Here is a 56,020-nt window from a genome sequence, read left to right on the forward strand (position 1 = left end):
TCCGCATACTGGATGTATTCGGACGTTCCGACAACGCAGCGAGGTGCCGTAGCTGTCGTCGTGCGCCCGCCGGGGATTACGGGACAGCCCTTAGGGGGCGTCGGCCGGGTGGTCCGGTTCGGGGTGTCCCCGGGCTGGTTCCCGGCTGCCTGCCTGAGAGAATTGCATTCATGGAGCAAGTACACGTGGCGGGTTCGTCGTCGGTGCGGAGCGAGCCCCTTGTCGTCGTCGCGGCCGCGGTCGTCCAGGACGGGCGACTCCTGGTGGTGAGCAAGAAGGCGGCCCCCGAGGTCTTCTACCTCCCGGGCGGAAAGCCCGATGCCGGGGAGGGGGCGCAGGAAACCCTGGTGCGGGAATTCGAGGAGGAGCTCGGCGTCCGGCCCCTGGATCCGCGGTTCCTCGTGGATGTCGAGGCCGTCGCGGCTCTGGAGGGTGTCCCCATGCGGATGACCGTGTTCCGGGCGAGCCTCGGCGGGGCGCCGTTCCCCGCCGCGGAACTGGCGCGGATGCGTTGGGTCTCCGGTCACGAGGAGGACCTTCACCTCGCTCCGGCCGTGCGGGATCACGTGCTCCCGCTCCTGAGGCAGCAGGGTGTGCTCGCGGCGTAGGTCTGCGACCTGCGGAAAAGCTGGGCGTGGGCAGGGCCCCGGGGCGCCTCCCGCGGATCATGGTTCGGAGGGGGCCACCTGCCGTCCGCCCGTACGTATATTGGCGAGATGGACGAGGCCGAGGCGAGCGGTCAGGTGTGGAGGGACGGGGTGCGCGCGCGTCCGACGGCCGAGCAGGACCGGGACGCGTTGGCACGGCTCGTCGAGGTGGACGCGGACCCCTTCGAGGCCGAGTTGTACGAGCGGGCGGCGGACCCCCAGGTGCTTTCGGTCGACCGCGCGCAGAGGTCGCGGGCCGGGCAGTACACCAGGCATGTGCGGCGACTTCGAGAGCGCCGGCGGCACGAAGGAAGCTGAGCAGCGACTTTCAGGCCGCCGGGCCGCCGGCCCCCCGGACAGCAAGCGGCTTGCGGGCAGGCGGCGGAACACGGTCGCGCGGGGTGTCGACGGGCTCAAGCAGCGGTGCGGCCCGGCCGTCCACGACGGCAGGACCGCACCACCGGCTACCTGATCGGACTCCACGCCGTCGCCGTCTTCCTCCGGCCGGCGAGGTGATCCGAAAGGAGCGTCCTAGCTGACGTACAGCGCCCAGCCGCGCATCGGGTCGAGCTGGCAGATGTAGCTGCTGTAGCCGTGGCGGAGGTAGTAGGCGCCACCGTTCTGGCACTGCGTCTTGTTGGGGTACCAGTCGATGAACTGCGAGGCCGCCACCTGGGCGGTGGCCGAGGCGGGTGCCGGTGCGGCGACGGCCGGGGCGGTGGCCGCCAGGGCGCCGAGCAGCGCGACGGCACCGGCGGTGGCAGCGAGACGAGCCGTACGGGATTTCATCGGGTTCTCCTTCATTGGACGGAACCAGCAGTGGTGCGTACGACGCGGTACGAGATGACCGCGTCGAAACCTCAACCAGGCTTTGATGAACGTCAGTTGGCGGCTTTTCGTTGGTGACGGCGATGAGCGTATGCATGAGGCGGGGCGCCTGTCAGCGGGATATGGGGTGACTCAAATCACATCAGCCTCATCCGTCCCAGAGGTGCTCGGCCCGAGCGGACGTCACGTTCCGTGGCTCAATCCGAAGCGTGCTGCGATCCGATCGGCGAGGTCGGCGGCGGGGGTGCTGCCGTCGACCGTGATGGTGTCGAGCCGGTGGCCGTCGGCCTGTCTGCGGACTTCCTCGTCCCAGAAGGCGTCGCGGGCGAGGCGCTTGGTCAGCATGGTCTCGGGATCGCTCCTGCCCCAGGTCGCTCTCGCGCGGGCGGGATCCGCGTAGCGCGCGCCGAGTGCGTCCTGCCGGAACCGGGGTGTGGGCAGGAGGAAGACCGCCTGGTCGGGGCGGCGCAGCAGCGGTGCGAGGTGGTTGGGCAGGATCCCGAAGTAGTCCACCAGGACGATGCGGTCGGTGGGCATCGCGAGGAGGTCTTCGACGAGGAAGCCGGTCGTTTCCCCGTGCAGGCTCGGCATCGCCCGGAACACCTCCTTCGCGGTGTGGTCCGCCCACGTCCCGCCCGGTGGCATTCCGCGCATGGCGGACAGGTGCGGGTGGCGCTGCGGCGTGCACCGCGTCAGCCAGCCGTGTTCCGCGCGGTCACCGTTGTAGACCTCGACGTCGTACCGGTCGGCCAGCAGGCGGGCGAGCGTGCTCTTGCCCGAGGCCGTGCCCCCGGCGATCCAGCGGACGTGGGCGAGCGGACCGGACAGTTCTCTGTTGGTCTCGGAGTCCGAGAAAGGGGAGGTCATGCGTGCAATGGTTCCGGTCTGCGGCCGAAAATTGCAGTCTTGTTCTTGGGTGGCGGATGACCGAATCTGAGAGAGGGGGAGGCGGTCGACGCGTCGTCGACACTGCCCCCGCTCCTGGGCCGTGTTTTAGGTAGTGGGTGAGTCCTGGGCGGATAGTTCTTCCGCCAGTTCCATACAGCGCAGGCGGGCGGGGGAGAAGTCGTAGGGCATCTTGCCGGTGGCTTCGAACACGCTCATGGAGTCGGCCTCCCGCCTGCCGGAGCCGAGGTCGGCCTCGCCCTCGCCGTCATCGGCGGTGGCAGGGTGCAAAGTGTCCCAGGCATCGAAGAGGGCATCGTCGTTTTCGCCCAGGCCGGACTCCTCGATGACGGCCTGCAGGGCGCTTTCGAAGGCGTGCCGCTCGACGGCCACTTGAGCCACCCGTGGATCATCGGCGGCGACACTGTCATCGAGTGCCTCCTCGGCGTCATCGATGCGGTCGGAATCCTCCCGCAGAGTGGGATGCGTGGCCAGGACGACGAAGCGGGTGGCCTGGACGGCCGCGCCGAGCGGGCCGAAGATCCGCTCGGTGACCAGCAGACTGTCCAGGTCCGCCTGGCGCAGGGAGCCCTCGGGCAGGCTCTTGAGGCGTTCGGTGACGAAGTCGGAGAGCAGGCCCATCCGGCTGCCCTCGGTGCGCATTCGCCGCACGGCGGTCCGTTGCCGCCGCAATTCCGCCTCCTGCTCGGCGAGGGTTTCCTCCAACCGCTCCAGGATGCCCGCGATACCGTCTCCGCTGTCCGCACCGGCGCAAGCCGTGCCGGTGGCAAAGGCGTCACGGATGTCGTCCAGGGCGATCCCGGCGTCGGCCGTCTTGCGAATCCACAGCAGGCGGATCATGTCCTCGTACCCGTAGCGGCGGCGGTCATCGCCGCCCCGCTCGGGCTCGGGGAGCAGGCCGATCTCGTGGTAATGGCGAATCGCCCGTGGCGTGGTGCCGGCGAAGGCCGCCGCGTCACCGATCTTGACCTGGCGGGGTGGCATGAAGGACGAATGCATGAGCAGGGACCTTTCCTCAGGGCATCGGGACGTAAGCCCACCGGACCACATGCCGCTACGGAAGGTGCAACCCCGTACACACCGCGCCGTGCCATGCCGGGAGATGCGCCCTTCCTCCGCAATGACCGCAGGGCCGTCCTTGCTGCCGGGGCATCCGCACGACGACAGGCCGAGGGTTCACAGCCACTGATGAATCGCCGCGACCTGAACCGTCGCCTCGAACCGAACCGCACGTTTGTCGAACCGGGTCGCCACGGCCCGGTGCTGTTCGAGACGGCTGATCCCGCATTCGACCGCGTGCCGGGCCTTGTAGTCCTCGCGGTCGAAGAAGGGCGGACGGCCACCGCCACGTCCGCGGCGCCTGCGGACCTGATCGGCCGGCTCAGGAATCGTGCACCCGATGCCACGTCCGTGCGGGCGGGCGCGATTCGCGCGTGAAGAGTACGCCTTGTCGCCTCGTACCCGCAGCGGGCGGCTTCTCGGCCGACCGGCTCCAGGCCGGGGTGCCCCGATCGCGTTCAGGACCGGCTCGAACTGCGGACCGTAGCGGCGCTGCCCGGCGGTGACCAGCAGCGACAACGGTTTCTGTCCCTGCTCACCCGCCAGATGAATCTTCGTGGTGAACCCGCCTCGCGACCTGCCCGGCCCATGGTTTTCAGGTTCGGTGCTGACTCCGCCCGGCGGTTCCTTCCGCACAGCACCGGGCCGGCGGGTACCGGCAGCATGCTGGTGTGCCCGGCAGATGGTGGAGTCGACATCGACCTCCCAGAAGATCAGCCCGGCCGCATCGGCTCCCGCCTGCAACAACGTCAGCAGTGGGGCCCACACACCCCGGCGCTGCCATCTCCGGAACAGTCCATACACCGTCTGCCACGGTCCGTACTCGAACGGCAGGTCCCGGCACGGAACTCCGGTCCGAACCCGCCACCGCACACCGTCCATCAGCCGCCGACAGCCGGGCCACCTGCGACTCGTGCCCACCGCAGGCAGCAACGACTCCAGCACCGACCACTGCTCATCAGAAAGATCCCCTCGCCCCGCATCTTGATCATCATCATGCAGGGCGTGCACAGGAAGCCGACCCCGAAACACGGCCTAGCCGTGCCGGGCGAAGACCTCGCGGAGGGCGAGCAGGTCCGCTTCCTTCCGTTCCCCCTCCTCGTACCGGCCGTCCTCGTCCCGGAACGTCACGACGGCCTCCGGGGTGAGGTCCTGGCCGAAGAGGTAGGAGCTCAGGCAGTAGTCGAAGCCGGAGTCGGTGAACAGGTCCACGTCCTCGCCGTCCTCGCTCTCGCAGTACTCCGTCAGCCCCTCGGAGACGTGCCAGCGGGTGCCGTCGTACCAGAAGACGCCGCCCGCGTAGTGAATCGTCCGGCCCGTCGCGGAGTCCGTGAGGTTCAGCGACTCGTAGTTCTCGGGCCGGTCGCGGACCAGGGCGACGAGGGACTCGGGCACGCCCTTGTAGAAGGACTCCTGGAGCTCGTAGTCGTCCTCGGCGTACAGGTTCAGGTCCGACTCGTGGTCGAACGTCAGCAGCAGTGCGCGGCCGTCCTCCGTGAAGTACCAGACTGCGGACTGGCCGCCGCGGTCGTTCCAGGCCAGCCGGTGCGCGCCGGGCACCGATACCGGTGCGACCTCGGCGAGTTCCTCAATGATGGCCGCGCGGCGCCGCACTTCCGGGAGGGGCGTCGCGGCCAGGGCATCCCACATCGCGTTTCTCATTCCCGCAGGTTATCCACCACCTGTGACAGGGCCGTGGTCCACCGGCTCGGCGCTTCCTCCGTCCGGAGAAGCGGGGCCGGGCAATTGGATCGCGGGAGGCGGTCACCCGCTGGCACGCTGTCCTCATGGACCAGGCGGAAGTGCTGCTCATCGGAGGACGGGCCGGTGTCGGCAAGACGACGGTGGGGTGGGAGGTCTCGGCGCTGCTGCGTGCCGCGAAGATCTCTCACGCGATCATCGAGGGTGACTTCATGGGACAGGTGCATCCGGCACCGGAGGGAGATCCTCACCGCGCGGAGATCACCGAGAGCAATCTGACCGCCGTGTGGGCGAACTACGCCCAGCGCGGTTACCGGCGCCTGATCTATACGAACACCGTGAGTGTGCTGCCCGAGACGGCGGGCATGTTCGAGCGCGCCATGGGGGCCGGGGTCGGGATCGTACGGGTTCTGCTCACAGCCTCCGACGCCACCGCCCGCGAGCGGCTGACGGGCCGGGAGCTCGGTTCGGAGCTGGAGCAGGAACTGGAAGGCAGTGCCCGCAAGGCGCGGCTCCTGGACCGGCACGCCCCGGCAGGGACGGTGCGGGTGGTGACGGACGGGCGGCCCGTCGTGGAGATCGCGCGAGAGGTGGTGGCCGCCACCGGCTGGGTCGGTCCGCACACCGCCCGCAGGCAGTGACGGTGCCGACGGGGCATTCCCCCAGCCCATTTGAGCACCCGAGCGCCGAGCTTCGGGTTCCGGGGTTCGAGGCTCGGGGCGGGGGGAGGTCACTCGTTCGGGGGTGCTGGAGGGGGGGCTCGGGGTCGGGGCTTGAGCTTCGGGATTCGAGGGTCGGGGTTCGAGCTGTGTTGTTCAAGCGGTTGGTTCGGTGGGGGGTTGGGGAACACCTCCCGCCCCTCCCTGACCCGTAACGGCCAGCAAGTATGACTAGTTGTGACCGAGTTGCGGCGAAGGGTCACGGCTGTCTACGGTGCCGAAAGTAAACAACCCCGGACGCGGTGTTAGCGCACCGGCCGGGGTCTGACCGCAAGATCGCCAATCGAATGGAAACGATCCCGTGGCTGTTTCAGACCCTAGCCCTGCCCAGTGCGCGTCCGCATCCTCGCGCGCCCATCCGAAGGCCCGTCCGGGTTACGGGAAGCGTTCCGTGCCGGAGCAACGTCCGCCGCTCGAAGGCGATTTCGCATTCCTGCCCGACCGTGAGCGGCACATCGCGGGCTACATCGACGCACTGCCGGACGGGGCGGTGATGGACGTCAAGTCGCTGGCCAAAGTCCTGCCGTTATACGGGCAGATGGCGGTGAGCAGCGCGTTGAGGGCCCTGAGCGTGGCCGGTCACCTGCGACGCGTACGAGGGCAGAACGGCGAGGGCGACCAGGTCCGCTGGGTCACCCGGACCTACTGGTCGCGGATCGCCCGCGACAACGAGTGGTGGAACGCCTTTCTCACCGCCGAGGCCGCGCCCGCGCCGGAGCCCGCATTGGTGCCGGTGCCGGTGCCCGTTCCCGTACCGGTTTCGGTTCCGGAACAGCGTGTTGAAGGGCCGCAGCCGGAGTCGGTGCCTGGGAGTGGCGAGGAGCGGCAGCCCTCGAAGGCGTTTGTCGCGCTGGCGCGGCTGGGGCGTGTGGATGAGCGGCTGGCGCTTTCGGCGGCGGACTGTGCGGAGCTGGAGCCGTTGGCGGCCGAGTGGTTCGAACGGGGCGTGGGTGCCGCGTATCTGACGAGCGCTCTGACCTCCGGGCTTCCCGATGCCGTCGGTTCGCCCTTCGGGTTCGTACGCCGTCGCCTGCGCGACAAGCTTCCGCCCCGGCTGCCCGCCCCCGCTCCCCGGCCCGCGTCGGAGGCCCCGCTGCGCCGCGTGCTGGTCGAGTGCACCGAGTGCCGCACCCCCGGCCGCCCCGAAGCGTTCCTCGACGGCCTGTGCAGGCCCTGCCGCCAACCCGAACCCGCGGTCTGACCGTGGGCGCCCGGGGGCGGCGGAACGTGGCCGGTCCGCCGCCCCCGGGTGGTGGAGCACGACACGGGCCGGGGTCGGGCGGTATGCCCCGCTCACGGTTCGGCCGCCCCGGCGTCCCGCCGTTGAACCGTGCCTCGTCCGTCACGCCGGGAGGCGCGGGTCACAGTGCGAGCAGCGCGCGATGGGCGACGCTGGTGTCCCGCAGCGGTTTGAGCGCCAGCCGTACCAGTGCCAGGGCGTTGTCGTCGCCGGCGATCCGGTTGGCGCTGAGCTCGCCGCAGGACAGGCACTGGTGGATGATCAGCCATTCGCCGTCGGGCCGTGCCGACATGCTCAGGGCTTCCATCCGGCCGTGGCAGTCGGCGGCCCGGTCGCCGGGGACGCGCCGGTCGACATGCAGGCTGGCGAGGCAGTTCGGGCAGTGATTGCGGTGGGTGGTGCCGGGTGCGTCCAGGGACACGTCCAGTCGGCAGCCCACGCACCGGAAGTCGTGTCCCCGGTGGCCGCCCCGGTCGTGCAGGACGTCCTTGTGCCGCTGCGGCCTGCGTGTCCCCTGTATGCGTCCGCGGGGGTTCTTGCGTCGTGGCATGGTCAGCTCCCTTTTTCCTCGGGGCGGTTCACAGGGTGCCGAACGCTTCGAGCGGGAACGGTGGTTGCGCCAGTGGCCGCACGGCCATGCGCATCAGGATGAGCTGGTTGTCGTCCGCGCAGACGGGGTTGGAGGTCAGCTCGTCGCAACGCACGCAGCGGTGGATGACCATCCAGTCACCGGTGCGCAGCACAGCGATGGAGATCGGTGTCATCCGGCCGTGGCAGTCACTGGGACCGCCCTCGACGTGGTCGAGGACGTGCTGGGAGTGCAGGCACGACGGACAGTGATTGCGCCGTGTGCCGTCACTGGCGAAGGCGGAGACCGTCAGGCCGCACCACGCGCACGCGAAGGTGGCGACCTTGAGGGTGTTGTTGTGCGGAGTGCTCGACGAAGGCTTGTTGCGGGTGGACACCCGGAGTGCTCCTTGCTGAGAGGATTTCGACGACAGCAAGAGCAGGCCGAGCGGCCTCGACGAAAAGGCGACCGGCTTCACACGGCCGGACGGACCGGCGGAGGGCGAAGACCGAGTCGGGGCACCGGAGACTCATGTCCGGTCGCCGTCCAGTGGGGACGGCTTCGACGGACGGACGTTACGCGGTGCGGCGAGGCGCGCTCAGCGCGGGCCGGGTCATAAAAACTCTTTTCCAGGGCATACAGCCCAGAGCAGACCGAAAGAACTCCGCCAGAGTACCCACCGCTCCGCGGTGGGTACCAACGAATTAATCCGGACCTCCTTCCGGCCGATTTCCGAAGCGGTACACCCGCCCGCGGCGGCCGGATCCATGGCGACGCCCTCGAAGATTTCCGGGCGAGGGCTCCCGGTCGGCGGAAGCGGGGACTCAGGGCTGGATGGGCATGGACCAGCAGTTGGAGGTGGCGGCCTTGCCCGAGAGGCGGTCGGTCAGCCAGGAGATGGCGTCCCCCTGGTCGGTGATGAGCGGTACGAGGTGGTTGGTGAGGATCTTGTCGCCGAGGTTGGGCAGCACGATGGCGTCGTAGGTGACGGCGGCACCCTTGGCGCACCAGTCGACGGCGAGCTTCCGGGCCTGCGAGTGGGGCACGATGTCGTCCTGGGTGCCGGTGGCCACCCGCACGGGTCCGGCGGGCTTGAGCGTGCCGACGCGCTGCTTGTCCAGGGCCGCCTGCGCGCGGGGATCGGCGGCGATGATGTCCCCGAGGGACTTGCCGCTGGTGGTCCACTTGTTGCTCTTGGTGAAGCCGTAGCGGAACAGCGCGTCACCGACGCACATGGTCGACGCGTCCGCCAGGGCGGCCCTGCCGGTCGCGCTGATGTTGGCGTCGACGATCGCCCGCAGGTCGGGGTCGGACTGGGCGAATCCGCTGATCGACCAGGCCAGCGCACCGGCGAGCGCACTGCCGTCGATCCCCTTCATGACCGAGGTCAGATCCGCCGGGGGCGCGCCGGAATAGGTTCCGGAGAGCGGGACGTCGGGTGCGTAGGAGGGCTGGAGTTCGGCGGCGGCGGCACTGGCACCGCCCCCCTGGCTGTATCCGTACAGGCCGGTTCTGGAAGCCGCGGTGACCGACGCGCCGGGTACGGAGCGGGCGGCGCGGGCCGCGTCCAGCAGGGCGTGCGCCTGGTCGAGGCGGTTGACGTAGGTGTGCAGACGGTCGGTGGCGCCGAGGCCGACGTAGTCGGTCACGACGACCGCGGCCCCGGTCGAGAGGATCCGGTAGATCGACAGCGCCTCGTAGCCCACGGAGATGGTGTCGCCGTTGAGGGTGAGCGGGTGTTGCAGCGCGAAGGACGGCGCGCACTGGTCGCCCTGGCCCATGGTGCCCGAGGCCAGCGCGACCAAGGGACGCGGTCCCGTGCCCTTCCAGGCGGCCGAGGGCTCGATGTAGGCGCCGGTCACGGCGACGGGCTGCCCGGTCGAGTCGGTGGACTTGTACATCAGACGGGTCGCGGTGCCCGGCATCGGGCGGCCGTCCAGGCCCGGAATCCGCAGCCCGAGCGGCAGAGGTTCAGTACGGACCAACGCCCCGTTGGCCGAAGGCAGTTGGGCGGGCGGGGTGTAGAAGGGGGGGATGGTCACCCCGCGGGAGACGACGGGGTCCGTCGTGGCGGCCCCGTCCGGTGCGGCGGCAGTGGCCGGTACGGCCGAGAGCCCGGCACAGACGGTGCCGGTGACGACGGCACCGACCAGCAGGCGCAGACCGGCCCCGGCGCCGCGCCCGGCCGACGGGCCCGAAGCGAAGGGGGAACGGGAAAAGGAACGAGAACGGGTTTTCTTGCGGCTCATGAAGGGCTCCTCGTCGCACACCGAAATGCAGGAGACAACGCTGTTACTCACCAGTTACTTACCGCAGAGTAAGTCTGGCGCCGGTGAGCGACAAGACGTCTGCACGCGCCGTCCTCGTCGAAGCGCACGGCCGTGCCCCGGCCGGTCTTCGACCCGGCGGGTGGCTGACAGGATGGGGGCATGGCGACGGACCAGATGTGGGCGGGGCTTCCCGACGACCTGCGGGCGGCGAAGGCGCTCGTGTACGACCCGAGCGGTTTTGCCTGCTCACTGCCGGTGCCCGAACCGGAGGGCGCCGAGTACGCGGCCCACGCCTTCACGCTCGACGGACTCTCGGTCCGGTTCCGCGTGGCCAGGACCACCCCGAAGAAAGCGGGTCAGTTCGTCACCGTGTGGCAGCGGTCCGAGGAAGGACCGATCCGGCCCTTCGACGCCGACGACGGGGTGGACCTCTTCGTCATCAGCAGCCGGGACGACGACGGCTTCGGGCAGTTCGTCTTCCCGTGCGAGGTCCTGATCGGGCGCGGCATCGTCTCCCGCGACGGTTCCGGCGGGAAGCGGGGTTTCCGCGTCTATCCGCCCTGGGTGACCACGACCAGCCGGCAGGCCGACGCCACGCAGGCATGGCAGGTGAAGCACTTCCTCCGCCTCGGTGAGGACGGGCCCGCCGATCCGGCCCGCGCCCGCGCCCTCCACCACCCCGTGGGTTCCGGTCGCCGTCGTCACCTCCGACCTCGGTGACCCCCTGTTCATGCTGCTGCCTCATCGGACGCCCCGCGGTTTCCGTCTCGCTCCGAGGGCATTTCCTCAACGCGTCAGCCGCTTGACCGGCCGTCCGCGACGGCAACGAAGCCCGGGTCGACGGGGCGCCGCAGCTGCCGCGGCCGGTTTCGGCGGGCCTGCCGAACCCTGCGGCGCGTTCGAACCGGCACCGACAGCTTCGGAGCGCGCGGCGTTCGACGCGCGCTCCAAGACACCAACAGCGGTACCAGCGAGCCACGTTGTCTTTCCCATGGGGGCGGAGGATCGTTGGTATGCCATCCGGGCGGGAAGGAGCAGCGCCATGGCCGCGGAGTTTCGGAGTGACGTCCTGGGGGCCTCGCAGGTGCGGATATTCTCGGTTCACGGCGACGTGGCCGGGGCCGGATTCCTGATTGCCGCGGACCTGGTGTGCACCTGCGCACACGTCGTCGAAGAGGCCCTGGATCTCCCGGCGCCCACGGGCGAGGCCCCCGGCGGGTCGGTGAGCCTCGACTTCCCGCTCCTGTCCGCCCGGCCCTCCGCGCGGGCAAGCGTGGTCTCCTGGCGTCACGGGCGAGCCGATGTCGCGCTGCTGCGGCTCGACCGGCCCGTCGAGGGGGCAAGGCCGGCGGGGCTCGTCGACGGCACCGGAGTCTGGGAGCACCCGTTCCGTGCGTTCGGACACCCAGAGGGTGCGGATCACGGAGTCTGGGTGCGTGGCACCCTGCGCGCCGGCATGGCTGCGGGGCTCCTGCAGATGGAGGCGCACCTGCCCGGACCCCGTGTCACGGAAGGGTTCAGCGGATCCCCGGTGTGGGACGGCACCCAGGGCGGGGTCGTCGGCATGACCGTGGCCGCTCACCGAGGGGAGAGCACCGCCTATTTGCTGCCGTCGGCCGATCTGATCGATGAGCACATCATGCCGGCACGTTGCCCGTTCCGGGGACTGGAGCCCTTCACCGAGGAACAGTCGCAGTTCTTCCACGGTCGTGACGCCGACACCGCCCGGATGCTGGAGGCTCTTGAACAGAGGCCGGTGGTGCTGGTGGTCGGGCCCTCGGGGTGTGGGAAGTCCTCCCTGATGAGGGCCGGGGTGCTGCCCCGGTTACGGGACCAGGGCGTCGGCGTGTCCGAGTTGCGTCCTGCCCCGGACGCCCGGGCGACCTCCGTTCTCGCCCACGTACTGACCGATGTCCTGGAACCGGGGCTCGACGAGATCGAACGCCTCGTCAGGGCCGAGGAACTGGCCTGGCTCCTCGCCGACGGCCCGGACGTCCTCGCGGCGCTGCGGGGACGGATCCTGGCCCGCGGCCCGAGTGCCGGGCACGTGCTCTTCGTGGACCAGTTCGAGGAGTACGCACGTGCCGTGCCCGCCGAGGCGTGCGAGCTGTTCCGCATGCTTTCCGGCCTTGCCGGCCGACGGGGCGCGACAGCCCTGCGGGTCGTCGTCACGGCGCGTCCCGACTCCCTCGACGCGCTGGTGAGGGTCGGTACGTCCGGCGCTGTCAGCGAGGCCGTGCGATTCCTCGCACCGCTGAGCGACGACGACTTGAAGCGCGCGGTGACTGCTCCCGTCGACGCCGTGCCGGGGGTGTGGTTCGAGCCGGGACTGCCCGAGAGGATCGTCGCGGACGCGGGCGACGAGCCCGGGCGGATGCCGCTGGTCCAGTTCGCTCTGACCGAGTTGTGGCACCGGCGCAGCAATTCGATGCTCACCCATGACGCCTATGACGCGTTCAAGGGCATTGGAGGAGCCCTGGCCGGGCACGCGGACAGTGTCCACTCGCAGTTGGAACGGAAGCAGCAGGAGCTTGCTCCCAGGTTGTTCGCGCAGCTGGCCCGGCCGGGTGACGGCGACACCTTCGTCCGCCGGCCCGCCCGCACCACCGATCTCGCTCCGGAACTCCTCGAACTCGCCCGCGAGCTGACCCAGTCATCGCGGAGACTCCTCGTCCTCTCGCAAGCCGCGGGGGAATCAGGACAGGAGGAGATCGTCGACCTGGCGCACGAAGCGCTGATCGGATTCTGGCCGCTCCTTCGGACCTGGCTGGTGGAGTCCCGGGACTTCCGTGCCTGGCAGGAGCAGTTGCGCGCCGACGCGGAGCGCTGGCGGGCGCGGAAGAGCGATCCCGCGCGTCTGCTCAGCGGCGCGGACCTGGCCGAGGCGGACCTCAAGCTCAAGGGACACAGCCAGGACGTCTCCGCGGAGGAGCACGCCTACATCCAGTCGAGCCGCCGCCATTCCCGGCGCAGGATTCGCGTGCGCAGGGGCGCGGTGGGAGCGCTCGTCGCGCTCACGGTGCTCTCCGTCGTCCTGGCGCTCTCCACCTGGCGTGGCCTGCAGAGTGCCGAACGGCAGCTCCGCTTCCAGGCGGCGGGCCTCCTCGCCCAGGCATCCGAGGCGCGCCCGCCGGACGATCCCGCCACGGCACTGCAACTCGCGCTGGCTGCCTACAACGCCCGGCCGACCGCCACGACACGCCAGGTCCTGCTGAACCAGTACGTCCGCGGACAGCACCTGCTGGCCAGCCACCCCTCGGTCTGGAAGGGACGTGCCACGAGCCTGAGGTCCACCCCGGACGGCCGCGTACTGGTGGTCACATCGAGGCGGAGCAGCGACAACCCCCGGTTCACCGTGGTCACCGGCGCCCTGAGCGGCACGCCCCGCGCACGGGTGCTCAGTGGCGTACCCAAAGGGCTGGTGCACGAACAGGCCCTGAGCCCCGACGGCCGCTTCTTCGCCGCCGCGAGCTCGTCCGATGCCGTGCTCCTGTGGCGACTGGACGGCTCCTCCCGCCCCGAGTCGCTGTCCGTGATCCACCCGGCGGCCGGAACGATCAACAGCACCCTGGACTTCAGCAGCGACAGCAAGCGGCTCCTGCTGACCGCGAAGCCCTCGTCCCGCTGCTCCCCCCTTCCCAAGTGCCCGCCCCCGTTCGCCGAGGCATGGGAGACCGAATCGGGCGCCCCCATCCGCGTAGCCGACGGGCTCGTCCCCGAGCGAGGGGCGCAGGAGGCGGCTTTCACCTCCGACCCGGATTCCGTCGCGACCATCAGCTCCCCCGACCTGGACCACCATCGCCTCGAAATCAGGGACCTGCGCACCTCCCGGCTGCGATACACCGCCACCGTCAAGAACAACCTGGACTCGGGCTTCAGACTGGCGGCCGGTGGTGAACTCCTCATCGGCCTGAACGGTGACAACGCGTACGCGCGGCCCCTCGGAACCACCCCCGGTCGTCGCACCGAACTGCTCGACGTCCGCTGGGGCGCGGACAGCACCCAGCGCTTCCACGTGTCGTCGAACGAGTCCTCAAGTGGCACCGACGAGGGACTCTACGACGAGAGAATCCTGACCGACCTCGGTACCGGGCAGACCCACATCGCCCGTATTCCCAGTGCCCGCGACACGGAACTCTCCGACGCGGGCCTCGCGGTGGTGCCCCGCGACGACGGCGGGACGGTGGTCCTGGTACCGCTCGGCACAGCGCTCATGGTCGTGCGCGCCGAGCGCTATGACCGCAAACAGTTCCCCGCCACGGACGGCGACGCGGCCACCAGCATCTCCCCGGACCGGCGCTTCATGGCCATCGCGGACCAGCGCAGCCTGCAGGTCGTCGACACGTCCGGCGCCCGGCGGCAGTCCGTGTCGCTCCCGTTCATCGACGACGCGCCGTCCTGGACGCTCTCCTGGACCGCGGATTCACGACGGGTCGTGGTGTGGAGCAGAGGGGGCAACCTGCTCGCCGCGTACCCGGCAGGAAGCCTGAAGGACAAGGTGCCGCTCGACGGTGCGCTGCCCGGGGCGAAGGCGGCGGAGAGGGAGGAGTACGACCAGGGAGGCGAGGTGGAGGAAGTCGCCGCCCTGGGCGGCAGCCAGATCGCCCTGCTGACGCTCGACGGACGCCTCGCCCGGGTCGACACGGCCAACGGGGCCCTCCTGACGAGGCCGGTCCCGGCCCACCCCGATCCCGACCGGTCCGGCATGGGCACCCTCGACGACATCTTCACCGAGGGCCGACTCGTCCCCCGGCCGCACCACCCCGGGCAGGTCGTGGCGGTGACCCGGCGCGGCGCCGCGTTCGGCGACATCCTGCTGTGGGACCTTCGCACGTCCCGGCACATCAGGACCCTGACGGGGCTCCCGATCTCAGCGCCGTCCGTCAGCAGCGACGAGCCGTCGCCCGGTCCTCTCGTCTTCGACGAGCGCGGTACCCGTCTGGCCGTCCAGACCAGCAGCAGGAAGATCCGGGTGTGGGACGTCGACCGGGGCAAGCCGCTGCCCGGCAGCGCAACCAGCTCCACGGACGGGTACATGATCGGCGTCGGTGCCGGGGACCGGGTCCTCACCTACAAGGAAGGCCGGGTGACGATCCACGACCTGACCGACGCCGAGAACTCCACCACGTTGAACGTCCCCGAAGAAGCGGTGGCCTCCGTGCAGGGGAACCGTCTGGAGGTGCTCATCGGAGGGGTGAAGGAGACCTTCACCTTGCGGCGCAGGACCTTCGACCTGCGTCCCGAGGCCCAGTTCCGCGCCCTGTGCAAAGTCGCGGCCCGCGACTACACCCCCGCCGAGCGTGAGCTGCTGCCGGACGGAACCCCGGAACAGCCCCCCTGCACCTGACCTGGAGGCACGAGAAGATCCCGCGACCGAGTCCGGCAACACCACTGTCCGGCCGGGGTCCTTCCCGCAGAATGATCCGCATGACCGATTCACAGGATTTCGCTCTCTCGGACGGAACCACAGTCCACTTCCTGATCCGGCCCGCGGAGCGTCCCGCCTCCGACGCGGAGCAGGCACCGGACGGCATCGGCCCGCTCGTTCCGGTCTCCAGGCGAGGGCGAGCGACCGCTGCCGTCGCCGCCGACGCACTGCGTACCACGCTGCAACCCCTCGGCTCGCTGGTCCAGGACGTGCACGACGCGATCACCACAGGGGCGACCCCGCCCGCCGAAGTATCCGTCACCTTCGGCGTTCAGCTCGGGCACGACCTCAAACTCGGCATCGTCAGTGGCAGCGGGCAGGCACACCTGACGGTCACCGCCACCTGGAAACCGGAACAGAACCAGGAACCCGGAGCCTGACAGCACCAGCGGCGGCCCTCGGTCATGCTGTCACCGACAAGTCGGAGTCCCGTGGCCGTCCTCTGTCCCCAGCACTCGTGTAACCGACCTTGATCGCAGGTCAGTCGAACGAGCAAATGACGGTCAGCCGTACCACTCCAGGAAGTCGCCGATCAGCTCCGGCGGGTTGGCGGCCCTGGTGGCCTCCTCGTCCCAGCCCGGCTGGTCCATGTCGAACACGACGACGGGCAGCGGGCGGCCGAAGATCCTCTCGACGGCGCCGCTCTCGTTGAGATGGCGGCCGAGGTCGATGACGGCTTCCTGGAAGTGGAGTTGAAGGCGATCGGCCTTGGCGGCGAGCTCGGCGTCGTCCAGCAGCCGGTCGAGGTCGAACTCTCCGTCGTGCCAGAGGCCGAGGCGCCTTGCCTCCTCCTCGTACAGCATGCCTCCGGCCGGGTCCTCGGGGACGTTGCCGAGCCTGTCAAAGCCCTCAAGGAGCCAGAAGGCGTAGTTCCAGCGCACCTCCTGCGGGTCGGCGCCATCCTTGCGCGCCTCCTCCTCGTACCGGCTCTCCGTGTTGTAGCCGATGTCCACGAACGAGTGGCGGTCGTCGCCATCGACGCGCCAGATGTTGAAGGCGAGGACGTAGGTCTCGGCCCTCAGTTCCTCGGGCACGCGCTCCAGGATGTCGATGCTCGCCTGCCGCAGGTGGTCCTGGAAGGTCTTCGGTTCCGTCATGGCGACAGCGTCTCACCCGCCGGTCCTGGCGACTTCGCCACCGTGGGCGTCGCATGCGTGGGAACCCTCCTCTTCCCGAAGGGGACTTCGGGAAGCCGGACGGGTCAGGAAGCCTTGACGGACTCCACGAACGGCGTCCACGCGGACGCGTTCACGACGAGCACCGGCCCCTCGGGGCGCTTGGAGTCGCGGACGGGGACGATGCCGGGGTGGCCGTCCGCGACTTCGAGGCAGTTGCCGCCGCTGCCGTTGCTGTGACTGCTCTTGCGCCAGCGGGCGAACTCCTCGGCTACTTCGAGGCACTCGCCGCCGCTGCCGTTGCTGTAGCTGCTCTTGCGCCAAGTAGCCAGGTGGAGATCAAGCCCGATGCCGGCCATTCCGGTACTCCTCAGCCGCCTTCTCGATCAGGTCGAGGGACACCTCCGGCGGCAAGGCGGCGGCCCTCAGTCGATCGTATGCCTTGCGGTACTGCATCATGAGAGACGGATCATCGATGGTTTGGCCGTGATAGGGGCCCTCGGTGTAGAGCAGCGATGGCTCGTCGTCGAAGTCCATGAAGAAGAGTGGCATCTCGGCGAACGGTCGAGTTGGGCCGTTCCACGGCAGGATCTGTGTGACGATGCGGCGGCGTCGAACCAGAGCGGCGATGTGCTCCAACTGTTCCGCCATTTCCTCGGGCGGAACGATGGGGTGACGCACCAGAGACTCGTCCAGAACAGCCCAGTACTCGGGCTTTTTGGGGTTGTCGAAGAGCTGGGCCCGTTCCAGCCGGGCGACGATTTTGGCTTCGACGCTCTCCGGTTCCTCCAGGGGGTGTGTGGAGCGGATGACGGCATGTGCGTACGACCTCGTCTGGAGCAGTCCTGGGAGAAGGGCATTGGACCAGTGGCTGATGGTTCGGGCCCGGGTTTCCGCCTCCACCACCGGGGCGAAGGACGGGGCATGCGCCCCTCGCTTGGCCTTCCGTACGTCTTCGCAACTCCGCGCGAAATAACCGTCCGTGCCGAACACCCGGTCCGCGTGCTGGGCCAGGTCCAGCGGCATGCTGCGGTTGCCGTGCTCGATCTCGCTGAGGAGTGAGATTCCGTAGAAGCTGGCCTCCGAGAACTTCTCCAGGGTCATCCCGGCTTTCTCCCGCTGGTAGCGGAGTTCCTTGCCGTAGAACTGCGGGACGCCCGCCGAGCCGTCGATCTCCTTGCGCGTAGCCACCGTTGACCACCTTTCGCGCTGTGCGTTGTGGAGCGGGAAACCCTTTCAAGGTAGTGGTCCGTGCGGCAGCGTGTGAGGTGTTCGTCACAGTGTGCAACGAAAGGTGTACGGCTCCTCATGGACGACAAGTACGACGGCGGGTCCGGTGAACGGACCGGTGACACATCCATGCACGACATCCCCACCTACGACGTCGGTGCGGCCATCGACGCGTTGCGGGGCGCGCTCACCGCGCACGGCATCACGCTGCCGTCGCTCGGGGTCGATCCGCTGACCCTCGCCGGGTGGACGACCCGGCCGCCGTTGATCGCGCTCGGCAACTGCAACGCGGCCACCGCGCACCGGCTGGCCGAGGTGTTGCGTGCGGCGGCCGGGGGATGAGCCCGTTGCCGGTCGCGCTGGACCTGATCGCCGCGCCGAGGGCCGTACCGGAAGTGCGGCGGACCCTGCGGGAGCGGTGCGGGGGTGCGGATTCGCCCGATCTGCTGCTCTGCGTGAGCGAGTTGCTGACCAATGCGATCGTGCACCTCGGGGAGGGGACGCCGGTGACGCTCCGGGTCAGCGGTACGTGCACCGGACGGGTCCGGGTCGAGCTGAGCGATCCCGAACCGGGTGCCTGGCCGGTGCTGCGGAGTGCGGCGGGCGGTGACGAGTCGGGGCGGGGGCTGGCGCTCGTGGACGCGCTGGCGCTGTGGTGGGGCGTCGAACAGGGGCCGCGCGGCAAGACGGTCTGGTGCGAACTGCGGGCCCCCGGTCCGTCCTCCGGCGAAGGACGGACCGGCGGAACGGGTCAGCGCAGGGTGAGCGAGGTCTCGGAGTCGACGCGGGTCAGCTTCTCCGGGTTGCGCACGTAGTAGAGGCCGGTGATGTGGGCGTCCTCGATCCGGAACGCCACGACGCCGTCGATCTCGCCGTCCAGGCGCAGCAGGAACGCCGGGTGGCCGTTGGCCAGGGTGGGGTCGATGGTGATCGTCTCGGTGACCTTCCGGGTGCCGCCGACGAGGTAGCGGGCCACCTTGTCGGCGCCGATGATCGGCCGCCGGGACGCCTGCTTGACGCCGCCGCCGTCGCCGAGGAGGACGACGTCGGGGGCGAGTACGTCCAGGAGGCCCTGGAGGTCCCCGGTCTCCAGGGCGCGCCGGAACGAGTCCACCGCCGCCCGGGACACGCTCGCCGAGACCGCCGCGCGGGGGCGGCGGGCGTCGACGTGGCGACGGGCGCGGTGGGCGATCTGGCGGACGGCCGCCGGGGTCTTGTCGACGGCGGCGGCGATCTCGTCGTAGTCGACGTCGAAGACCTCCCGCAGCACGAAGACGGCGCGTTCCGTCGGCGACAGGGTCTCCAGGACGAGCATCAGGGCCATCGACACGCTCTCGGCGAGTTCGACGTCCTCGGCCACGTCCGGTGCGGTGAGCACCGGTTCGGGAAGCCAGGGGCCGACGTACGCCTCCCTGCGGCGCGACAGCGTGCGCAGCCGGTTGAGGGCCTGGCGGGTGGTGATCCGTACCAGGTAGGCGCGGTGGTCGCGGACCTGGTCCAGGTCGACCTCGACCCACCGCAGCCAGGTCTCCTGGAGGACGTCCTCCGCGTCGGCCGCCGATCCGAGCATCTCGTAGGCGACGGTGAAGAGGAGATTGCGGTGGGCGACGAATGCCTCGGTCGCCGGGTCGGTGGTGGCGATCTCGTCGTGGTCGCCGCGGTCGTCGTTCACGTCTTCTGGCCTCTCTGCAACTCTCTCGGCCGACGGGTTTCCGGTTCTTACGCCGTACGCCCGGCGGCGGTGGCCGGTGCCTCGTCGCGTGCGGGGCTCGGACCGTTCCTGTGCGCCTTGCGCGCCTCGTTCGTCAACTGCTTGACGGTGGACTTGCAGACGAACTCCTTGAGCTTCGCACCGGGGCCGCCCGTCAGGAGGACCGGGATCGCGCGGTCGCTCTTGGTGGCGAACTGGAAGATCCCGGCGCTGCGGCCCAGGCTGAGGCACTGGCCGGCGAAGAGCAGCTTGAGGGGTGCGGGGCGGTCGCCCGCGATCCGGCTGAGCACCGTGCGGGCGGCGCGCGAACCCAGTTGGCCCGCGGCCTGGCAGCTCATCCGGAACGGCATGTCCACCGGCGCCGCCGCGTCCCCGGCCGCGATGATCCGGGCGTCGTCCACGCTGGTCAGCGTCTCGTCCGTGAGCAGGCGGCCCACGGCGTCGGTGCTCAGTCCGCTGCGGGCGGCCAGGTCCGGCACGCCGAAGCCGGTGGCCCAGACGGTGACCCGGCTGGGGAGTTCGCGGCCGTCGTCGAGCCGTACGGCGTCGGCGGTCACGGCCGCGACCCGTGCGCCGGGGCCCGCGATCACGGTCACGCCGAGTCCGGCGAGGGTGCGGGCGACCGAGCGGCGGCCCCGGGGGTGCAGGTACGGGCCGAGCTCCTCGCCGCAGACCAGGGTCACCGACCGGCCCTCCTCCGCCAGTTCGGCGGCGGTCTCGATGCCGGTCGGGCCGGAGCCGACCACGGTCACCGGGGCCGTCGCGGGCGCGTCGGCGATCACCGGCCGCAGCCGCCGCGCCTCCTCCAGGGTGGCGATCGGGTGGGCGAACTCCGCCGCGCCGGGCACGTCCGGTTCGGCGCTGCCGCTGCCCACCGCGTAGATCAGGTAGTCGTAGCCGACCGTGCCGCCGCCGTCCGCCAGTTCCAGGCGGCGCCCGGCCGCGTCGATCGTCGCGACGCTGTCGACCACCAGCCGGACGTTCTCGGCCAGGACCTCCCCGTAGCCGACGACCGCGTCGTCGTTCCCGCCGACCAGCTGGTGCAGGCGGATGCGCTCGACGAAGTCGGGACGCGGGTTGATCAGCGTCACGGTCACGTCCTCGTGGTGTGCCAGCCGGTTGGCCGCGGTGACGCCCGCGTAGCCCCCGCCGATGACTACCACGTCGGTGTTCTTGTTCATGGTGTCCACGTCTCCGTCCGGTCCGTCGGTCGCTTTCGGCATCAAGACACCGGGGGGCGGACCGCTGTGACAGGAGGTGAGGCAGGTCACTCGAAGGTGCGGGGAACGGGCCCGGGCACGGGGGTGTGCGAGCCCCTGCGTTCCGTCCGGGGTGGGGATTGCCCCACCCCGTTCAGGGGGCTCGTCGGAGTGTTCGGGGCCGGTGCCGCGTGATCGTCTGTCCACACGGGATTCATGGAGTGGGAGGGGGACAAGTGAAGGCCGGAATCGGTTACTTGGCGTGGATCGTGGGGGTGGTGCAGTTCTTCGTGGTTCATGGCATCGCCGAGTCGGCCTGGGCGAAACCGGCGTACAGCTGGGCACGGAACAACATCAGCGATCTGGGCAACGCGCACTGTGCGATGCAGTCGGAGCCCGAACCCCGGTACATCTGCTCGCCCGAGCACGGCCTGATGAACTTCTCGTTCGTCACCCTGGGGCTGCTGCTCGTCGTCGGTGTCGTCCTGACCGGTGGTGCCCTGTGGCGCGGGGGTGCGGCCGGTGTCGTGGCCCGGCTCCTGCTGGTCGGTGCCGGTGCGGGATTCGCACTGGCCGGGCTGGCTCCCGCCGACGTCGACGAGAACCAGCACGTTCTGGGTGCCCTCCTGATCATGGCGGTGGGCAACATCGGTCTCGTCCTGGCGGCCTTCTGCCTGAGGGGGCGGGTTCCGGCCCCGCTGCGGTGGGCCACCGGTCTGCTGGGCGTCACGGCGATCACGGCCCTGGGGCTGTTCCTCTCGCACCGGTACCTCGGCCTCGGCATGGGCGGCATGGAGCGCGTCGCGGCGTTCCCCCTCCTGGTGTGGGCGCTGGGGGCCGGCGTCTTCGGCCTCGTCCGCCCCGCGGGTCGTACGAGCGGATCGACGCGCGGAACGGTGTCCGCAGGGCATCTCGGCCGTGCGGGCTGAGAGTTCGGCCGCTACGGGGTCCTACGTGGACGGCCGCGGGGCCCCTGTCAAGCTCATCGGCAGCAACGGGAACGTTCTGCGGGAGCTGCCGCCCGGAGGCGGCATAGTGGGTGTCGACTGGTCGACGGTATGGACGATCCGTCTCTGCTGACGGACCGTCCGGCCTGACACGGACGGTTCCGTCGCGCAGCCGCCGGTCCGGTGCGCAGGCACCGGGCGGCGGGCGCCCGGCCAGTGGGCCCGTCGGTGCGGGACCGGCGGGTCCGGGGCGGGCGGTGCGAGCCCGCCCCGGGCCCGTACCGCCCACCTCGGCGGCCGCTCGCACCGCCCACTTCGGAGGCACCCGTACCGCCCCGCTTCGGAGGCGTCCGTACCGCCCGCCCCGGCGACGCTCGTGCCGGTCACCTCGGCGGCAGGGGCGGGCGTCGGCGGTCCGGGACGTTGTCGTACGTCGGCGGGGTCGCCGCCGGTTGTGCGGCCAGCAGGTCCAGGGCCAGCCGCACCGCGTCGTCGAGCACCGCGTACCGGCCCTCCGCCCAGTCGAGGGGGGTGCGCAGGGCCTCCAGGTCCGGTTCGACGCCGTGGTTCTCGACCGACCAGCCGTACGTGTCGAACCAGGCGGCGTTCATCGGCACGGTGATCACCGTGCCGTCCACCAGCCGGTGCCGGCCCGTCATGCCGACCACGCCGCCCCAGGTCCGCTGGCCCACCACCGGGCCCAGCTTCAGCAGCCGGAACGCGGCGGTGATCATGTCGCCGTCGGAGGCCGTCGCCTCGTCGGCCAGGGCGACCACCGGGCCCCGGGGGGCGTTGGAGGCGTAACTGACGGGCTGGGCGTTGCGGGTCAGGTCCCAGCCGAGGATCGTGCGGGTCAGCTTCTCCACCACCAGTTCGCTGATGTTGCCGCCCGCGTTGCCGCGCACGTCGACGATCAGGGCCGGGCGGGACACCTCCAGGCGCAGGTCCCGGTTGAACTGGGCCCAGCCGGAGCCGCCCATGTCCGGGATGTGCAGGTAGCCGCACTTGCCGCCGCTCAACTCCCGTACGACCTCGCGGCGTTTGGCCACCCAGTCCTGGTAGCGCAGGGGGCGTTCGTCGACCAGCGGGACGACGGCGACGCGGCGGGAACGGTCGCCGCCCCCGGCGGCGCGGAAGGTGAGTTCGACCGTGGTGCCGCCCGCCGCCGACAGCAGCGGGTAGGGGCCCGCGACCGGGTCCACCGGGCGGCCGTCGACATGGGTGAGGACCGCGCCCTCCCGGATGCCCGTACCGGCCAGCGGGGAACGGGCCTTGGAGTCGGAGGAGTCGCCGGGCAGGATGCGGCGGATCGTCCAGTCGCCGTCCCGGCACACCAGGTTCGCGCCGAGCAGGCCGATCGCCCGCTGGTAGTGCGGCGGGCCCTCGTTGCGGCGGGCCGGGGACACGTACGCGTGCGAGGTGCCCAGTTCGCCCAGGACCTCGCGCAGCAGGTCGGCGAACTCGTCGGGGGAGGCGACCCGTTCGACGAGCGGGCGGTACTGGTCGAGCACGGCGTCCCAGTCGATGCCGCACATGTCCGGTTCCCAGAAGTACGCGCGGATGATGCGGCCGGCCTCCGCGTACGCCTGCCGCCACTCCGCGGCCGGATCGACCTCGTGCAGGATGCGGCGCAGGTCCAGGTAGACCGTCGAGTCGCCGTCGGCGATCTCGGTCGCGGGCACGGCGCGCAGCTCGCCCTCGTCCATGACGACCAGCCGGCTGGCGTCGCCGCTGACCGCGAACCAGTCGAGGTGGGCGACGAGTTCGGTCCTGCGGGCCTTGGAGATGTTGAAGTGTTCGAGGGTGGGGCGGCCCGACATGTCCGCAGGGTTGGCGAAGGTCTCGCCGAGCGCGCCCGAGATCGGCCAGCGCAGCCAGACCAGCCCGCCGCCGCTCACCGGGTACAGGGCCGAGTACTTCGACGCGGAGACCGGGAACGGCGTCACCCGGCTCTCCAGGCCCTCGAACTCGACGGTGACCGTGGACGGCCCCTCGCCCGTGACGGCCTCCGGGACCTCGTCGACCGGGTCGAGACCGCCCGCCGCCGGACGGCCCTCGGGGGACAGGGCGAACGGGGAGGGGGTCGCCGAGGAGAGCGGCACCAGGTAGGGGCGGCAGCCCAGCGGGAAGGACAGGTCGCCGGTGTGGACGTCGTAGACCGGGTCGAAGCCGCGCCAGGAGAGGAAGGCGAGGTAGCGGCCGTCGCCGGTGAAGACGGGGTTCTCGTCCTCGAAGCGGCCGTTGGTGACGTCGACGATGACGGGGGCGCCGGTGCCCAGGATGCGGGCCAGTTTGATCTGCCGCAGCGAACGGCCGATCCCGGGGTGCGACCAGGTCAGCCAGGCGCCGTCGGGGGAGAACGCCAGGTCGCGGACCGGGCCGTTGATGGAGCGGATCAGTTCGGTGGGCTCGCCGGTTCCCGCGCCGGTCCCTTCGCCGGTCCCTTCGGCGGTCTCCTCCCCGGTCTCCAGGATCAGCAGCCGGCCGTCGTCGGTGGCGATGGCCAGGCGCTCGCCGTCCGGGTCGGCGACCATCTCCTGGACCCGGCCGATCCGGCCGGAGGCCAGCCGGCGCGGCTCGCGGTCGCCGCTGGCGCGCGGCAGGGAGGCGATCTCGACGGCGTCCTCGCCGTCCGCGTCCGTGACGTAGGCGACCTGGGCGCCGCTGCCGAGCATCTCGGGCAGCCGGACCCGGACGCCGGGGGTGTCGGCGATGGTGCGGGCGGGGCCGTCGCGGTGGGTGAGCCAGTACAGGCTGCCGCGCACGGCGACGGCGCTGGCCCGGCCCGTCTCGTCCACGGACAGCGAGTCGATGTTGCTGGCGGCCGGGATCTGGTACGTGCGCCGCCCGGTGCGCGGGCCGCCGAGCCGGACCTCCAGCTTCCGGGGCACCGCGTCCGGCGAGGCCAGGTCGTCCACCAGCCACAGGTCGCCCGCGCACTGGTAGACCACCCGGTGGCCGTCGCTGGAGGCGTGCCGGGCGTAGAAGGCGTCGTGGTCGGTGTGGCGGCGCAGGTCGCCGCCGTCGGGGCGGCAGGAGTACAGGTTGCCGACGCCCTCGTGGTCGGAGAGGAACGCGATCCGCCCGGCGACGAACATGGGCGAGTCGAGATGGCCGCCGATGTCCGGGAGCAGCCGCTTGCCGTGCAGCCACAGGCGGCCCGTCGCGCCGCCCCGGTACCGCTTCCAGGAGGCCGGTTCGTGCGGCGGGGTGCCGGTGAGCAGCAGGGTGCGGCGCTCGCCCTCGATGTCGGCGATCGCGATGTCGGAGACCGGCCCCCAGGGCAGCTTGCCGCCGGGGCTGCCGTCCGTGTGCAGGGTGTAGGCCCAGGAGACGTGCGAGAACGGCTGGTTGTGCGAGGAGACGGCGAGGATCTGGGCGGCGTCCCCGGCGTCGGGGGTCCAGCCGCAGACCCGGGCGTCGGTCGATCCCCAGTAGGTGAGCCTGCGGGCCGGGCCGCCCTCCACCGGGGCGAGGTGGATCTCGGGGTCGAGGCTGCGCCAGGTCGTGTAGGCGATGCGGCTCCCGTCGGGGGAGAAGCGCGGATGGCCGACCCTGGTCCGGTCGACGGTCACCCGCCACGCCCGGCCGGGCCGCTCGCCCTCCGGCGCGAGAGGGGCGACCCAGAGATCGTCCTCGGCCGCGAAGCAGAGCAGGTCGTCGTGGAGGTGCGGGAAACGGAGATACGCGACGTCGTCACTCACCCTCCCATGCTTTCCGCGCGGAAGGGCCCCGGCAACTCGTGGTGCGGGGCGCGCCGGAGCACGGGGCGGGGCGTCGGAGCGGGGGAGGGGCCGCGGTGCGGGCCGCGGTGCGGGCTGTGGTGCGGAACACAAGCGAAACGATTTCGTTTCGCTGGAGGGGCGGGTAACGTCGAGGTGTACGAAACAGTTTCGTTCGGGCGACTGGTGTTCGAGTCGGCCGGCGAAGCTCATGTGCGTACCCGGACACTCGCGTACGCACTCCAGGACAGGAGGCCGGCACATGGCGCGCACCAGGCTCACGCCCGAGCGCGAGGGCGAGATGTACGCCGCCGTGCTCGACCTGCTCCGCGAGGTCGGTTACGACGCCCTGACCATGGACGCCGTCGCCGCCCGCACCCGTTCCAGCAAGGCCACCCTCTACCGCCAGTGGGGGAGCAAGCCCGAGCTGGTCGTCAAGGCTCTGCGGCACAACAAGCCGGTGTCCCTCCACGAGATCGACACCGGTTCGCTGCGCGGAGACTTCCACGCCGTGCTGAGCCGTACCGACGACTGTCAGATGGAGAAGGACTCCGCGCTGATGCGGGGCCTGAGCCATGCCGTCCACGAGAATCCCGATCTGCACGAGGCCCTGCGCGAGCTGCTGATCGAGCCGGAGATGACCGGCCTCGACCAACTGCTGCGCCGAGCCGTGGACCGGGGCGAGGTGCGTCCGGACAATCCGGCGCTGAAATACGTGTCACACATGCTGATCGGCGCCTTCGCCGCCCGGCAACTGGTCGAGGACCGCTCCGTCGACCAGGCGTTCCTGATCGATTACGTCGACTCCGTGGTTCTCCCCGCTCTCGGAGTCTGAGGTACCGGTTCCCCGGGCCGACCCCGCTCCCCGCGAGGCCGGTTCCGTCCCCTCGCACGGCCTTCTCCCCGCTCCACCTGACACGCCGCTCTCGTCGTCGGGCCGGTTCCACACGCCCTTTTCCACCCATACGACCTGACCGGGAGTACGCCCCCGTGGCCACATTCCTCTACAAACTCGGACGGCTCGCCTTCCGGCGCCGCCGTTACGTCGCCCTGGTCTGGGTGGCGCTGCTGGCACTCGCCGGATTCGGCGCGGCCTCCGCGTCCACCGCCACCTCCAGCTCCTTCTCGATACCGGGCACGGAGGCGCAGCGCGCCTTCGACCTGCTGGAACAGCGCTTCCCCGGAGTCGGCGCCGACGGCGCGACCGCCCGGGTCGTCTTCAAGGCACCCGGCGACGGGAAGATGACCGACCCGGCCAACAAGGCCGAGGTGAACAAGGTCGTCGGAGAGCTGAAGTCCGGCTCGGACCAGATCGCCGCGGTCACCGACCCGTACACCGCCGGTGCCGTCAGCAAGGACGGGTCCACGGCGTACGTCTCGGTGTCCTACAAGGTCAACTCGATGGAGCTGACCGACGCGACCCGGGAGTCCCTGGAGGACGTGGGCCACGCGGCGCAGAAGAGCGGGCTGACCGTCGAGATCGGCGGCGACGCGCTCATGGTGATCCCCGAGACCGGGGCCACCGAGATCATCGGCGTCGCGGTCGCCGCGGTGGTGCTGGTCATCACCTTCGGCTCGCTGGTCGCGGCCGGGCTGCCGCTGCTCACCGCCCTGATCGGCGTCGGCGTCGGCGTCTCGACGATCACGGCGCTGGCGAACGTGCTCGACCTCGGCTCCACCACCTCCATCCTCGCGATGATGATCGGCCTCGCGGTCGGCATCGACTACGCGCTGTTCATCGTCTCCCGCTACCGCGCCGAGCTGGCCGAGGGTCGGGAGCGCGAGGAGGCGGCCGGGCGGGCCGTCGGCACGGCCGGGTCCGCGGTGGTCTTCGCCGGGCTCACCGTCGTCATCGCGCTGGCCGGCCTCGCGGTCGTGAACATCCCGATGCTGACGAAGATGGGCTTCGCCGCGGCCGGCACGGTCGTGATCGCCGTCCTCATCGCGCTCACCCTGGTCCCGGCGATGATGGGCTTCGCGGGCAAGCGGGTCATGGGCCGCAAGGCGCGCAAGGCCGCCGGGGCCCCGTCCGAGTCCGAGGGGAAGCCGAACATGGGCACCCGCTGGGCGCGGTTCGTGCTGCGCAGGCCGGTGTGGGTGCTGCTGATCGGCGTCATCGGCCTCGGCACGGTCGCCGTCCCGGCCGCGTCCCTGGAGATGGGCCTGCCCGACGAGGGCTCCCAGCCCACCAGCACCACCCAGCGGCGCGCCTACGACCTGCTCTCGGACGGCTTCGGCCCCGGCTTCAACGGCCCGCTGATGGTGGTCGTCGACACCGCGAAGAGCTCCGACGGCAAGGCCGCGGCCAAGCAGGTCTCCGACGAGATCTCCGGCATCAAGGGCGTCGTCGCCGTCACCCCGGCCCAGTTCAACAAGGCCGGCGACACCGCGATGATCACCGTCATCCCGAAGGACCGGCCCAGCTCCGTCGACACGGAGAACGTCGTCCACTCCATCCGTGACGCGGGCGAGGGCCTCAAGTCCGACACCGGCGCGGAGGTCCTGGTCACCGGCTCCACGGCGATGAACATCGACTTCTCGCAGAAGATGAACGACGCGCTGCTGCCGTACCTGGCGCTCGTGGTCGGCCTCGCCTTCCTGCTCCTGATGCTGGTCTTCCGGTCGGTGCTGGTGCCGCTGAAGGCGGCCCTGGGCTTCCTGCTCTCGGTCGTCGCGGCCCTGGGTGCGGTCGTCGCGGTCTACCAGTGGGGCTGGCTCGGCTCGCTCTTCGGCGTGGAGCAGACCGGCCCGATCATGTCGATGATGCCGATCTTCATGGTGGGCGTGGTCTTCGGTCTGGCCATGGACTACGAGGTCTTCCTCGTGACCCGGATGCGCGAGGCGTACGTGCACGGCGAGAAGCCCGGCCAGGCGATCGTCACCGGCTTCCGGCACGGCGCCCGGGTGGTGACGGCCGCGGCCGTGATCATGATGGCGGTCTTCGCCGGCTTCATCGGCTCCAGCGAGCAGATGGTCAAGATGATCGGCTTCTCGCTCGCCATCGCCGTCTTCTTCGACGCGTTCGTGGTCCGGATGGCGATCGTGCCCGCGGTCCTGGCCCTGCTGGGCAGGCGCGCCTGGTGGCTGCCGAACTGGCTGGACCGGATCCTGCCGAACGTGGACGTGGAGGGCGAGAAGCTGCGCGAGCAGCTCGGCGAGACGTCCGCCGCGGGCCACGGACCCGGCGGCGACGCCGGGGGCGAGCGCGAGCTGGCCCGGGTCTGAGCCGGACGCCCGGCCTCCGGGCTCCCGGGCCGGGCTCCGAAGGCCCGGCCCGGACCGGGAAAGAGACTCCGGGGCCGCGTCCGAGCGGGACGCGGCCCCGGAAGCACCGGTCACCTGTGGGGACGGGGGGCCGGGGCGACAGCGGAAGCCCCCGTGCGAGCGGCACGGGGGCTTCCGCCATGGGGGCTCACGTCATGAGGGCTTGCGCCACGCGGGTGGTCCGGGCGGGACGCCGGGCCGGCGGGTCACGCGGGGACGTCGTGCGGCTGCCGTCCGCCGATGCCCTCGTCGTCGGCGTTCCCGTCATGGGTGCGGTGCAGGAATCGGACCAGCGGGGCGCTGTCGAACTGCACCACCTCCACGCCCTTCTCCGAGTGGAGCTCCACGACCAGCTGGGTGCGCCCGCACGGCCACACCCGGACGCCGTCGCGCTCGGCGGGGGAGAGCAGGCCGCGTTCCAGCAGGTCGCGGCCGAAGGACCAGTCGATGCCGCCGGGGAAGGCGACATGGACTGTGCGGGGGTCGTCGTCGGCGTCGTACAGCAGGTCCACCGGCACCGCCGGAAGGTCGGGGGTGTCGTTGACGAGCCAGGCTTCGGCCTGTTCATGAATCACGGGGGGCATGGCCGATTCCTCCTGTGTTTTCTCCTCTGCCATCAAATGTCGCACATTTTGCGCCAGGGGCACGGGTGGTTTCCGCCAGAGGGGTGGGCGGTCAGTTGTGACGAAGGCGCTCTTGCGAGGGCTTTGCAACAAGCCCCTATCATTGAGCGGTTCACGACATGTCCGCAGCAGCGCGGTCGCAGGAAGCGGAGCTTTGTCATGCATGTACCCGACGGATTCATCAACGCACCCGTCTCGGCCGTCACCGGAGTCGTCGCCGCCGGGGCCGTGGCGGTCGGCCTGCGGGGCGCCCGGCGGGAACTGGACGAGCGCACCGCGCCGCTGGCCGGCCTCGTGGCCGCGTTCATCTTCGCCGTGCAGATGCTGAACTTCCCGGTCGCGGCGGGCACCAGCGGACACCTGCTGGGCGGGGCGCTCGCCGCGATCCTGGTCGGGCCGTACACCGGGGTGCTCTGCGTCTCCGTCGTCCTGCTCATGCAGGGCGTTCTCTTCGCCGACGGCGGCCTCACCGCGCTCGGCGTGAACGTGCTCGTCATGGGCGTCGTCACCGTCGTCGTCGCGTACGCCCTCTTCCGCGGGCTGCTCGGCCTGCTGCCGCGCACCCGGCGCTCCGTGACCGCCGCCTCCTTCGTCGCCGCCCTGGTCTCCGTACCGGCCGCGGCCTGCGCCTTCACGCTGATCTACTGGATCGGCGGCACCACCGACATCGCGATCGGCAAGGTCTTCACCGCGATGGTCGGGGTCCACACCCTGATCGGCATCGGCGAGGCCGTGATCACCGGGCTGACCGTCGGCGCCGTCATCGCCGTACGCCCCGACCTGGTCCACGGCGCCCGCGGCCTCACCGCCCCGCTCAAGCTCCGGATCGACGGCGAACTGGTCGACGCCCCCGCCGCGCGGCCCGCCGCCGCCCCGGCCGCGACCCGCTCCCCCCGCGCCCTGTGGGCCACCGGCCTGGTCACCGCCCTCGTCCTGGCGGGCTTCGTCTCCTTCTACGCCTCCTCGAACCCCGACGGCCTGGAGAAGGTCGCCGCCGACAAGGGCATCGACGAGAAGGTCGAGGAGCACGCCGCCAAGGACTCGCCGCTCGCCGACTACGGTGTCAAGGACGTCTCCGACGCCCGGATCTCCGGCGGCCTCGCCGGGGTGATCGGGGTCGGCGTCACGATCGCGGTCGGCAGCGGCGTCTTCTACGTCGTCGCCCGTCGCCGCCGCACCCCGGACGCCCCCGGCACCACCGCCGCGCACGACCGCGAGACCGTCTGACCGGACCGGCCGTCCCACGGGAACCGCCGGTACGACCCGTACGCAACCCACAGCGCACAGCAACGCACAACCCGCAGCAACACAGCACGCACCACGCGACAGAAAGCCGTCTGACATGGGCGCAGGCCACGCACACAAGCTCTACCGGCACGGGCACTCGCCCGTCCACCGCCTGCCACCGCACTGCAAACTCGTCGCCGCCTTCTGCTTCGTCGTGGTCGTCGTCTCCACGCCGCGCGAGGCGATGTGGGCGTTCGCGCTGTACGCCGTGCTGATCGGCGCCGTCGCCGCCCTGGCCCGGATCCCGGCGGGCTTCCTGCTCAAGCGCCTGCTCGTCGAGGTGCCGTTCGTCGCGTTCGCGCTGCTCATGCCGTTCGTGGTGCCCGGCGAGCAGACCCACGTCCTCGGCCTCTCCGTCAGCGTCCCCGGCCTCTGGGGTGCCTGGAACGTCCTCGCCAAGGGCACCCTCGGCGTCGCCGTCTCCGTGCTCCTGGCCTCCACCACCGAACTGCGCGCCCTGCTGCTCGGCCTCCAGCGGCTCAGGATGCCCCCGCTGCTCGTCCAGATCGCCTCCTTCATGATCCGGTACGGCGACGTGATCACCGACGAGATGCGCCGGATGTCGATCGCCCGCCGCTCCCGGGGCTTCGAGGCCCGCGGCGTACGGCAGTGGGGTGTCCTGGCCACATCGGCGGGCGCCCTGTTCATCCGGTCGTACGAGCGCGGCGAACGCGTCCACCTCGCGATGGTCAGCCGCGGCTACACCGGTTCCATGCCGGTCATCGACGAGGTGACGGCCTCCCGGACCCAGTGGGCGCAGGCCGCGACCCTCCCCGTTCTCGCCCTCGTCACCTGTCTGCTGGGATGGACCGTATGAGCACCCCCACCGCCCCCGCCCCGTCCCTGGAGGTCAGCGGCCTCGCGTACGCCTACCCGGACGGTCACCAGGCCCTGTTCGGGGTGGACCTGACGGTCGCCAGGGGCGAACGCGTCGCCCTGCTCGGCCCGAACGGCGCCGGCAAGACCACCCTCGTCCTGCACCTCAACGGCATCCTCGACGCCGGGGCGGGCACCGTCCGCGTCGCCGGTCTCCCCGTCGGGAAGCGCAACCTCGCCGAGATCCGCCGCCGCGTCGGCATCGTCTTCCAGGACCCCGACGACCAGCTCTTCATGCCCACCGTCCGCGAGGACGTCGCCTTCGGCCCCGCCGCCTCCGGACTGCGCGGCGCCGAACTGGAGGAACGCGTCACCGAGGCCCTGAAGCAGGTCGGCATGGAGGAGTACGCGGACCGGCCGCCGCACCACCTCTCCTTCGGCCAGCGCCGCCGCGTCGCCGTCGCCACCGTCCTCGCCATGCGGCCGGAGATCCTCGTCCTCGACGAGCCGTCCTCCAACCTGGACCCGGCCTCGCGGCGCGAACTCGCCGACATCCTGCGCTCCCTGGACGTCACCGTGCTCATGGTCACCCACGACCTGCCGTACGCCCTGGAGCTCTGCCCGCGCTCGGTGATCCTCAGCGAGGGCGTCATCGCCGCCGACGACCGCACCCAGGACCTGCTCTGCGACGAGAAGCTGATGCGCGCCCACCGCCTGGAGCTGCCCTTCGGCTTCGACCCGCGCTCCGTGAGCGTCCCGCAGCCGTGAACGCACCGCGCTCCGCGGGCGATCCGCGCCCGTGAACGTGCCGTGACCACGAACAACGGGTGACCCGGCCCCCGCCCCGCCCGCGCGGGGATGCACCATGGGGGGATGAGCGGGAGCGCGGGAGCAGACGTGGACGTACGCGGCACGGTGGCGGCCGGATTCGAACCGGTCCGGGACGCGTTCGTCCGCAACTTCGAGCAGCGCGGCGAACGCGGCGCGGCCGTCGCCGTCTACCGGGACGGGCACAAGGTCGTCGACCTGTGGGCGGGTACGAGGGACGTGGACGGCACCGAACCCTGGGCCCTCGACACCGTGCAGATCGTCCGCTCGGCGGGCAAGGGCATCGCCGCCGCCGTACCGCTGCTGCTGCACCAGCGCGGCCAGGTCGACCTCGACGCCCCCGTCGGCACGTACTGGCCGGAGTTCAAGACGGCCGGCAAGGAACGCGTCCTCGTCCGGCACATCCTGTCCCACCGGGCCGGACTCCCCGCGCTCGACTGCCCGCTGACCCCCTCCGAGGCGGCCGACGGGAACTCCGGGCCGCAGGCCGTCGCCGCCCAGCGCCCCCAGTGGGAACCCGGCACCGACCACGGCTACCACGCCCAGACCTACAGCTGGCTCGTCGGCGAACTGGTGCGCCGGGTCACCGGCCGCACCATCGGCCGCTGGATCGCCGAGGAGATCGCCCGCCCCCTCGGCCTGGACTTCTGGTTCGGCCTCCCGGCCGACGAGACGCACCGGGTGGGCCGGATCGGGCCCGTCGAACCGCCCACCGACGGGAGCGGCGCCCTGCGGCTGCGCCCCAAGCGCTCGGTCACCGAGGCGTACCGCGACCCGCAGTCCCTCACCCGCCGAGCCTTCGGTGCCATCGACCCGCTGCCCGACGAGAACGACCCCGGCTACCGGGCGGCCGAACTCCCCGCCTCCAACGGCATCTCCACCGCCCGCGCCCTGGCCCGCTGCTACGCCGCGATGATCGGCCCGGTCGACGGCCACCGGCTGTTCGCCCCCGCCACCCTCACCCTGGCGCGTACCGAGGAGTCGGCGGGCCCGGACCGGGTCCTGGTCGTCAACACCCGTTTCGGCCTCGGCTACATGCTCCACGGCCCGGCGGCCCCGCTGCTGGCCCCCGGCTCCTTCGGCCACCCCGGCCGGGGCGGCTCCCTCGGCTTCGCCGATCCCGAATCCGGCATCGCGCTGGGCTATGTGACGAACGGCCTGCAGAAAGGAGTCACCGCCGACCCCCGCGCCCAGGCCCTGGTCAGGGCCGTGCGGTCGGCGCTGTGACTCCTCGGTGACTCTTCGGCTCTTCTGCGCCCTCTCCGCGCCCTGCGGATGCCGGGGGAAGCGAGGAGCCACCGCCGATCCCCGAGCCCGGCCCCCGGCCCCGGCCTCCCCGGCCCGGTCTCCACGCCCGGATTTCCATGCCCCGGCCCCCCGTGCCCAAGCGCTGGTCAGGGCAGTACGGTCGGCGCCATGACTCCTCCTCACCCCGCAACTCCCGCCCACCCCGCCGGGCCGCGATTCGACGGACATGTCGCGCTCCTCACCGGAGCGGGCCAGGGCATCGGCGCCGCCACGGCCCGCCGACTGGCCGCCGAGGGCGCCCGGGTCCTGGTCACCGACCTGGACGGCGACCGCGCCGAACGCACCGCCGAGGCGATACGCGAGACGGGCGGCACCGCCGAGGCACTGCCCTGCGACGTGGGCGACCGCACGGCGGTCGAGGCCGCGGTGGCCCACGCCGTCGCCGTCCTCGGCCGGCTCGACGTGCTGGTGAACAACGCGTACTCCTGTTCCTCGGACCTCCCGCTCTTCGAGGACGAGCCGGACGAGGCATGGGAACGCGACCTGGACATCTCGCTCTCCGGCCCGTACCGCTGTTCCCGCGCCGCGCTCCCGCACCTGATCGCCTCCGGGCGGGGCGCGATCGTCAACATCGGTTCGGTCAACGGCGAACAGGACTTCGGCAACCACGGCTACAGCGCGGCCAAGGCGGGCCTGGCCAGTCTGACCCGCACCCTCGCCGGGCACGCCGGGCCGCGCGGCGTGCGCGTCAATCTGGTCGCCCCCGGCACGGTCCGCACGGACGCCTGGGCGGGCCAGGACGTGGCGCTGGCCCGGGTCAGCCGCATCTACCCGCTCGGCCGGGTCGGCGAGCCGGACGACATCGCCTCCGCCGTCGCCTTCCTCGCCTCCCGCGACGCGGCCTGGATCACGGGGACCACACTGCGGGTCGACGGCGGACTCACGGCCACGAACTACGGCTTCCAGCACGCGATTTCGGGGGAGTAGGCACTGCTTTCCGGCCTCCTCCCCCCGGCACCCCGGAACGGAACGGCAGTTTCGTGCCGGGGTGCCCCCATCCGGTTGTCCCGGCCCCCTCCGGAAGGAAGGATTCGTTCCGATGACCGACGGGGAAGGGATCAACCGGCATGGCACGGAAGGCGATCGGGGTGGTGGCCGCACTGGCCGCGGCACTCGCACTGGTGTGGTTCGGCTATCTGGCCTTCTCCGACGAGGAGGAGAAGCCGTTCGTCACCTACCGCTACCGGGCCATGTGCGAGGAGCCCCAGAAGTTCTCCCAGGCGGCACCGCGCTCCGACAAGGGCCCCCGCCCCGTGGTCATCGACAACTACTGGACCGGGGCGGACTCCGCCTCGGACCGGCCGACCGCCGCGGACCTCCGGGTCTGGAACCCCGCGAAGCCGGAGACGGTGCAGCTCGTCGCCTGTGTCGAACGCACCGGCCGGGGCGAACAGGTCAAGCGCTGTGTCTACCAGACCATGCCCGACGTCATCGGCGGCACCGGCAGCGGCGAGACCAGGCAGCACCCGTTCTCCCTCTACCTCTACAAGGGCGTCTACAAGGTGACCGTGTACGAGGCCGCGACCGGAAAACGGCTGGGCAGCAAGGAGATCCACGGGGACCGCTTCCGGTCGGACGACCCGAACGGATCGATGGCCGACCCGTGCCCGCCGCGCACCATCGCCCCGAAGCCGGGCGAGGACGACGAGGAGGAGTCGGAACCCACGGCTGCCCAGCTCCGCGAGTTCCTCGACCCCTACGTGCTCGGCTGAACCGGCTCGCGGCTCAGGTCACTTCGGCTGTTCGCGCACGTCCACCACGGTTCCGCCGGCGTGCTCGATCAGCGTCCGCGGGTCGAGCGGGAAGACCGTGTGCGGGGTGCCCGCCGCCGCCCACACCACGGAGTGCTCCAGCAGTCCGCGGTCGGCCAGCACCCGGGTCCTCGTACGGTGGCCGAAGGGCGGTACGCCCCCGATCGCGTAACCGGTCGTCTCCCGGACCAGGCCGGCATCGGCCCGCCCGACCTTCCCGGCCCCCAGCTCCACGCGCACGCGCTCCACGTCGACCCGCGAGGAGCCGTCCATCAGGACCAGCACCGGTACCCCGTCGGCCTCGAAGATCAGTGACTTGACGATCTCGCCGAGCCCGCAGCCGATCGCGGCGGCGGCCTCGGCGGCGGTCCGGGTGGCCTCCGGGAACTTGCGGATCTCGACGTCGAGACCCAGCTCCCGCAGGGCCTCGGCGAAGCGCGGATGGGCCTCGGCGGCGGCCGGGGCGGCGGTGTCGGTGGTGGTGTCGGTGGTGGTGTCGGGAGTGCTCATGCCCCGCACGCTAGCGAACGCGGTACGGGGCACGCGACGGAGTTGCCGGGACACGCGGCGGTGTGCCGGGCCCGGTTGCCCCGGGCCCGGTCGGCGACCGGATCAGGGGCCGGCGCGCAGGACCGCCGCGACCACCGGGCCCGCCGCGTCGCCGCCGTGGCCACCGGCCTTGACGACCGCGGCGGCGGCCAGGTCGTTGCTGAAGCCGGTGAACCAGCTGTCGGACGTCTCCTGGTTGTCCACCTCCGCCGAGCCCGTCTTGGCGCCCTTGTCTCCGCCGACCGTGGACATCGCCGCCTTGGCGGTGCCCCAGGCCGCCGTCTGGCGCATCATCTCGGTCAACTGCCGGGAGACGTTCGGGGACAGCGACCTGGCGGCGGTGGCGATCGTCCGGCCGTCGAGGTCCCGGTCCACGAGGATCGGCTGGCGGAAGGTGCCGGTCCGCGCGGTGGCGGTGATGGACGCCACGTTGAGGGCGTTCATCTGGACCGTCCCCTGGCCGATGTACTGGGCCGCCGCCTCGCCGCCGGTCGCCTCGGGGACGCTGCCGTCGTAGGTCACCACGCCCGTCTGCCAGTTCAGTCCGATGCCGAAGACCTCGCGGGCCTCCTTCGCGAGCGCGGCGTCGTCCTTCGTGTCGTCGATCAGCTTGATGAAGGCGGTGTTGCAGGACCGGGCGAAGCTGGTCGTCAGGGTGCCCTGCGGGATGTCGAAGTTGTCCAGGTTGTGGAAGGTGCGGCCCTGGTACATCGCGTTCTTCGGGCACTCGATCGGCCGGCCTGCCGAGGCGAGGCCCTTCTCGATCAGCATCGCGGAAGTCACGATCTTCATCGTCGAACCGGGCGCCTGCTTGCCCTGCAACGCCGCGTTGAAGCCGTTGGCCGGGCTGTTGGCGATGGCGCGGATCGCACCCGTGGACGGCCGGACCGCCACCACGGACGCCTGGCCGAACCGTTTCACCGCCGTCTCGGCCGCCGCCTGGATCCCGGCGTCCAGGGTGGTCACCAGCTTCCCCGGCCTGCCCTTGGTGAGCGTCAGCAGGGTCTTGTCGGGGGTCTTCCCGTCCGCGTTCTCGATCCGGGTCTCGATGCCCGCGGTGCCGCCGGCCTTCTCGCCGTACTTCTCGCGCAGCGCGTCCAGGACCGGCCCCAGCGAGGGGTACTTCTCCTTGGTCAGCACCTTGCCGTTGTGGTCGACCGCCTCGATCGCCGGGGCCGACGCCTCGCCCGTCTTCAGCGACGCGCCGTCCGCCAGGTCCGGGTGGACCACCGCGGGGGACCAGTCCACCAGCGGCCTGCCGGTGGTCAGACCGCGCACCACGGTCAGCTGGGAGGCGTACGACCAGGGCTTGGACTTCCCCCCGAACGTCACGGTCGCCTTCACCGTGTACGGCACCTTCGAGCCGACCGCCGGGCCCGGCGTGATCACCGCCTCGGTGACGTGGGCCTCCTCGCGGTAGGCGGCGAGAACCGGCCCGGCCTCACCCGCGTTGTTGGTCAGCTGGGACGCGGCGGCCGAGTCACCGCTCGCCCACGCCTTCAGGAACTTCTTCGACGCCTCGCCGATCTCCTCCTCGGTGACCGGCCCCGTCTTCACCTCGGCGGCCGCGGAACGGCTGTCCGTACCCCCGCCGCCACCGTCCAGATCGTCCAGGATGTTGTACGCCCCGTACCCCACCCCGCCGACCACGACCGCGAATATTCCGCCGACCACGGCGACCTTCGCTCCACTGCGCATCCTGCAGTCCCCTCCCCAGGAGCCCCCTTGAACGTGTTCAAGGGGATGCTGATCGGCACCCTACGGGAGGGGAGGGACGGTCGAGCCGGTTGTTATGGGAACGGGATACGCGATACGTGCCCCCTGAACGCGGAGGCGGACGGGCCCGCCCCGTGCCCGGGCGGCGTGTTCCGCCCCGAGGTCACCGGGGTGCCGGGTTCGTCCAGGGCTGTCGTCCCGGGCCGGTCGGGTGGGTGCCGGTGACGCCCATGACCACCGAGTAGAGGCTGGTCTCGGCGGTGATGAAGAGGCGGTTGCGCTTGGCGCCGCCCCAGGAGATGTTGGCGACCGTCTCGGGGACGTCCAGGCGGCCGATCAGGGTGCCGTCGGGGTCGTAGCAGTGCACGCCGTCGTCCAGCGCGGCGGCCCAGAGCCGGCCGCCGTCGTCGAAGCGGAGGTTGTCGAAGCGGGCCTTCTGCCGGGCCGCTGCCTCGGCGAAGACCTCGCCGTCCGACAGCGTGCCGTCGTCCCGCACGTCGAAGACGCGGATGAATCCGGCCCGGGTGTCGGAGACGAACAGCTGCCGCTCGTCCGCCGAGAAGACCAGCCCGTTCGGAGCGCCGAAGCAGTCGGCGACCAGGCGTACTTCGCCGGTGGCCGGATCGATCCGGTAGACGTTGTTGGAACCGATCTCGCTCTGCGCGCGGTGGCCCTCGTAGTCGCTGGTGATGCCGAAGTCCGGGTCGGAGAACCAGATCGAGCCGTCGGACTTCACCGTCGCGTCGTTCGGGCTGTTCAGGCGCTTGCCCTGCCAGTGGGAGGCCAGGACCGTGATCGTGCCGTCGTGCTCGGTCCGGGTCACCCGGCGGTTGCCCTGCTCGCAGGTGATCAACCGGCCCTCGCGGTCGAGGGTGTTGCCGTTGGTGTGCCCGGCCGAGCGACGGAAGACGGCGACCGCGCCGGTCTCCTCGTCCCAGCGCAGCATCCGGTCGTTGGGGATGTCGCTCCAGACCACCTGCCGCCAGGCGGGCAGATAGACCGGCCCCTCGGCCCAGCGGCAGCCGGTGTACAGGACCTCCAGTGCGTTGTCGCCGTTCATGCACCGCCCGGTGCGGAACCGGTCGTCGAACATCTCGTACAGCCCGGGGCGTTCACCGCTCACAGGATCCACTCCTCACGAAAGGCGCCGTGCGCCGAACGAAAATCGGCCCGGAGTGAAGATTGCAAGATGGGATATGGTTATTGCAAGGAAACGCCGGACGGAGAGTTGTGGATCACATAGACCGCGAGCTGCTGGACCGGCTCCAGCAGGACGCCACCCAGTCCTACGCCGCGCTGGGACAGGCCGTCGGCCTGTCCGCCGGTGCCGCCCACGAGCGGGTGCGGAAGCTGCGCGAGCGCGGCGTCATCCGGCGCACCACGGCCGAGGTGGACCCGGTCGCCGCGGGCGGCGCCGTCCTGGCCTACGTGATGGTCGACTCGACCTCCTGGATGGGCGATTCGGCACAGGACTTCGCCGCGCTCCCCGAGATCCTGGAGGCGCACGTCATCGCCGGCAGCGCCTCGGTGCTGGTGAAGGTCAGGACCGCGACCACCGAGCAGTTGCAGGACGTGCTGCGCCGGATCTACGCCATCGACGGGGTCAGCGGGACCCAGGCCACGGTGGTCCTGGAGACCTTCTTCGAGCGGCAGCTCTCCCCGCTCGCCGCCGACCCGTCCTGACCCGGGCGGCCGGCCCTCAGGGGACGGTGAGCACGATCTTGCCGGTGGTGCGGCCCGTCTCGCCGAGCGCGTGCGCCCGGGCCGCGTCCGCGAGCGGGAAGACGGCCTCGACGTGGACGCGCAGGGAGCCGGAGGCGGCCAGGCCGGCGACGGCGTTCATGCCGGCGTGGTCGGCCTCGACGAGCAGGGTCTTGACGCGGACCCCTCGGGCTGCGGCCTTCGCGGCCTCGTCGGGGTCGGTCCCCGGCAGGAGCGAAACGAGGACGCCGCCCGGCCGCAGGACGTCGAGGGAACGGGTGCGGGTGTCGCCGGACACGGGGTCGAGCACCATGTCGATGTCCCGGGCCGCGTCGCGGAAGTCGGTGGTGCGGTAGTCGACGACTTCGTCCGCGCCGAGGGAGCGGACGAAGTCGTGCTTGGGGGCGCTCGCGGTGCCGATCACGTACGCGCCGCGGGACTTGGCGATCTGGACGGCGAGGTGGCCGACCCCGCCGGCGGCCGCGTGGACCAGGACGCGCTGTCCGGCCCGTACCGCAGCGGTGTCGACGACCGCCTGGTGGGCGGTGAGGGCGGCGAGCGGCAGGGCGCCGGCCCGGACGTGGTCGATGCCGGCGGGCTTGTGCGCGAAGGCGCGGGCGGGACCCGTCACGTACTCGGCGTGGGAGCCGACGCCGTGCGGGTAGGGCAGCATCCCGAAGACCTCGTCGCCCGGCTCGAACAGCGTGACGCCGAAGCCGACGGCCTCGACGACGCCGGACACGTCCCAGCCGAGGACGAGCGGCAGGCGGTTCAGGAAGAGACCGGCGGCACGGTGCTTCCAGTCGGTCGGGTTCATCCCGGCGGCGCGCACGGCCACGAGGATCTGTCCCGGGCCGGGCACGGGCCGCGGCAGCACGACCTCCTTCAGCACCTCGGGGGTGCCGTGGGTGTCCTGGCCGATGGCGCGCATGGTGGTGGGGTTCGTCATGTGCTCCAGCCTCGCCCCGGGCCCCCGGGTCGTACCATGGCATGAATGCCATCTTCCGACGGGATCGTGCCATGACCGTCCATCGTGTCGTCGTCCTCGCGCTGGACGGGGCGTACCCCTTCGAACTCGGCATCCCGAGCCGGGTCTTCGGGGCGCTCCTGGACCGCTACGAGGTCCTGACCTGCTCCGTCGACGGCGGCCCCGTCGCCACGAACGCGGACTTCTCGGTCACGGTCGGGCACGGGCCCGAGGTGCTCGCGACGGCGGACACGGTGCTGCTGCCGCCCTTCGACATCTCCCGGCTCTCGCGCGAGCTGCCGCCGGGAGCAGCCGAGGCGCTCGCGGCCGTACGGCCCGGGGCGCGGATCGTGTCGATCTGCACGGGCGCCTTCGTACTGGCGGCCGCGGGGCTGCTCGACGGCCGGCCCGCCACCACCCACTGGGCCGTCGCCGACGTCTTCCGGTCCTGGTACCCGCGGGTGGCGCTGGACCCGGACGTGCTGTTCGTGGACGACGGGGACGTGCTGACCTCGGCCGGTGCCGCCTCCGGCGTCGACGTCTGCCTGCACCTCGTGCGGCGGGACCACGGCACCGCCGTCGCCAACCACGTGGCCCGGGCCTGCGTCGTGCCGCCGTGGCGGGACGGCGGCCAGGCCCAGTACATCGAGCACCCGGTGCCCCCGGCCTCCGCGAACGGCACGTCGGCCACCCGCCAGTGGGCGCTGGAGAACCTGCACGAGCCCCTGACGCTGACGGAACTGGCGGGGCACGCCCGGATGAGCCTGCGCACCTTCGCGCGCCGCTTCAACGACGAGGTCGGGACGAGCCCCGGCCGCTGGCTGATCCAGCAGCGCGTCTCCCGCGCCCAGCACCTCCTGGAGACCACCGACCTCGCCGTCGACGACATCGCCGGACAGGTCGGCTTCGCCACCGGCACCTCACTGCGCGAGCACCTGCACGCCGCGATCGGCGTCTCACCGCTCGCCTACCGGCGCACCTTCCGGGGCGCCGGTATGCCGGGCTGAACCCTCCCGGGCGGAGGGTCCTAGATCCAGGTGTCCAGCCACATCCGGTCGCGCCACGAGCCGTTCGGGATCGGGGCGCCGGTGTAGATCGGCCAGAAGTAGACGAAGTTCCAGATGATCAGCAGCACCAGGACGCCCGCCCCGATCGCGCCCAGCGTCCGCCGGCGTTCCATCGCCGGGTCGTCGCCCGCCGGGACGGCCTCCACCGGACCGGTTCCCGGCGGGTCGGACGCCGCTCTCGCGCCCGGCCCCAGCATCGCGCCGATCATCATCGTCACCGCCAGGCACAGGAACGGCACGAACACGACCGCGTAGAACAGGAAGATCGTCCGCTCCTGGTAGAAGAACCAGGGCAGCCAGCCCGCCGCCACGCCGCAGACGATCGCGCCCGCCCGCCAGTCGCGGCGGAAGAACCACCGCCACAGCACGTACGCCAGGGCGAAGCACGCCGCCCACCACAGCAGCGGCGTCCCGATGGCCAGCACCTCGCGGGCACACTTGCCGCTGCCCGACGGCGAGCAGCCCGGCTGCTCCTCCCAGAAGTACGAGACGGGCCGGCCGAGCACGATCCAGCTCCAGGGATTGGACTGGTAGGTGTGGCCGGACGTCAGGTTCACGTGGAACTCGTAGACCTGGTACTCGTAGTGCCACAGGCTGCGCAGCCAGTCCGGCAGCCACGTCCAGTGGCCGCCCCGCCCGTCCGTCGCCGCCCAGTTCCGGTAGTAGCCCTTGCCGGTGACGATCCAGCCGGTCCAGGAGACGACGTACGTCACGAGCGCGACCGGCACCGTCGAGACGAAGGCCGGCAGCAGGTCCCGCCTCAGCACCGCCCGGTACGGCCGGCGCGCGCCCGCGGTCCGGCGCGCGCCCACGTCCCACAGCACCGTCATCAGACCGAAGGCGGCCAGGATGTACAGGCCGTTCCACTTGGTGGCGAAGGCCAGTCCCAGCATCAGCCCGGCGACGATCCGCCACGGGCGCAGCCCGAGCCGCAACCGCTCCGCGACCTCCGCGTCGGGGCGCAGCACCCCCTCGTCGTCGACCGGCAGCGCGGCGGCCAGCCGGCGCCGCGACCAGTCGCGGTCGATCAGCAGCGCGCCGAACGCCGCCAGCACGAAGAACATCAGCACCAGGTCGAGCAGCGCGGTGCGGCTCATCACGAAGTGCAGGCCGTCCACGGCGAGCAGCGTGCCCGCGAGACAGCCCAGGAACGTCGAACGGAACAGCCGCCGGCCGATCCGGCACAGCATCAGCACCGACAGCGTGCCGAGCACCGCCACCATGAACCGCCAGCCGAACGGCGTGAAGCCGAAGAGCTGTTCACCGAAGCCGATGATCCACTTGCCGACCGGCGGGTGGACCACGTATCCCGGATCGACCGGGATCGCCACCTTCGACGGGTCTTCCAGGATCAGCTTGTCGATGTCCTTGGGCCAGTCGCCCTCGTACCCCTGGTTGACCAGGGCCCAGGAGTCCTTCGCGTAGTACGTCTCGTCGAATATCAGGGCGTGCGGGCTGCCCAGGTTCCAGAACCGCAGCACCCCGGCGACCAGCGCCACCAGCAGCGGTCCGCCCCAGGCCGACCACCGCACCAGGCGCTCGGCCGTCGGCGGGGAGATGCCGAGCACCGCCCACAACTGGGCCCCGGGCCTGGTGTACGTCGGAACAAGCCGTTCGCGCAGCCCGATGCCGGACCGGGGCGAATGGCCGAAGCGGCGCAGCCGCTGCTGCCAGGATGCCGACTCTTCGCCGTGCGGTTCCCCGGCGTCTTGGCCCTGTCGGGCTTCGGGCGCAGTACTCGTCACCGCGCCATCGTAGGGAACGCGTCTGTGCGAGCGCTGGCGCCCGGGCTGGGAGGATGATTCCTGTGACTGGAACGACTGGAACGCTGGTACTGGCAGGAACCCCCATCGGCGACGTGGCGGACGCCCCGCCGAGGCTCGCCGCCGAACTGGAGACGGCGGACGTCGTCGCGGCCGAGGACACCCGCAGGCTGCGCCGCCTCACCCAGGCGCTCGGCGTCCACACCACGGGCCGGGTCGTCTCCTACTTCGAGGGCAACGAGGCGGCCCGTACGCCGGAACTCGTCGAGGCGCTGACCGGCGGGGCCCGGGTCCTGCTCGTCACGGACGCCGGGATGCCGTCCGTCTCCGACCCCGGCTACCGGCTGGTGGCCGCCGCGGTGGAGAAGGACATCAGGGTCACCGCGGTCCCCGGCCCGTCCGCCGTGCTCACCGCGCTCGCCCTCTCCGCGCTGCCCGTCGACCGGTTCTGCTTCGAGGGCTTCCTGCCCCGCAAGGCGGGCGAGCGGCTCGGCAGGCTGCGCGAGGTCGCCGCGGAACGCCGCACGATGGTCTTCTTCGAGTCCCCGCACCGGATCGGCGACACCCTCGCGGCGATGGCCGAAATCCTCGGCACCGACCGGCGGGCGGCCGTGTGCCGGGAGCTGACCAAGACCTACGAGGAAGTGAAGCGCGGCCCGCTGGGCGAACTGGCGGCCTGGGCGGCCGACGGGGTGCGCGGCGAGATCACCGTCGTCGTCGAGGGCGCGGCCGACACCGGCCCCGAGGAACTGGACGCGGCGGAGCTGGTGCGCAGGGTGCGGGTGCGAGAGGAGGCGGGGGAGCGGCGCAAGGAGGCCATCGCCGCCGTCGCCGCCGAGGCGGGGCTGCCCAAGCGCGAGGTGTTCGACGCGGTCGTCGCGGCAAAGAACGCGGCTCGAACCGGCCCCGAAGAGGGCAAAGGACTATCGTGAAAAGCAAAGCGAGAGCCGCGCACGGACCCTTTCTGCCACGAGAAGGCCAAAACCGCTCCAACACTCGACAGGGCCCGATGCGCTCCCGCCGGTAAAGGCGTCCACTGGGTCAGGGACGCATTCTCCGGAGTGCTTTGTCCGGCGGACAAAGGAGCAGGGCATGAGCGAGATCGCAGCGACCACCGCGCACGAGGCGTATGCCTTCGCCTGCATGAGGTGCGGGTACGGGTGGGAGCAGGCTTATCAGATAGAGCACCACATCGACGGTTCCAACAACGACTTCGTCATCTACAAGGCGGACGGGGAGCGGGTGCCCTCACCCCTCTCCAGGCCCACCTGCCTGAACTGCGGCGGCCACGTGGTCCGGATCATGCGGGCGGGGCGGGTCTCGACCGTCCAGCAGCTGCTCCACAGCCCCCAGCCGTCCCGGCCGCCGATGCCGCCCGTGCCGGCGGACACGACCGGGCAGGGCAGGGCCGACACCCGACGGGCCCGGGCCGCCACCGCCGCACCCTCGGACGCGGGACGCCACTGGCGCCTGTCCGACCTGCTGCACCCCTTCCACCGCAAATAGCCGACCGCGGGAGCTCCGGACCGTACGGCCACCGGTTCTCCCACGGTCGCCGGCCGTCGCACGGGCCCCGGTCGTCGTACGGGCCCCGGCGCGGTCCTCGTACGGCCCTCGTACGATCGTCGGCATGAGCCGTACCGAAGCCCCGCCGCTGCCCGAACCCCTCCGGGTGCCGGTCGCCGATTCGCACACCCACCTGGACATGCAGGACGGCACCGTCGAGGAGGGCCTGGCCAGGGCCGCCGCGGTGAACGTCACCACCGTGATCCAGGTGGGCTGCGACGTGGCCGGGTCGCGCTGGGCCGCCGAGACCGCCGCCGCGCACGCCTCCGTGCACGCGGCCGTCGCCCTCCACCCCAACGAGGCGCCGCGCATCGTGCACGGCGACCCGGACGGCCGGTCGCGCCAGGGGGCGCGCGAGGCGGGCGGGACCGCCGCGCTGCACGAGGCGCTGGCGGAGATCGACGCGCTGGCCGCCCTCGACCACGTGCGCGGCGTCGGCGAGACCGGACTGGACCACTTCCGCACCGGCCCCGAGGGCATGGCCGCCCAGGAGGAGTCCTTCCGGGCCCACATCGAGATCGCCAAGCGGCACGGCAAGGCGCTGGTCATCCACGACCGGGAGGCGCACGCGGACGTGCTGCGCGTCCTGGCCGACGCGGGCGCCCCCGAGCGGACCGTCTTCCACTGCTACTCCGGCGACGCCGACATGGCCCGGATCTGCGCGGACGCCGGGTACTTCATGTCCTTCGCGGGCAACGTCACCTTCAAGAACGCCCAGCCGCTGCGGGACGCCCTGGCCGTCGCGCCGACGGAGCTGGTGCTGGTCGAGACGGACGCCCCGTTCCTCACCCCCGCCCCGTACCGGGGACGGCCCAACGCGCCCTACCTCGTTCCCGTCACGCTGCGGGCCATGGCCGAGGTGAAGGGCCTGGACGAGGACACCCTGGCTGCGGCGATCGCCGACAACACGGCACGGGCCTTCGACTACTGAGGGGCCGGGCGGCGGGAGCCGGGCGGTCGTCGACTTACGCTTGAGCGGTGAGTACCACTGAGCCCGACGCCCTCCTGGGCCCCGCAGACATCCGCGAGCTGGCCGCGAAGCTGGGCGTGCGCCCGACCAAGCAGCGCGGCCAGAACTTCGTCATCGACGCCAACACGGTCCGCCGGATCGTCCGGACGGCGGAGGTCCGCCCGGACGACGTCGTCGTCGAGGTCGGCCCGGGGCTCGGCTCGCTGACCCTGGCGCTGCTGGAGGCGGCGGACCGGGTCGTCGCCGTGGAGATCGACGACGTGCTGGCGGCCGCGCTGCCGGCCACCGTCGCCGCCCGAATGCCGGAGCGGGCCGACCGCTTCGCCCTGGTGCACTCCGACGCGATGCTGGTCCGGGAGCTGCCGGGCCCGGCGCCGACCGCGCTGGTCGCCAACCTCCCGTACAACGTCGCCGTGCCGGTCCTGCTGACGATGCTGGAGCGCTTCCCGTCCATCGAGCGCACCCTCGTCATGGTCCAGGCCGAGGTGGCCGACCGGCTGGCCGCCCGGCCGGGCAACAAGGTCTACGGCGTGCCGTCGGTGAAGGCCAACTGGTACGCGGAGGTCAAGCGGGCCGGGGCCATCGGGCGCAACGTCTTCTGGCCCGCCCCCAACGTCGACTCCGGACTGGTGTCGCTGGTCCGCCGCACGGAACCGGTCACGACGAGCGCGAGCCGGGCCGAGGTCTTCGCGGTGGTCGACGCGGCCTTCGCCCAGCGCCGCAAGACGCTGCGGGCGGCCCTGTCCGGCTGGGCGGGCTCCGCCCCGGCCGCCGAGGCCGCGCTGGTCGCGGCCGGGATCTCGCCGCAGGCCCGCGGCGAGGCGCTGACGGTCGAGGAATTCGCGGCCATCGCCGAGCACAAGCCGGCCGCCGGGGGTGCCGCATGAGCACGGCCGTCACCGTCCGCGTCCCCGCCAAGGTCAACGTCCAGCTCGCGGTCGGCGCCCCGCGCCCCGACGGCTTCCACGACCTGGCCAACGTCTTCCTCGCCGTCGGCCTGTACGACGAGGTCACCGTCGCCCCCGCCGACGGGCTGCGCGTCACCTGCTCCGGCCCGGACGCCGCCCAGGTCCCGCTGGACGCGACGAACCTCGCCGCCCGCGCCGCGATCGAGCTGGCCGGGCGGCACGGCATCGCCCCCGACGTGCACATCCACATCGCCAAGGACATCCCCGTCGCGGGCGGCATGGCGGGCGGCAGCGCCGACGGCGCCGCCGCGCTCCTGGCCTGCGACACCCTGTGGGGCACCGGCGCCACCCGGGACGAGCTGCTCGACATCTGCGCGCGACTGGGCAGCGACGTCCCGTTCAGCCTGGTCGGCGGCGCCGCCCTCGGCACCGGGCGCGGCGAGAAGCTGACCCCGATCGAGGTCGGCGGCACCTTCCACTGGGTCTTCGCGGTCGCCGACGGCGGGCTCTCCACGCCGGCCGTCTACGGCGAGTTCGACCGGCTCACCGCCGGCACGGACGTACCCGCCCCCGTCGCCTCACCGGCGCTCCTGGAGGCGCTGCGCGCCGGTGACACCGCCGCGCTCGCCGGCGCCCTGGGCAACGACCTCCAGCCCGCCGCGCTCTCCCTGCGCCCCTCGCTGGCCGACACCCTCGCCGCGGGCACCGGGGCCGGCGCCCTGGCCGCCCTGGTCTCCGGCTCCGGCCCGACCACCGCGTTCCTGACGGCGGACGAGGAATCGGCCCGGAAGGTCGCCGAGGCGCTGACGGCATCCGGAACGTGCCGCAAGGCGCGCACCGCGGTGTCGCCCGCACCGGGCGCGCAGGTCGTCTGACGGGGGTGCCGCTACCGCCCGTAGTGGTAGCGGCACGAGGCGATGCGCACCTCGTCCTCGGTCACGCGGTACACGAGCCGGTGTTCGTCGCTGATCCTGCGCGACCAGTACCCGTGGAAACCGTGCCGCAGGGGCTCGGGTTTGCCGATGCCCTCGTTCCCGTTGCGGGCGACGTCCTGAGCAGGGTGCTGATCCGCTTGAGGATCTTCCGGTCCTGGGCCTGCCACCACACGTAGTCCGCCCACGCGGACTCGTGCCAGACGAACTTCATTCGGCGAGCTGCCGCACCGTGCCGCCGCTCTCCAGGTCGTCGATCGCCGCCAGGACGCGACGCGCGTTCTCCGGGCTGCGGCAGAGGTAGGCCGTCTCCTTCATGGCCTCGTACTCGTCGAGCGCCACGATCACCACGGGCTCGTGACCGGCGCGCGTCACTATGACCTCTTCGCGGTCGTCGACGACGGTGCTCAGGGTCTCGGCGTACTCGGCGCGCGATTCCGTGTAGGTCATGGTGCGCATGGTCGTCTCCCGGTGCAGCAGACGTACCGGAACCTCTACGTACGGGAAACCGCACAACCGGGTGCATCGGGGGCAAGGCCGCCGCGTGGAACCCCGTCCGCCGCCCCGTACCCTGGGAAGTCGATCGATCCCACGGGGCAGGAGTGAAATGGCCGTCAATCTGGTCAATGTCGAGCAGGTCAGCAAGGTGTACGGCACCCGTGCCCTGCTCGACGGCGTGTCCCTCGGAGTCTCCGAGGGGGACCGGATCGGTGTCGTGGGCCGCAACGGCGACGGCAAGACGACCCTCATCCGGATGCTCGCCCGGCTGGAGGAGGCCGACAGCGGGCGCGTCACCCACAGCGGCGGGCTGCGCCTGGGCGTGCTCACCCAGCACGACTCGCTCGACCCGGAGGCGACCATCCGCCACGAGGTGATCGGCGACCTCGCCGACCACGAGTGGGCGGGCAGCGCCAAGATCCGCGACGTCCTCACCGGGCTCTTCGGCGGGCTCGCGCTGCCGGGCTTCGAGCACGGCCTGGACACCGTCATCGGCCCGCTCTCCGGCGGCGAGCGGCGCCGCATCGCGCTGGCCAAGCTGCTCATCGCCGAGCAGGACCTGATCGTCCTCGACGAGCCCACCAACCACCTCGACGTCGAGGGCATCTCCTGGCTGGCCGGCCACCTCCGGGCCCGCCGTTCCGCCCTCGTCTGCGTCACCCACGACCGCTGGTTCCTCGACCAGGTCTGCACCCGCATGTGGGACGTCCAGCGCGGCACGGTCCACGAGTACGAGGGCGGCTACAGCGACTACGTCTTCGCCCGGGCCGAACGGGAGCGGATCGCCGCGACCGAGGAGGCCAAGCGGCAGAACCTGATGCGCAAGGAGCTGGCCTGGCTGCGCCGCGGCGCCCCGGCCCGCACCTCCAAGCCCCGCTACCGCATCGAGGCGGCCAACGAGCTGATCGCCGACGTGCCGCCGCCGCGCGACACCAGCGAGCTGATGAGGTTCGCCAACGCCCGGCTCGGCAAGACCGTCTTCGACCTGGAGGACGTGACCGTCCAGGCCGGCCCCAAGACGCTGCTCACCCACCTCACCTGGCAGCTCGGCCCCGGCGACCGGATCGGCCTGGTCGGGGTCAACGGCGCGGGCAAGACCTCGCTGCTGCGGGCGCTGGCCGAAGCGGCCCGCACCCAGGGCGACGTCCAGCCCGCCGCCGGGAAGATCGTCGTCGGCAAGACCGTCAGGCTGGCCTACCTCTCCCAGGACGTCGCCGAGCTCGACCCGGACCTGCGGGTCCTGGAGGCCGTCCAGCAGGTGCGCGACCGGGTCGACCTCGGCAAGGGCCGGGAGATGACCGCCGGCCAGCTCTGCGAGCAGTTCGGCTTCACGAAGGAGAAGCAGTGGACCCCGGTCGGGGACCTCTCGGGCGGTGAGCGCAGGCGGCTCCAGATCCTGCGCCTGCTGATGGACGAGCCGAACGTCCTCTTCCTCGACGAGCCCACCAACGACCTGGACATCGAGACCCTGACCCAGCTGGAGGACCTCCTCGACGGCTGGCCCGGGTCGATGGTCGTGATCTCCCACGACCGGTTCTTCGTCGAGCGGACCACGGACCGGGTGATGGCACTGCTCGGCGACCGCACGCTGCGGATGCTGCCGCGCGGGATCGACGAGTACCTGGAGCGCAGGCAGCGGATCGAGGAGGCGGCGACCCCCTCCGCCGCGCCCGCGCCCGCGGCGGCCGGGGAGAAGGAAGCCCCCGCCGCGACGCTCTCCCCGCAGGCCGCCCGCGCGGCGAAGAAGGAGCTCCAGAAGGTCGAGCGGCAGCTCGACAAGATCTCGACGCGCGAGACCGCCCTGCACGCCCAGATCGCGGAGCACGCCACGGACTTCGAGAAGGTGGCGAAGCTCGACGCGGAGCTGCGCGAACTGGTCTCCGAGCGCGACGAGTTGGAGATGCGCTGGCTCGAACTGGCCGAGGACGCCTGACCGTCGGGAGCCTGCCGGGCGGCCGGCGGGGGCGTGCTTCGACGTGACCGTCGGGGCTGGTGGGGCGGGTGGTAGAAAGAAACCTTGCCCCGGCGCAGCAGCCGGACGGTCCGTACGAAGCACGAGGGGGACGCTCCGATGACCCAGCCGCCCGGCCAGCAACCGCCGCAGGGGGGCTTCGGGGCTCCGTACGACCCGCGGACGGGGCCGGCCCAGCCGTCACCTGCCGCACCACCGGCCCCGGCCGCGCCGCCGACCGCACCACCGGCCCCGGCCCCGGGGCACGGCTCGGCGCAGCCCGGCCCGTACAACGCGCCGGCCCAGCCCGGTCCGTACAACGCGCCCGCACAGCCGGGCCCCTACGGAGCTCCCGCGCAGCCCGGCCCGTACAACGCGCCGGCCCAGCCCGGTCCGTACAACGCGCCCGCACAGCCGGGGCCGTACAACGCGCCCACGCAGCCGGGGCCGTACAACCTCCCGACGCAGACCGCGCCGTACGCGCAGCCGGGGCAGCCCGGGGGACCGGCGGGGAACGGCGGTGGCGGCGGATTCTTCCGGGGCCGGCGGGGAGCGGTCGTCGGTGCCGTGCTCGCCGTGGTGCTGCTGGCCGGGGGCGGCGTGTGGCTGGCCGTGGGCGGGGACGACGGGAAGAAGTCCGGGGCGAACGGGAGCACCGGCACCGACCAGGACTCCGCGTCCGGCGGCGGCAAGGGCGGCAAGAAGAACGACAAGTCCGGCACCGAGGACGAGACCGCGGCCGAGCGCGCGAGCGCGCTGCGCGCCGAGGCCGCCGGGATCAACGCCAAGCGCAGGAGCGGCGAGGCGAAGGCCCTCTGGCTCCAGGAGGGCGGCGTCGACCTGCCGCGCAACGGCTCCGACGTGTACGGGCCCTGGATCGTCGGCGACACCGTCGTGAAGGCGATGTACCGCACGGTCTCCGGCTACTCCGTCGGCGACGGCAGGCAGAAGTGGGCGCTGAGACTGCCGGCCACCATGTGCGCGGCCCCCTCCCAGGCCACCGCCGACGGCAGGATCGTCCTCGGCGTCATGAGCGGCAGCGGCATCGAGGCGGCCTGCGACGCGCTCCAGATGGTCGACCTCAACACCGGCAAGGCCGGCTGGTACAAGAAGTACAAGCGGGTGGGCGCCTGGGACGGACTGTCCGACCCCGCGATGGCGATCAACGGGGACACCGTGACCGTCGGGCGCAAGACCAGGACGGACGCCTTCCGGGTCTCCGACGGCAAGGTGCTCTTCGGTGAGCTGCCGGGCAACTGCCAGCCGTTCGGCTTCGCGAGCGGCCCCGTGGCGGTGGCCGCGGCCAGCTGCCAGACGGCGGCCGACGACCACAAGGAACAGCAGGTCAAGAGGATCGACCCGGTCACCGGCAAGGTCCTGTGGACGTACAAGGTCAAGAAGGGCTGGGAGATCTCGCAGTTCTACTCGGTCAGCCCGCTGGTCGTCTCCCTGCGGAAGCCGGAGGAGGAGAAGTGGGCCGTCCTCCTGCTCAACGACAACGGGACCTACCGCTCCCAGCTGGTCGGTGACGACCCGGACTACCGGACCCGGTGCGACACCGACCTCCTCACCTCCGGCAAGGCCCTCGACGGCTGCCTGGGCGTGACGGCCGACGAGCACGGTGTCTACATGGCGACCGAGCCCGAGTCCGGAAGCGACCCCGCCAACAAGGTCGTCGCCTTCGACCTGACCACCGGCAAGGTCAAGTGGAAGGCGGACTCCCCGGCCGGGCAGACCCTGATGCCGATGCGGGTGGAGGGCGGCAGGCTGCTGATGCACCTGGGCGCGGCGCAGGGCAAGGGCGGCGGCATCATGTCCCTCCCGCCGACCGGCGGCACCCCGCAGACGGTGCTGCGGCACCCGGCGTCGGGGGCCGACGTCGAACGGGAATTCTTCGAGCCCAAGGTCGCCTACGCGGGCGGGCGCTCCTTCCTCATGTCCTCCGGGATCAGCGGGGTCAAGGACGGCGACGAGGAGAAGGCCAAGTCCATGGGGGTCTACGGCAACTGACGCGCCGGGGCGCACGGGCCGGGGCGCGGCAGGGCGTCGAAAGCCCGCTCCCCGGCGTTCCCCGGGGCGTAACGGAGGCATCACGGGGCGGTTCTCCCTTGGGAACAGGGAGTGGACCGACCCGGTGCCCCGGGTGTTGCGGGTGGTACAAAGAAGGCCCGCTCGACTGACGCAACGCCGCGGGATCCATGCCCGATTCGCTCCATTCCAAAGGGTTCGGGGGTTTTGGCCCCGGGGGCTCCGAGGGATCGCGGGGGAGATCGGAACGGGCACAGGACCGCACGAAGGGGGACGTGCTGATGACCCAGCCGCCCAGCCAGCAACCGCCGCAGGGCGGCTTCGGCGCGCCGCAGGAGCCGCAGGGAACGCCGCAGCCGCCCCAGGGCCCGCCGCAGACGCCGCCGCAGGCCGGCTACGGCTACCCGCAGGCGCCCGGTCAGCCCCCCGGCTACGGCTACCCGCAGCAGCCGGGCCAGCAGCCGGGCCCGTACGCCCAGCAGCCCGGCCCCTACGGCCAGCAGCCGGGACCGTACGGCCAGCAGCCCGGTCAGCAGTCCGGCCCGTACGCCCAGCAGCCGGGGCCGTACGCCCAGCAGCCCGGGCCCTACGGTCAGCAGCCCGGCCCCTACGCCCAGCCGCAGCAGTACCCCGGCGCCCCGGCCCCCGGCGGGCCCGGCGACGGCGGTGCCAAGCGCAAGCCCGCGGTCATCATCGGTGCCGCGGCGGCCGCGCTCCTGGTGATCGGCGGCGGCATCTTCTTCGCCATGAGCGGTGACGACGACGGGAAGAAGGACCCCGTCGCCGAGCAGAGCAAGGGCGCGAAGCCCAGCGGCTCGCCCTCCGTGAACGAGGGCAACGGCAACGGCGACGGCAACGGCGGCGGCGACGAGGACCTCAACGCCGGCCGCAAGAAGGGCGAGGCGAAGGTCCTCTGGCTCCAGAAGAACGACATCGACCTGCCCCGCAACGGCTCCGACGTCCGCGGCCCCTGGGTGGTCGGTGACACGGTCGTCAAGGGCATGTACCGCACGGTCTCCGGCTACTCCGTCGGCGACGGCAAGCAGAAGTGGACGCTGAAGCTGCCCGCCGACCTGTGCGCGGCGCCCGCCCAGACCACCACCAACGGCAAGATCGTCATCGGCGTCAAGAACGGCACCACCGACAAGGCCGACTGCGCGGACCTCCAGATGATCGACCTCAACACCGGCAAGGCCGGCTGGAAGAAGTCGGTCAAGAAGAACGGCACCTGGGACTTCCTCTCGGACATCTCCCTCGCCATCAGCGGCGACACGGTGACGGTCGGGCGCACCGGCAACTCCAACGCCTACCGGGTCAGCGACGGCAAGGAGCTGTTCGGCAAGCAGTCGGGCAACTGCCAGCCGTTCGCCTTCGCCGGCGGCCCCAAGCTGATCGCGGCCTCCAACTGCCGCACCGGTGACGTGGACAACCCGCAGCACCAGATCCAGGAACTGGACCCGGTCACGGGCAAGGCCAGGTGGACGTACCAGCCCAAGCGCGGCTGGGAGATCGACAAGGTCTACTCGGTCACCCCGCTCGTGGTCTCCCTGAAGAAGGAAAAGGAGTGGAGCATCCTCGCCCTGAAGGAGAACGGGCAGCTCCGCACCGGCATCACCAGCGACAAGGGCGACAAGTTCGCACCGGACTGCGGCAGCGCCTTCGCGATCTTCGGGAAGTCCCTCGACGGCTGCACCGGTGTCGCCGCCGACGCCAACACCTTCTACATGGCCACCGCCGCGGACTCCAGCGGCCTCGCCCGCACCAACAAGGTCGTGGCCTTCGACCTGAACACCGGCAAGACCAAGTGGAAGGCCGCCGCCCCCAGCGAGCGCGTGGTGAAGCCGCTGCGCATGGAGGGCGGCGACGTGCTGCTCTACGTGGAGGCGGGCTTCAACAAGGGCGGGGGGATCGCCACCCTCGCGCCGACCGGCGGCACCCCGAAGATGCTGCTCCAGCACCCCGTGTCGACGTCCCAGATCGAGAGCACCTTCTACAACTCGAAGGTCGTCTACGCGGACGGCCGCTCCTTCATCGCGAGCGGCCGGGTCAGCGCCAGGAACGACAAGGAAGAGCTGGAGACGAAGACCATGATGGCCTTCGGCAACTGACGGCTCACCGAGCCCTCGACGGCGACACCGAGCCGTCGGACCCGACGCCTCACGACCGGCAGCGGCCGGAGCACCCCGACCGCTGCCGGCCCCGACCCCCCGACTCCCTTCCCCCCAGAGGTACGCACGCCATGACGCAGCCGCCCCAGCCGCCCAACGATCCGCCCCAGGGCGGATTCGGCGCCCCGCAGGACCCGCCGCAGGGCGGGTTCGGTGCCCCGCAGGACCCGCCGCCCGGTGGGTTCGGCGCTCCCACCCCGCCGCCCGCCGACCCGCTGGCCAAGCAGCCGGACACCCCGCCCGCGGCCGGGGGCTTCGGTGCTCCCACCCCGCCGCCCGCGGGCGGGTTCGGCGCGCCGACCCCGCCGCCCGCCGCCGGGCAGCCCACGCAACCCGCGCAGCCCGGCGTCCCGCAGCCGCCGGCCGGCTACGGCTACCCCCAGACCGGGGCCCCGCAGCAGGGGTACGGCTACCCGCAGACCCCGCAGGGGTACGGCTACCCGCAGGCGCCCGTGCCCGGACAGCCGCAGCAGGGCTACGGCTTCCCGCAGGGCCTGCCGCCCGGCCAGCCGCCGCAGCAGGGCTACGGCTACCCGACCACGCCGATGCAGCAGCAGCCGTACCCGCCGCAGCAGGACGGCAACGGCGGCAAGAAGTTCACCACCCAGATGCAGATCATCGTCGCCGCCGCGGTCGCCGTGGTGCTGATCGTGGGCGGCGGCGTCTGGTACGCCACCAGCGGTGACGACGACAAGACGGACAAGACGTCCCAGGCGGGCGGCACCACCGGCGGCAAGGGCGGCACGGAGAAGGGCGGCGCCCTCGGGGGCGGCGGCAAGGAGAAGGCCCCCGACGACCCCAAGTCCAAGGTCGCCTTCCAGCTCCCGCTGCCGAAGGTCACCGACGTCACCAGGGTCGACGGCTCCTGGCTGACCGACAAGGCGTACGTGAAGACCGGGCTGAACGAGGTCGTCGGCTACGACCCGGTCAAGGGCACCAAGCTGTGGTCCATCCCGCTGGCGGGCCAGGTCTGCGCCGCCTCGCGGCACATGTCCAAGGACTACAAGACCGCGATCGCCTTCCAGGAGAGCAAGCCCACCAAGCAGACCAAGTACCCGCCGTGCAACCAGATCGGCGCGCTCGACCTGAGCACCGGCAAGATGCTGTGGAGCAAGTCGATCACCGCCCCCACCAGCGGTGACGAGGCGGTCAGGTTCGACGAGGTCACGGTCAGCGGCGACGTGGTCGCCGCGGGCGGCACCGAGGGCGGCGCCGGCTTCGACCTGAAGACCGGGGCCGAGCGCTGGAAGCCCAGGGCCAGCACCGACGGCTGCTACGACAAGGGGTACGGCGGCGGCGAGGCGCTCGTCGCGGTCCGCAAGTGCGGCTCGTACGACGACCCGCAGCTCGTCATCCAGCCGCTCAACCCGGCCGACGGGGCCCCGATCTCCTCGTACAAGATGCCGCCCGGCGTCGACTACGCGAGCGTCGTCTCCACCAAGCCGCTGGTCGTCGCGGCCGACGTCGGCGACACCGCCGGCGACGGCAGCGGCATCTCGGACTTCTTCTCCATCGACGCCTCCACCGGCAAGCTGCTCACCCGGATCGCCGCGGACGCCGAGAAGTACGCCGCGCGCTGCGCCTCCACCAAGGTCGAGAGCTGCAGCCAGCTCGCCGTCGGCAACAACCGCATCTACGTGCCGACCGAGGACCACGAGGGCACCGGCGAGTACGGCGACACCAACGAGATCGTCTCCTTCGACCTCAAGACCGGCAAGCCGACCGGTGACCGCGCCGACGCGGGCGACCGCTACACGATGTTCCCGATCCGCATGGACGGCGGCAACATCATCGCCTACCGGGTTCCCCCGTACGACAAGGGCGGCCAGGTCGTCTCCATCGACGGCGGCACGTTCAAGCAGACGGTGCTGATGGAGAACCCGAGCGACGAGTCGATCCGTGACGCGGAGACCAGCTTCACGCCGGACTACTCCGAGTTCCTCTACAACGACGGGCGCCTGTACCTGGCGAGCATGATGGTCAGCAAGCCGCACGGCTCGCTGGACACGGACCGCCGCCTGGTGGTCGCCTTCGGCCGGGGCTGAGCGGCCGGACGCACGGACGAGGGG

Annotated in this window: 50 protein-coding genes and 1 pseudogene; 29 read left to right on the top strand and 22 right to left on the bottom strand. The window is 71.5% G+C overall.

Going from position 1 to position 56,020, the window contains the following annotated elements:
• Positions 1–170 precede the first annotated feature (170 nt).
• Together ACFYW1_RS15930 and ACFYW1_RS15935 are read left to right on the top strand one after the other, a co-directional pair.
• Positions 171–608: an NUDIX domain-containing protein gene (locus ACFYW1_RS15930; protein ID WP_388992170.1), complete on the top strand. Its 438-nt coding sequence runs from the start codon at positions 171–173 to the stop codon at positions 606–608.
• Between the two features lie 108 nt (positions 609–716).
• Positions 717–965: a hypothetical protein gene (locus ACFYW1_RS15935; RefSeq protein ID WP_388992173.1), complete on the top strand. Its 249-nt coding sequence runs from the start codon at positions 717–719 to the stop codon at positions 963–965.
• Between the two features lie 213 nt (positions 966–1,178).
• Here the strand turns inward: ACFYW1_RS15935 and ACFYW1_RS15940 are convergent, their stop codons facing one another.
• The 5 genes from ACFYW1_RS15940 to ACFYW1_RS15960 all read right to left on the bottom strand — a co-directional run bounded on the left by ACFYW1_RS15940 (position 1,179) and on the right by ACFYW1_RS15960 (position 5,102).
• Complete coding sequence (locus tag ACFYW1_RS15940; protein WP_388992176.1) at positions 1,179–1,436, bottom strand: hypothetical protein; 258 nt, start codon at positions 1,434–1,436, stop codon at positions 1,179–1,181.
• A 222-nt stretch (positions 1,437–1,658) separates the two neighbouring features.
• Positions 1,659–2,342 carry a hypothetical protein gene (locus ACFYW1_RS15945; protein ID WP_388992179.1) on the bottom strand — a complete coding sequence of 228 codons (684 nt, stop codon included), beginning with the start codon at positions 2,340–2,342 and terminating at the stop codon, positions 1,659–1,661.
• 126 nt (positions 2,343–2,468) lie between these two features.
• Positions 2,469–3,380: a MerR family transcriptional regulator gene (locus ACFYW1_RS15950; RefSeq protein ID WP_388992182.1), complete on the bottom strand. Its 912-nt coding sequence runs from the start codon at positions 3,378–3,380 to the stop codon at positions 2,469–2,471.
• Positions 3,381–3,557: 177 nt separating this feature from the next.
• Positions 3,558–4,442 (bottom strand): IS5 family transposase, encoded by an 885-nt coding sequence (locus ACFYW1_RS15955; protein WP_388992742.1) that lies wholly within the window; start codon positions 4,440–4,442, stop codon positions 3,558–3,560.
• Between the two features lie 33 nt (positions 4,443–4,475).
• A complete protein-coding gene (locus ACFYW1_RS15960; RefSeq protein WP_388992185.1) occupies positions 4,476–5,102 on the bottom strand; it encodes a hypothetical protein in 627 nt (208 codons plus the stop codon).
• A gap of 125 nt (positions 5,103–5,227) precedes the next feature.
• On the opposite strand from ACFYW1_RS15960, the gene ACFYW1_RS15965 reads away from it, so the two are divergent.
• Both ACFYW1_RS15965 and ACFYW1_RS15970 read left to right on the top strand, forming a co-directional pair.
• Positions 5,228–5,782 carry an AAA family ATPase gene (locus ACFYW1_RS15965; RefSeq protein ID WP_388992188.1) on the top strand — a complete coding sequence of 185 codons (555 nt, stop codon included), beginning with the start codon at positions 5,228–5,230 and terminating at the stop codon, positions 5,780–5,782.
• Positions 5,783–6,161: 379 nt separating this feature from the next.
• Positions 6,162–7,061 (top strand): MarR family transcriptional regulator, encoded by a 900-nt coding sequence (locus ACFYW1_RS15970; protein WP_388992191.1) that lies wholly within the window; start codon positions 6,162–6,164, stop codon positions 7,059–7,061.
• Between the two features lie 160 nt (positions 7,062–7,221).
• Here ACFYW1_RS15970 and ACFYW1_RS15975 read toward each other — a convergent pair whose 3' ends face one another.
• From ACFYW1_RS15975 to ACFYW1_RS15985, 3 genes are all read right to left on the bottom strand, one after another.
• Complete coding sequence (locus ACFYW1_RS15975; protein WP_388992194.1) at positions 7,222–7,650, bottom strand: RNHCP domain-containing protein; 429 nt, start codon at positions 7,648–7,650, stop codon at positions 7,222–7,224.
• A gap of 28 nt (positions 7,651–7,678) precedes the next feature.
• Positions 7,679–8,065: an RNHCP domain-containing protein gene (locus ACFYW1_RS15980; protein ID WP_388992197.1), complete on the bottom strand. Its 387-nt coding sequence runs from the start codon at positions 8,063–8,065 to the stop codon at positions 7,679–7,681.
• 427 nt (positions 8,066–8,492) lie between these two features.
• On the bottom strand, positions 8,493–9,917 hold the full coding sequence (locus ACFYW1_RS15985; protein WP_388992200.1) for a lipase family protein: 1,425 nt from the start codon (positions 9,915–9,917) through the stop codon (positions 8,493–8,495).
• A 180-nt stretch (positions 9,918–10,097) separates the two neighbouring features.
• Here ACFYW1_RS15985 and ACFYW1_RS15990 point away from each other — a divergent pair, with 180 nt between their 5' ends.
• The 3 genes from ACFYW1_RS15990 (at position 10,098) to ACFYW1_RS16000 (ending at position 15,746) form a co-directional block, all read left to right on the top strand.
• The gene (locus ACFYW1_RS15990) at positions 10,098–10,658 is read left to right on the top strand and encodes a MepB family protein (RefSeq protein ID WP_388992203.1); all 561 of its coding nucleotides are present in this window, start codon (positions 10,098–10,100) and stop codon (positions 10,656–10,658) included.
• Positions 10,659–10,980: 322 nt separating this feature from the next.
• The gene (locus ACFYW1_RS15995; protein WP_388992206.1) at positions 10,981–15,285 is read left to right on the top strand and encodes a trypsin-like peptidase domain-containing protein; all 4,305 of its coding nucleotides are present in this window, start codon (positions 10,981–10,983) and stop codon (positions 15,283–15,285) included.
• Positions 15,286–15,365: 80 nt separating this feature from the next.
• On the top strand, positions 15,366–15,746 hold the full coding sequence (locus ACFYW1_RS16000) for a CU044_2847 family protein (RefSeq protein ID WP_388992209.1): 381 nt from the start codon (positions 15,366–15,368) through the stop codon (positions 15,744–15,746).
• A 123-nt stretch (positions 15,747–15,869) separates the two neighbouring features.
• Here ACFYW1_RS16000 and ACFYW1_RS16005 read toward each other — a convergent pair whose 3' ends face one another.
• The 3 genes from ACFYW1_RS16005 to ACFYW1_RS16015 all read right to left on the bottom strand — a co-directional run bounded on the left by ACFYW1_RS16005 (position 15,870) and on the right by ACFYW1_RS16015 (position 17,672).
• On the bottom strand, positions 15,870–16,463 hold the full coding sequence (locus ACFYW1_RS16005; protein ID WP_388992212.1) for a hypothetical protein: 594 nt from the start codon (positions 16,461–16,463) through the stop codon (positions 15,870–15,872).
• A 104-nt stretch (positions 16,464–16,567) separates the two neighbouring features.
• The gene (locus tag ACFYW1_RS16010) at positions 16,568–16,840 is read right to left on the bottom strand and encodes a DUF397 domain-containing protein (protein ID WP_388992215.1); all 273 of its coding nucleotides are present in this window, start codon (positions 16,838–16,840) and stop codon (positions 16,568–16,570) included.
• Positions 16,821–17,672 carry a helix-turn-helix domain-containing protein gene (locus ACFYW1_RS16015; protein WP_388992218.1) on the bottom strand — a complete coding sequence of 284 codons (852 nt, stop codon included), beginning with the start codon at positions 17,670–17,672 and terminating at the stop codon, positions 16,821–16,823. Before ACFYW1_RS16015 ends, ACFYW1_RS16010 begins: the two co-directional genes overlap by 20 nt.
• 117 nt (positions 17,673–17,789) lie before the next feature.
• Here ACFYW1_RS16015 and ACFYW1_RS16020 point away from each other — a divergent pair, with 117 nt between their 5' ends.
• Together ACFYW1_RS16020 and ACFYW1_RS16025 are read left to right on the top strand one after the other, a co-directional pair.
• Positions 17,790–18,053, top strand: a complete 264-nt coding sequence (locus ACFYW1_RS16020) for a hypothetical protein (RefSeq protein ID WP_388992221.1) — start codon at positions 17,790–17,792, stop codon at positions 18,051–18,053.
• A complete protein-coding gene (locus tag ACFYW1_RS16025) occupies positions 18,050–18,526 on the top strand; it encodes an ATP-binding protein (RefSeq protein WP_388992224.1) in 477 nt (158 codons plus the stop codon). Before ACFYW1_RS16020 ends, ACFYW1_RS16025 begins: the two co-directional genes overlap by 4 nt.
• Here the strand turns inward: ACFYW1_RS16025 and ACFYW1_RS16030 are convergent.
• Positions 18,463–19,383 (bottom strand): RNA polymerase sigma-70 factor, encoded by a 921-nt coding sequence (locus ACFYW1_RS16030; protein WP_388992227.1) that lies wholly within the window; start codon positions 19,381–19,383, stop codon positions 18,463–18,465. The two genes, ACFYW1_RS16025 and ACFYW1_RS16030, sit on opposite strands and share 64 nt — an antisense overlap.
• Positions 19,384–19,430: 47 nt before the next feature.
• On the bottom strand, positions 19,431–20,603 hold the full coding sequence (locus ACFYW1_RS16035; RefSeq protein WP_388992230.1) for an NAD(P)/FAD-dependent oxidoreductase: 1,173 nt from the start codon (positions 20,601–20,603) through the stop codon (positions 19,431–19,433).
• Positions 20,604–20,857: 254 nt separating this feature from the next.
• Between ACFYW1_RS16035 and ACFYW1_RS16040 the strand changes: the two genes are divergently transcribed.
• A complete protein-coding gene (locus ACFYW1_RS16040) occupies positions 20,858–21,550 on the top strand; it encodes a DUF998 domain-containing protein (protein ID WP_388992233.1) in 693 nt (230 codons plus the stop codon).
• Positions 21,551–21,951: 401 nt separating this feature from the next.
• Here the strand turns inward: ACFYW1_RS16040 and ACFYW1_RS16045 are convergent, their stop codons facing one another.
• On the bottom strand, positions 21,952–25,272 hold the full coding sequence (locus tag ACFYW1_RS16045; RefSeq protein ID WP_388992236.1) for a S41 family peptidase: 3,321 nt from the start codon (positions 25,270–25,272) through the stop codon (positions 21,952–21,954).
• Positions 25,273–25,552: 280 nt separating this feature from the next.
• On the opposite strand from ACFYW1_RS16045, the gene ACFYW1_RS16050 reads away from it, so the two are divergent.
• Positions 25,553–26,125: a TetR/AcrR family transcriptional regulator gene (locus ACFYW1_RS16050; RefSeq protein WP_385592652.1), complete on the top strand. Its 573-nt coding sequence runs from the start codon at positions 25,553–25,555 to the stop codon at positions 26,123–26,125.
• Positions 26,126–26,280: 155 nt separating this feature from the next.
• Positions 26,281–28,515 (top strand): MMPL family transporter, encoded by a 2,235-nt coding sequence (locus ACFYW1_RS16055; protein WP_388992240.1) that lies wholly within the window; start codon positions 26,281–26,283, stop codon positions 28,513–28,515.
• Positions 28,516–28,760: 245 nt separating this feature from the next.
• On the opposite strand, the gene ACFYW1_RS16060 is transcribed toward ACFYW1_RS16055, so the two are convergent.
• Complete coding sequence (locus ACFYW1_RS16060) at positions 28,761–29,138, bottom strand: SsgA family sporulation/cell division regulator (RefSeq protein ID WP_388992244.1); 378 nt, start codon at positions 29,136–29,138, stop codon at positions 28,761–28,763.
• 198 nt (positions 29,139–29,336) lie between these two features.
• On the opposite strand from ACFYW1_RS16060, the gene ACFYW1_RS16065 reads away from it, so the two are divergent.
• From ACFYW1_RS16065 to ACFYW1_RS16090, 6 genes are all read left to right on the top strand, one after another.
• On the top strand, positions 29,337–30,404 hold the full coding sequence (locus ACFYW1_RS16065) for an energy-coupling factor ABC transporter permease (protein ID WP_388992247.1): 1,068 nt from the start codon (positions 29,337–29,339) through the stop codon (positions 30,402–30,404).
• 115 nt (positions 30,405–30,519) lie between these two features.
• Positions 30,520–31,281, top strand: a complete 762-nt coding sequence (gene cbiQ, locus ACFYW1_RS16070; protein ID WP_388992250.1) for a cobalt ECF transporter T component CbiQ — start codon at positions 30,520–30,522, stop codon at positions 31,279–31,281.
• Positions 31,278–32,048 carry an energy-coupling factor ABC transporter ATP-binding protein gene (locus ACFYW1_RS16075; protein ID WP_388992253.1) on the top strand — a complete coding sequence of 257 codons (771 nt, stop codon included), beginning with the start codon at positions 31,278–31,280 and terminating at the stop codon, positions 32,046–32,048. Before cbiQ ends, ACFYW1_RS16075 begins: the two co-directional genes overlap by 4 nt.
• Positions 32,049–32,177: 129 nt before the next feature.
• Positions 32,178–33,335: a serine hydrolase domain-containing protein gene (locus tag ACFYW1_RS16080; protein WP_388992745.1), complete on the top strand. Its 1,158-nt coding sequence runs from the start codon at positions 32,178–32,180 to the stop codon at positions 33,333–33,335.
• A 189-nt stretch (positions 33,336–33,524) separates the two neighbouring features.
• Positions 33,525–34,343 carry an SDR family NAD(P)-dependent oxidoreductase gene (locus ACFYW1_RS16085; protein ID WP_388992256.1) on the top strand — a complete coding sequence of 273 codons (819 nt, stop codon included), beginning with the start codon at positions 33,525–33,527 and terminating at the stop codon, positions 34,341–34,343.
• Positions 34,344–34,483: 140 nt separating this feature from the next.
• Positions 34,484–35,128, top strand: coding sequence for a hypothetical protein (locus tag ACFYW1_RS16090; protein ID WP_388992259.1), 645 nt, complete (start codon positions 34,484–34,486; stop codon positions 35,126–35,128).
• 18 nt (positions 35,129–35,146) lie between these two features.
• On the opposite strand, the gene ACFYW1_RS16095 is transcribed toward ACFYW1_RS16090, so the two are convergent.
• From ACFYW1_RS16095 to ACFYW1_RS16105, 3 genes are all read right to left on the bottom strand, one after another.
• On the bottom strand, positions 35,147–35,677 hold the full coding sequence (locus ACFYW1_RS16095) for a YbaK/EbsC family protein (RefSeq protein WP_388992262.1): 531 nt from the start codon (positions 35,675–35,677) through the stop codon (positions 35,147–35,149).
• Positions 35,678–35,779: 102 nt separating this feature from the next.
• Positions 35,780–37,414, bottom strand: a complete 1,635-nt coding sequence (locus tag ACFYW1_RS16100; protein ID WP_388992265.1) for a penicillin-binding transpeptidase domain-containing protein — start codon at positions 37,412–37,414, stop codon at positions 35,780–35,782.
• Between the two features lie 181 nt (positions 37,415–37,595).
• The gene (locus tag ACFYW1_RS16105) at positions 37,596–38,555 is read right to left on the bottom strand and encodes an SMP-30/gluconolactonase/LRE family protein (protein WP_388992268.1); all 960 of its coding nucleotides are present in this window, start codon (positions 38,553–38,555) and stop codon (positions 37,596–37,598) included.
• A 107-nt stretch (positions 38,556–38,662) separates the two neighbouring features.
• Here ACFYW1_RS16105 and ACFYW1_RS16110 point away from each other — a divergent pair, with 107 nt between their 5' ends.
• Entirely contained in the window at positions 38,663–39,115 is a 453-nt protein-coding gene (locus ACFYW1_RS16110; RefSeq protein ID WP_388992271.1) for an Lrp/AsnC family transcriptional regulator, read from the top strand.
• Positions 39,116–39,131: 16 nt separating this feature from the next.
• Here ACFYW1_RS16110 and ACFYW1_RS16115 read toward each other — a convergent pair whose 3' ends face one another.
• Complete coding sequence (locus ACFYW1_RS16115) at positions 39,132–40,064, bottom strand: NADP-dependent oxidoreductase (protein ID WP_388992748.1); 933 nt, start codon at positions 40,062–40,064, stop codon at positions 39,132–39,134.
• Positions 40,065–40,153: 89 nt separating this feature from the next.
• Between ACFYW1_RS16115 and ACFYW1_RS16120 the strand changes: the two genes are divergently transcribed.
• Entirely contained in the window at positions 40,154–41,107 is a 954-nt protein-coding gene (locus ACFYW1_RS16120) for a GlxA family transcriptional regulator (protein WP_388992274.1), read from the top strand.
• A gap of 20 nt (positions 41,108–41,127) precedes the next feature.
• Here the strand turns inward: ACFYW1_RS16120 and ACFYW1_RS16125 are convergent, their stop codons facing one another.
• Positions 41,128–42,912 carry a dolichyl-phosphate-mannose--protein mannosyltransferase gene (locus ACFYW1_RS16125; protein ID WP_388992277.1) on the bottom strand — a complete coding sequence of 595 codons (1,785 nt, stop codon included), beginning with the start codon at positions 42,910–42,912 and terminating at the stop codon, positions 41,128–41,130.
• A 53-nt stretch (positions 42,913–42,965) separates the two neighbouring features.
• Between ACFYW1_RS16125 and rsmI the strand changes: the two genes are divergently transcribed.
• The 5 genes from rsmI (at position 42,966) to ACFYW1_RS16150 (ending at position 47,249) form a co-directional block, all read left to right on the top strand.
• Entirely contained in the window at positions 42,966–43,862 is an 897-nt protein-coding gene (rsmI, locus tag ACFYW1_RS16130) for a 16S rRNA (cytidine(1402)-2'-O)-methyltransferase (RefSeq protein WP_388992280.1), read from the top strand.
• A gap of 160 nt (positions 43,863–44,022) precedes the next feature.
• Positions 44,023–44,436 (top strand): hypothetical protein, encoded by a 414-nt coding sequence (locus ACFYW1_RS16135; protein ID WP_388992283.1) that lies wholly within the window; start codon positions 44,023–44,025, stop codon positions 44,434–44,436.
• Between the two features lie 124 nt (positions 44,437–44,560).
• Entirely contained in the window at positions 44,561–45,427 is an 867-nt protein-coding gene (locus ACFYW1_RS16140; RefSeq protein WP_388992286.1) for a TatD family hydrolase, read from the top strand.
• 47 nt (positions 45,428–45,474) lie between these two features.
• Positions 45,475–46,353 carry a 16S rRNA (adenine(1518)-N(6)/adenine(1519)-N(6))-dimethyltransferase RsmA gene (gene rsmA, locus ACFYW1_RS16145; RefSeq protein ID WP_388992289.1) on the top strand — a complete coding sequence of 293 codons (879 nt, stop codon included), beginning with the start codon at positions 45,475–45,477 and terminating at the stop codon, positions 46,351–46,353.
• Entirely contained in the window at positions 46,350–47,249 is a 900-nt protein-coding gene (locus ACFYW1_RS16150; protein WP_388992292.1) for a 4-(cytidine 5'-diphospho)-2-C-methyl-D-erythritol kinase, read from the top strand. The genes rsmA and ACFYW1_RS16150 overlap by 4 nt, the downstream gene beginning before the upstream one ends.
• Before the next feature lie 11 nt (positions 47,250–47,260).
• Here ACFYW1_RS16150 and ACFYW1_RS16155 read toward each other — a convergent pair.
• Together ACFYW1_RS16155 and ACFYW1_RS16160 are read right to left on the bottom strand one after the other, a co-directional pair.
• Positions 47,261–47,520, bottom strand: a pseudogene (locus ACFYW1_RS16155) (Txe/YoeB family addiction module toxin).
• Positions 47,517–47,765: a type II toxin-antitoxin system Phd/YefM family antitoxin gene (locus tag ACFYW1_RS16160; protein ID WP_388992295.1), complete on the bottom strand. Its 249-nt coding sequence runs from the start codon at positions 47,763–47,765 to the stop codon at positions 47,517–47,519. The pseudogene ACFYW1_RS16155 and the gene ACFYW1_RS16160 overlap by 4 nt, the downstream one beginning before the upstream one ends.
• A 148-nt stretch (positions 47,766–47,913) precedes the next feature.
• On the opposite strand from ACFYW1_RS16160, the gene ACFYW1_RS16165 reads away from it, so the two are divergent.
• The 4 genes from ACFYW1_RS16165 to ACFYW1_RS16180 all read left to right on the top strand — a co-directional run bounded on the left by ACFYW1_RS16165 (position 47,914) and on the right by ACFYW1_RS16180 (position 55,996).
• Positions 47,914–49,737, top strand: a complete 1,824-nt coding sequence (locus ACFYW1_RS16165) for an ABC-F family ATP-binding cassette domain-containing protein (RefSeq protein ID WP_388992299.1) — start codon at positions 47,914–47,916, stop codon at positions 49,735–49,737.
• 138 nt (positions 49,738–49,875) lie between these two features.
• Positions 49,876–51,765: a PQQ-binding-like beta-propeller repeat protein gene (locus ACFYW1_RS16170; RefSeq protein WP_388992302.1), complete on the top strand. Its 1,890-nt coding sequence runs from the start codon at positions 49,876–49,878 to the stop codon at positions 51,763–51,765.
• A gap of 299 nt (positions 51,766–52,064) precedes the next feature.
• Positions 52,065–53,891 (top strand): PQQ-binding-like beta-propeller repeat protein, encoded by a 1,827-nt coding sequence (locus tag ACFYW1_RS16175; protein WP_388992305.1) that lies wholly within the window; start codon positions 52,065–52,067, stop codon positions 53,889–53,891.
• 131 nt (positions 53,892–54,022) lie between these two features.
• Positions 54,023–55,996, top strand: coding sequence for a PQQ-binding-like beta-propeller repeat protein (locus ACFYW1_RS16180; RefSeq protein ID WP_388992308.1), 1,974 nt, complete (start codon positions 54,023–54,025; stop codon positions 55,994–55,996).
• Positions 55,997–56,020 lie beyond the last annotated feature (24 nt).

This window comes from Streptomyces sp. NPDC002669 (assembly GCF_042889165.1).
Classification (GTDB): Bacteria; Actinomycetota; Actinomycetes; order Streptomycetales; family Streptomycetaceae; genus Streptomyces.

What these genes read in the sequence shown, in the direction of transcription:
- ACFYW1_RS15960 (WP_388992185.1), bottom strand. Translation starts at nt 5,102, where the DNA reads ATGAGAAACGCGATGTGGGATGCCCTGGCCGCGACGCCCCTCCCGGAA.
- ACFYW1_RS15930 (WP_388992170.1), top strand. Translation starts at nt 171, where the DNA reads ATGGAGCAAGTACACGTGGCGGGTTCGTCGTCGGTGCGGAGCGAGCCC.
- ACFYW1_RS15985 (WP_388992200.1), bottom strand. Translation starts at nt 9,917, where the DNA reads ATGAGCCGCAAGAAAACCCGTTCTCGTTCCTTTTCCCGTTCCCCCTTC.
- ACFYW1_RS15935 (WP_388992173.1), top strand. Translation starts at nt 717, where the DNA reads ATGGACGAGGCCGAGGCGAGCGGTCAGGTGTGGAGGGACGGGGTGCGC.
- ACFYW1_RS16165 (WP_388992299.1), top strand. Translation starts at nt 47,914, where the DNA reads ATGGCCGTCAATCTGGTCAATGTCGAGCAGGTCAGCAAGGTGTACGGC.
- ACFYW1_RS16095 (WP_388992262.1), bottom strand. Translation starts at nt 35,677, where the DNA reads ATGAGCACTCCCGACACCACCACCGACACCACCACCGACACCGCCGCC.
- ACFYW1_RS15945 (WP_388992179.1), bottom strand. Translation starts at nt 2,342, where the DNA reads ATGACCTCCCCTTTCTCGGACTCCGAGACCAACAGAGAACTGTCCGGT.
- ACFYW1_RS16090 (WP_388992259.1), top strand. Translation starts at nt 34,484, where the DNA reads ATGGCACGGAAGGCGATCGGGGTGGTGGCCGCACTGGCCGCGGCACTC.
- ACFYW1_RS16010 (WP_388992215.1), bottom strand. Translation starts at nt 16,840, where the DNA reads ATGGCCGGCATCGGGCTTGATCTCCACCTGGCTACTTGGCGCAAGAGC.
- ACFYW1_RS16175 (WP_388992305.1), top strand. Translation starts at nt 52,065, where the DNA reads ATGACCCAGCCGCCCAGCCAGCAACCGCCGCAGGGCGGCTTCGGCGCG.
- ACFYW1_RS16035 (WP_388992230.1), bottom strand. Translation starts at nt 20,603, where the DNA reads ATGAACAAGAACACCGACGTGGTAGTCATCGGCGGGGGCTACGCGGGC.
- ACFYW1_RS16075 (WP_388992253.1), top strand. Translation starts at nt 31,278, where the DNA reads ATGAGCACCCCCACCGCCCCCGCCCCGTCCCTGGAGGTCAGCGGCCTC.
- ACFYW1_RS16000 (WP_388992209.1), top strand. Translation starts at nt 15,366, where the DNA reads ATGACCGATTCACAGGATTTCGCTCTCTCGGACGGAACCACAGTCCAC.
- ACFYW1_RS16100 (WP_388992265.1), bottom strand. Translation starts at nt 37,414, where the DNA reads ATGCGCAGTGGAGCGAAGGTCGCCGTGGTCGGCGGAATATTCGCGGTC.
- ACFYW1_RS16050 (WP_385592652.1), top strand. Translation starts at nt 25,553, where the DNA reads ATGGCGCGCACCAGGCTCACGCCCGAGCGCGAGGGCGAGATGTACGCC.
- ACFYW1_RS15950 (WP_388992182.1), bottom strand. Translation starts at nt 3,380, where the DNA reads ATGCATTCGTCCTTCATGCCACCCCGCCAGGTCAAGATCGGTGACGCG.
- rsmI (WP_388992280.1), top strand. Translation starts at nt 42,966, where the DNA reads ATGATTCCTGTGACTGGAACGACTGGAACGCTGGTACTGGCAGGAACC.
- ACFYW1_RS16135 (WP_388992283.1), top strand. Translation starts at nt 44,023, where the DNA reads ATGAGCGAGATCGCAGCGACCACCGCGCACGAGGCGTATGCCTTCGCC.
- ACFYW1_RS16025 (WP_388992224.1), top strand. Translation starts at nt 18,050, where the DNA reads ATGAGCCCGTTGCCGGTCGCGCTGGACCTGATCGCCGCGCCGAGGGCC.
- ACFYW1_RS16150 (WP_388992292.1), top strand. Translation starts at nt 46,350, where the DNA reads ATGAGCACGGCCGTCACCGTCCGCGTCCCCGCCAAGGTCAACGTCCAG.
- ACFYW1_RS16060 (WP_388992244.1), bottom strand. Translation starts at nt 29,138, where the DNA reads ATGCCCCCCGTGATTCATGAACAGGCCGAAGCCTGGCTCGTCAACGAC.
- ACFYW1_RS16160 (WP_388992295.1), bottom strand. Translation starts at nt 47,765, where the DNA reads ATGCGCACCATGACCTACACGGAATCGCGCGCCGAGTACGCCGAGACC.
- ACFYW1_RS16140 (WP_388992286.1), top strand. Translation starts at nt 44,561, where the DNA reads ATGAGCCGTACCGAAGCCCCGCCGCTGCCCGAACCCCTCCGGGTGCCG.
- ACFYW1_RS16180 (WP_388992308.1), top strand. Translation starts at nt 54,023, where the DNA reads ATGACGCAGCCGCCCCAGCCGCCCAACGATCCGCCCCAGGGCGGATTC.
- ACFYW1_RS15990 (WP_388992203.1), top strand. Translation starts at nt 10,098, where the DNA reads ATGGCGACGGACCAGATGTGGGCGGGGCTTCCCGACGACCTGCGGGCG.
- ACFYW1_RS16170 (WP_388992302.1), top strand. Translation starts at nt 49,876, where the DNA reads ATGACCCAGCCGCCCGGCCAGCAACCGCCGCAGGGGGGCTTCGGGGCT.
- cbiQ (WP_388992250.1), top strand. Translation starts at nt 30,520, where the DNA reads ATGGGCGCAGGCCACGCACACAAGCTCTACCGGCACGGGCACTCGCCC.
- ACFYW1_RS15940 (WP_388992176.1), bottom strand. Translation starts at nt 1,436, where the DNA reads ATGAAATCCCGTACGGCTCGTCTCGCTGCCACCGCCGGTGCCGTCGCG.
- ACFYW1_RS16085 (WP_388992256.1), top strand. Translation starts at nt 33,525, where the DNA reads ATGACTCCTCCTCACCCCGCAACTCCCGCCCACCCCGCCGGGCCGCGA.
- ACFYW1_RS16115 (WP_388992748.1), bottom strand. Translation starts at nt 40,064, where the DNA reads ATGCGCGCCATCGGCCAGGACACCCACGGCACCCCCGAGGTGCTGAAG.
- ACFYW1_RS15975 (WP_388992194.1), bottom strand. Translation starts at nt 7,650, where the DNA reads ATGCCACGACGCAAGAACCCCCGCGGACGCATACAGGGGACACGCAGG.
- ACFYW1_RS15995 (WP_388992206.1), top strand. Translation starts at nt 10,981, where the DNA reads ATGGCCGCGGAGTTTCGGAGTGACGTCCTGGGGGCCTCGCAGGTGCGG.
- ACFYW1_RS16120 (WP_388992274.1), top strand. Translation starts at nt 40,154, where the DNA reads ATGACCGTCCATCGTGTCGTCGTCCTCGCGCTGGACGGGGCGTACCCC.
- ACFYW1_RS16020 (WP_388992221.1), top strand. Translation starts at nt 17,790, where the DNA reads ATGGACGACAAGTACGACGGCGGGTCCGGTGAACGGACCGGTGACACA.
- ACFYW1_RS16005 (WP_388992212.1), bottom strand. Translation starts at nt 16,463, where the DNA reads ATGACGGAACCGAAGACCTTCCAGGACCACCTGCGGCAGGCGAGCATC.
- ACFYW1_RS16065 (WP_388992247.1), top strand. Translation starts at nt 29,337, where the DNA reads ATGCATGTACCCGACGGATTCATCAACGCACCCGTCTCGGCCGTCACC.
- ACFYW1_RS15965 (WP_388992188.1), top strand. Translation starts at nt 5,228, where the DNA reads ATGGACCAGGCGGAAGTGCTGCTCATCGGAGGACGGGCCGGTGTCGGC.